At 63.7% G+C, this 55,992-nt stretch carries 52 protein-coding genes and 3 pseudogenes (2 of these 55 running past the window's edge); 32 read left to right on the forward strand and 23 right to left on the reverse strand.

Translation table 11 applies throughout. The features are described from left to right. Positions 1 to 100, reverse strand: partial view of a hypothetical protein gene (locus HX881_RS12285; protein WP_177084703.1) — the 5' portion only. Its footprint begins 86 nt before the window's first position; 100 of the gene's 186 nt are visible here — the first part of the coding sequence; the start codon lies at positions 98 to 100; its stop codon lies off the left edge, out of view. 369 nt (positions 101 to 469) lie between these two features. On the opposite strand from HX881_RS12285, the gene HX881_RS12290 reads away from it, so the two are divergent. The 3 genes from HX881_RS12290 (at position 470) to HX881_RS12300 (ending at position 2,132) form a co-directional block, all read left to right on the forward strand. After that, complete coding sequence (locus HX881_RS12290; RefSeq protein ID WP_017128765.1) at positions 470 to 730, forward strand: hypothetical protein; 261 nt, start codon at positions 470 to 472, stop codon at positions 728 to 730. Positions 731 to 949: 219 nt separating this feature from the next. After that, positions 950 to 1,534 carry a hypothetical protein gene (locus HX881_RS12295; RefSeq protein WP_177084705.1) on the forward strand — a complete coding sequence of 195 codons (585 nt, stop codon included), beginning with the start codon at positions 950 to 952 and terminating at the stop codon, positions 1,532 to 1,534. Positions 1,535 to 1,643: 109 nt separating this feature from the next. Next, positions 1,644 to 2,132, forward strand: a complete 489-nt coding sequence (locus tag HX881_RS12300) for an ecotin family protein (protein WP_177084707.1) — start codon at positions 1,644 to 1,646, stop codon at positions 2,130 to 2,132. A 99-nt stretch (positions 2,133 to 2,231) separates the two neighbouring features. Here the strand turns inward: HX881_RS12300 and fdhA are convergent, their stop codons facing one another. From fdhA to glyA, 7 genes are all read right to left on the reverse strand, one after another. Then, positions 2,232 to 3,431, reverse strand: coding sequence for a formaldehyde dehydrogenase, glutathione-independent (gene fdhA / locus HX881_RS12305; protein ID WP_017128768.1), 1,200 nt, complete (start codon positions 3,429 to 3,431; stop codon positions 2,232 to 2,234). 439 nt (positions 3,432 to 3,870) lie between these two features. Beyond that, entirely contained in the window at positions 3,871 to 4,728 is an 858-nt protein-coding gene (gene purU / locus HX881_RS12310) for a formyltetrahydrofolate deformylase (RefSeq protein WP_017128769.1), read from the reverse strand. A 276-nt stretch (positions 4,729 to 5,004) separates the two neighbouring features. Further along, entirely contained in the window at positions 5,005 to 5,637 is a 633-nt protein-coding gene (locus HX881_RS12315) for a sarcosine oxidase subunit gamma (RefSeq protein WP_017128770.1), read from the reverse strand. Between the two features lie 131 nt (positions 5,638 to 5,768). Beyond that, entirely contained in the window at positions 5,769 to 8,786 is a 3,018-nt protein-coding gene (locus tag HX881_RS12320) for a sarcosine oxidase subunit alpha (protein ID WP_177084709.1), read from the reverse strand. Then, positions 8,783 to 9,112 (reverse strand): sarcosine oxidase subunit delta, encoded by a 330-nt coding sequence (locus HX881_RS12325; RefSeq protein ID WP_017128772.1) that lies wholly within the window; start codon positions 9,110 to 9,112, stop codon positions 8,783 to 8,785. Before HX881_RS12325 ends, HX881_RS12320 begins: the two co-directional genes overlap by 4 nt. 14 nt (positions 9,113 to 9,126) lie before the next feature. Then, positions 9,127 to 10,377 (reverse strand): sarcosine oxidase subunit beta, encoded by a 1,251-nt coding sequence (locus HX881_RS12330; protein ID WP_017128773.1) that lies wholly within the window; start codon positions 10,375 to 10,377, stop codon positions 9,127 to 9,129. Positions 10,378 to 10,400: 23 nt separating this feature from the next. Next, positions 10,401 to 11,654, reverse strand: coding sequence for a serine hydroxymethyltransferase (gene glyA / locus HX881_RS12335; protein ID WP_017128774.1), 1,254 nt, complete (start codon positions 11,652 to 11,654; stop codon positions 10,401 to 10,403). A gap of 411 nt (positions 11,655 to 12,065) precedes the next feature. Between glyA and HX881_RS12340 the strand changes: the two genes are divergently transcribed. Further along, a complete protein-coding gene (locus tag HX881_RS12340; RefSeq protein ID WP_017128775.1) occupies positions 12,066 to 13,112 on the forward strand; it encodes a threonine aldolase family protein in 1,047 nt (348 codons plus the stop codon). A 174-nt stretch (positions 13,113 to 13,286) separates the two neighbouring features. Continuing rightward, positions 13,287 to 13,493, forward strand: coding sequence for a hypothetical protein (locus HX881_RS12345; protein ID WP_017128776.1), 207 nt, complete (start codon positions 13,287 to 13,289; stop codon positions 13,491 to 13,493). A gap of 132 nt (positions 13,494 to 13,625) precedes the next feature. On the opposite strand, the gene HX881_RS12350 is transcribed toward HX881_RS12345, so the two are convergent. Further along, a complete protein-coding gene (locus HX881_RS12350; RefSeq protein WP_017128777.1) occupies positions 13,626 to 13,928 on the reverse strand; it encodes a cell division protein ZapA in 303 nt (100 codons plus the stop codon). Continuing rightward, the gene (locus HX881_RS12355) at positions 13,925 to 14,155 is read right to left on the reverse strand and encodes a hypothetical protein (RefSeq protein WP_017128778.1); all 231 of its coding nucleotides are present in this window, start codon (positions 14,153 to 14,155) and stop codon (positions 13,925 to 13,927) included. The genes HX881_RS12350 and HX881_RS12355 overlap by 4 nt, the downstream gene beginning before the upstream one ends. A 347-nt stretch (positions 14,156 to 14,502) precedes the next feature. On the opposite strand from HX881_RS12355, the pseudogene HX881_RS33205 reads away from it, so the two are divergent. Both HX881_RS33205 and HX881_RS33210 read left to right on the forward strand, forming a co-directional pair. After that, positions 14,503 to 15,159: pseudogene (locus HX881_RS33205) on the forward strand (MCP four helix bundle domain-containing protein); the annotation flags it as partial. 303 nt (positions 15,160 to 15,462) lie between these two features. Beyond that, positions 15,463 to 16,062: pseudogene (locus tag HX881_RS33210) on the forward strand (methyl-accepting chemotaxis protein); the annotation flags it as partial. A gap of 117 nt (positions 16,063 to 16,179) precedes the next feature. On the opposite strand, the gene gbcB reads toward HX881_RS33210, so the two are convergent. Then, the gene (gbcB, locus tag HX881_RS12365; protein ID WP_177084711.1) at positions 16,180 to 17,280 is read right to left on the reverse strand and encodes a glycine-betaine demethylase subunit GbcB; all 1,101 of its coding nucleotides are present in this window, start codon (positions 17,278 to 17,280) and stop codon (positions 16,180 to 16,182) included. Positions 17,281 to 17,564: 284 nt separating this feature from the next. On the opposite strand from gbcB, the gene gbcA reads away from it, so the two are divergent. Beyond that, the gene (gene gbcA / locus HX881_RS12370; RefSeq protein WP_017128781.1) at positions 17,565 to 18,860 is read left to right on the forward strand and encodes a glycine-betaine demethylase subunit GbcA; all 1,296 of its coding nucleotides are present in this window, start codon (positions 17,565 to 17,567) and stop codon (positions 18,858 to 18,860) included. Between the two features lie 192 nt (positions 18,861 to 19,052). On the opposite strand, the gene HX881_RS12375 is transcribed toward gbcA, so the two are convergent. The 4 genes from HX881_RS12375 to HX881_RS32980 form a co-directional block, all read right to left on the reverse strand. After that, the gene (locus HX881_RS12375; RefSeq protein WP_017123226.1) at positions 19,053 to 20,297 is read right to left on the reverse strand and encodes a metallophosphoesterase family protein; all 1,245 of its coding nucleotides are present in this window, start codon (positions 20,295 to 20,297) and stop codon (positions 19,053 to 19,055) included. A gap of 10 nt (positions 20,298 to 20,307) precedes the next feature. Then, positions 20,308 to 22,179: a c-type cytochrome gene (locus HX881_RS12380; RefSeq protein ID WP_177084713.1), complete on the reverse strand. Its 1,872-nt coding sequence runs from the start codon at positions 22,177 to 22,179 to the stop codon at positions 20,308 to 20,310. Between the two features lie 162 nt (positions 22,180 to 22,341). Further along, positions 22,342 to 25,794 (reverse strand): GMC family oxidoreductase N-terminal domain-containing protein, encoded by a 3,453-nt coding sequence (locus tag HX881_RS12385; protein ID WP_177084715.1) that lies wholly within the window; start codon positions 25,792 to 25,794, stop codon positions 22,342 to 22,344. Between the two features lie 164 nt (positions 25,795 to 25,958). Further along, entirely contained in the window at positions 25,959 to 26,081 is a 123-nt protein-coding gene (locus HX881_RS32980) for a hypothetical protein (RefSeq protein ID WP_256261915.1), read from the reverse strand. An 892-nt stretch (positions 26,082 to 26,973) separates the two neighbouring features. On the opposite strand from HX881_RS32980, the gene HX881_RS12390 reads away from it, so the two are divergent. From HX881_RS12390 to HX881_RS12450, 13 genes are all read left to right on the forward strand, one after another. Then, a complete protein-coding gene (locus HX881_RS12390) occupies positions 26,974 to 27,480 on the forward strand; it encodes a prepilin-type N-terminal cleavage/methylation domain-containing protein (protein WP_177084716.1) in 507 nt (168 codons plus the stop codon). After that, a complete protein-coding gene (locus tag HX881_RS12395; RefSeq protein WP_177084718.1) occupies positions 27,455 to 27,838 on the forward strand; it encodes a type II secretion system protein in 384 nt (127 codons plus the stop codon). Before HX881_RS12390 ends, HX881_RS12395 begins: the two co-directional genes overlap by 26 nt. Next, positions 27,825 to 28,322 (forward strand): type II secretion system protein, encoded by a 498-nt coding sequence (locus HX881_RS12400; RefSeq protein ID WP_246356496.1) that lies wholly within the window; start codon positions 27,825 to 27,827, stop codon positions 28,320 to 28,322. The genes HX881_RS12395 and HX881_RS12400 overlap by 14 nt, the downstream gene beginning before the upstream one ends. Positions 28,323 to 28,432: 110 nt before the next feature. Then, entirely contained in the window at positions 28,433 to 29,998 is a 1,566-nt protein-coding gene (locus tag HX881_RS12405; protein WP_177084720.1) for a lytic polysaccharide monooxygenase, read from the forward strand. Positions 29,999 to 30,274: 276 nt separating this feature from the next. Then, on the forward strand, positions 30,275 to 30,715 hold the full coding sequence (gene gspG / locus HX881_RS12410; RefSeq protein WP_177084722.1) for a type II secretion system major pseudopilin GspG: 441 nt from the start codon (positions 30,275 to 30,277) through the stop codon (positions 30,713 to 30,715). A gap of 18 nt (positions 30,716 to 30,733) precedes the next feature. Further along, a complete protein-coding gene (locus tag HX881_RS12415) occupies positions 30,734 to 31,228 on the forward strand; it encodes a lytic transglycosylase domain-containing protein (RefSeq protein ID WP_177084723.1) in 495 nt (164 codons plus the stop codon). Next, the gene (locus HX881_RS12420; RefSeq protein WP_177084725.1) at positions 31,225 to 32,403 is read left to right on the forward strand and encodes a type II secretion system F family protein; all 1,179 of its coding nucleotides are present in this window, start codon (positions 31,225 to 31,227) and stop codon (positions 32,401 to 32,403) included. Before HX881_RS12415 ends, HX881_RS12420 begins: the two co-directional genes overlap by 4 nt. A 4-nt stretch (positions 32,404 to 32,407) precedes the next feature. Continuing rightward, positions 32,408 to 34,042, forward strand: a complete 1,635-nt coding sequence (locus HX881_RS12425) for a GspE/PulE family protein (RefSeq protein ID WP_177084727.1) — start codon at positions 32,408 to 32,410, stop codon at positions 34,040 to 34,042. Continuing rightward, positions 34,023 to 34,769, forward strand: coding sequence for a hypothetical protein (locus HX881_RS12430; protein WP_343054750.1), 747 nt, complete (start codon positions 34,023 to 34,025; stop codon positions 34,767 to 34,769). Before HX881_RS12425 ends, HX881_RS12430 begins: the two co-directional genes overlap by 20 nt. Beyond that, positions 34,769 to 35,311 carry a hypothetical protein gene (locus HX881_RS12435; protein ID WP_177084730.1) on the forward strand — a complete coding sequence of 181 codons (543 nt, stop codon included), beginning with the start codon at positions 34,769 to 34,771 and terminating at the stop codon, positions 35,309 to 35,311. The genes HX881_RS12430 and HX881_RS12435 overlap by 1 nt, the downstream gene beginning before the upstream one ends. 14 nt (positions 35,312 to 35,325) lie before the next feature. After that, entirely contained in the window at positions 35,326 to 35,883 is a 558-nt protein-coding gene (locus HX881_RS12440) for a GspMb/PilO family protein (protein ID WP_177084732.1), read from the forward strand. Next, complete coding sequence (locus tag HX881_RS12445) at positions 35,880 to 36,398, forward strand: hypothetical protein (protein WP_177084734.1); 519 nt, start codon at positions 35,880 to 35,882, stop codon at positions 36,396 to 36,398. The genes HX881_RS12440 and HX881_RS12445 overlap by 4 nt, the downstream gene beginning before the upstream one ends. Before the next feature lie 30 nt (positions 36,399 to 36,428). Continuing rightward, positions 36,429 to 38,354 (forward strand): secretin and TonB N-terminal domain-containing protein, encoded by a 1,926-nt coding sequence (locus HX881_RS12450; RefSeq protein ID WP_177084736.1) that lies wholly within the window; start codon positions 36,429 to 36,431, stop codon positions 38,352 to 38,354. 489 nt (positions 38,355 to 38,843) lie between these two features. Here the strand turns inward: HX881_RS12450 and etfB are convergent, their stop codons facing one another. From etfB to HX881_RS12480, 6 genes are all read right to left on the reverse strand, one after another. Beyond that, positions 38,844 to 39,614: an electron transfer flavoprotein subunit beta gene (gene etfB / locus HX881_RS12455; protein ID WP_017128352.1), complete on the reverse strand. Its 771-nt coding sequence runs from the start codon at positions 39,612 to 39,614 to the stop codon at positions 38,844 to 38,846. A gap of 15 nt (positions 39,615 to 39,629) precedes the next feature. Continuing rightward, a complete protein-coding gene (gene etfA, locus HX881_RS12460) occupies positions 39,630 to 40,850 on the reverse strand; it encodes an electron transfer flavoprotein subunit alpha (RefSeq protein ID WP_177084738.1) in 1,221 nt (406 codons plus the stop codon). Next, the gene (gene dgcB / locus HX881_RS12465; protein ID WP_177084740.1) at positions 40,850 to 42,793 is read right to left on the reverse strand and encodes a dimethylglycine demethylation protein DgcB; all 1,944 of its coding nucleotides are present in this window, start codon (positions 42,791 to 42,793) and stop codon (positions 40,850 to 40,852) included. Before dgcB ends, etfA begins: the two co-directional genes overlap by 1 nt. A gap of 162 nt (positions 42,794 to 42,955) precedes the next feature. After that, positions 42,956 to 45,016, reverse strand: coding sequence for a dimethylglycine demethylation protein DgcA (dgcA, locus tag HX881_RS12470; RefSeq protein WP_017128350.1), 2,061 nt, complete (start codon positions 45,014 to 45,016; stop codon positions 42,956 to 42,958). A gap of 15 nt (positions 45,017 to 45,031) precedes the next feature. Continuing rightward, positions 45,032 to 45,562: a DUF5943 domain-containing protein gene (locus HX881_RS12475; RefSeq protein ID WP_003228980.1), complete on the reverse strand. Its 531-nt coding sequence runs from the start codon at positions 45,560 to 45,562 to the stop codon at positions 45,032 to 45,034. A gap of 97 nt (positions 45,563 to 45,659) precedes the next feature. Next, positions 45,660 to 46,637, reverse strand: a complete 978-nt coding sequence (locus HX881_RS12480) for a dipeptidase (protein WP_017128348.1) — start codon at positions 46,635 to 46,637, stop codon at positions 45,660 to 45,662. A 244-nt stretch (positions 46,638 to 46,881) separates the two neighbouring features. On the opposite strand from HX881_RS12480, the gene HX881_RS12485 reads away from it, so the two are divergent. From HX881_RS12485 to HX881_RS12510, 6 genes and pseudogenes are all read left to right on the forward strand, one after another. Further along, a complete protein-coding gene (locus HX881_RS12485) occupies positions 46,882 to 47,283 on the forward strand; it encodes a lysozyme inhibitor LprI family protein (RefSeq protein WP_017128347.1) in 402 nt (133 codons plus the stop codon). A 42-nt stretch (positions 47,284 to 47,325) separates the two neighbouring features. Continuing rightward, positions 47,326 to 47,814, forward strand: a complete 489-nt coding sequence (locus HX881_RS12490) for a DUF3592 domain-containing protein (protein WP_017128346.1) — start codon at positions 47,326 to 47,328, stop codon at positions 47,812 to 47,814. Positions 47,815 to 47,937: 123 nt separating this feature from the next. Next, positions 47,938 to 48,714 carry a bestrophin-like domain gene (locus HX881_RS12495; protein WP_017128345.1) on the forward strand — a complete coding sequence of 259 codons (777 nt, stop codon included), beginning with the start codon at positions 47,938 to 47,940 and terminating at the stop codon, positions 48,712 to 48,714. A gap of 127 nt (positions 48,715 to 48,841) precedes the next feature. Then, positions 48,842 to 48,916: pseudogene (locus HX881_RS12500) on the forward strand (type II toxin-antitoxin system RelE/ParE family toxin); the annotation flags it as partial. Beyond that, a complete protein-coding gene (locus HX881_RS12505; protein WP_177084742.1) occupies positions 48,900 to 49,223 on the forward strand; it encodes a helix-turn-helix domain-containing protein in 324 nt (107 codons plus the stop codon). The pseudogene HX881_RS12500 and the gene HX881_RS12505, both read left to right, overlap by 17 nt. Before the next feature lie 32 nt (positions 49,224 to 49,255). Further along, positions 49,256 to 49,672 carry a DUF3010 family protein gene (locus HX881_RS12510; RefSeq protein WP_017128344.1) on the forward strand — a complete coding sequence of 139 codons (417 nt, stop codon included), beginning with the start codon at positions 49,256 to 49,258 and terminating at the stop codon, positions 49,670 to 49,672. Between the two features lie 120 nt (positions 49,673 to 49,792). Here the strand turns inward: HX881_RS12510 and HX881_RS12515 are convergent, their stop codons facing one another. Next, the gene (locus HX881_RS12515; RefSeq protein ID WP_017128343.1) at positions 49,793 to 50,737 is read right to left on the reverse strand and encodes a GlxA family transcriptional regulator; all 945 of its coding nucleotides are present in this window, start codon (positions 50,735 to 50,737) and stop codon (positions 49,793 to 49,795) included. 195 nt (positions 50,738 to 50,932) lie between these two features. Between HX881_RS12515 and choX the strand changes: the two genes are divergently transcribed. The 5 genes from choX to HX881_RS12540 all read left to right on the forward strand — a co-directional run bounded on the left by choX (position 50,933) and on the right by HX881_RS12540 (position 55,782). Then, positions 50,933 to 51,877, forward strand: a complete 945-nt coding sequence (choX, locus tag HX881_RS12520; protein WP_017128342.1) for a choline ABC transporter substrate-binding protein — start codon at positions 50,933 to 50,935, stop codon at positions 51,875 to 51,877. A gap of 72 nt (positions 51,878 to 51,949) precedes the next feature. Further along, a complete protein-coding gene (cdhC, locus tag HX881_RS12525) occupies positions 51,950 to 52,837 on the forward strand; it encodes a 3-dehydrocarnitine:acetyl-CoA trimethylamine transferase CdhC (protein ID WP_017128341.1) in 888 nt (295 codons plus the stop codon). Positions 52,838 to 52,978: 141 nt separating this feature from the next. Then, positions 52,979 to 53,944, forward strand: a complete 966-nt coding sequence (locus HX881_RS12530; RefSeq protein WP_121135222.1) for an L-carnitine dehydrogenase — start codon at positions 52,979 to 52,981, stop codon at positions 53,942 to 53,944. A 173-nt stretch (positions 53,945 to 54,117) separates the two neighbouring features. After that, positions 54,118 to 54,594 (forward strand): thioesterase family protein, encoded by a 477-nt coding sequence (locus HX881_RS12535; protein WP_017128339.1) that lies wholly within the window; start codon positions 54,118 to 54,120, stop codon positions 54,592 to 54,594. Between the two features lie 24 nt (positions 54,595 to 54,618). Next, entirely contained in the window at positions 54,619 to 55,782 is a 1,164-nt protein-coding gene (locus tag HX881_RS12540; RefSeq protein WP_017128338.1) for a gamma-butyrobetaine dioxygenase, read from the forward strand. 197 nt (positions 55,783 to 55,979) lie between these two features. Here HX881_RS12540 and HX881_RS12545 read toward each other — a convergent pair whose 3' ends face one another. Continuing rightward, positions 55,980 to 55,992, reverse strand: partial view of a hypothetical protein gene (locus tag HX881_RS12545; protein ID WP_017128337.1) — the 3' portion only. The gene runs 161 nt beyond the window's last position; 13 of the gene's 174 nt are visible here — the last part of the coding sequence; the start codon falls outside the window, past its right edge; it ends in the stop codon at positions 55,980 to 55,982.

Below are 55,992 nucleotides of genomic sequence, written 5' to 3' on the forward strand. Positions count from 1 at the left end.
CCTGCAAGGCCTCCAAGCGAGCATTCCAGCGCTGGACAGTGCTCAATCGATCATGGACGCGATAGATCTGTGCTTCGGTTTGCTGAGTCTTGACGCTCACCATTCCCCTCCTTCCCCGCCACGTTGGCGTATCCCACTCATTTTAGGTATGGGAAGCCACTCAAGCTACCCCGTATGAGAACGATCAAATCCCCCGCCTTGCTTCCGCGCAAGCCCGAGGCTTATAGTCCGCCGGTCGCCCTGATTGGCGATACGGGTTTGGCGACTCGTTTATAGACCATGCGAAAGCCCTGCGCTTGTTTGCAGGTGCCTTCGTACCCGCAAAGTCGCTCCATGGCGGCTGTGCGCGGGAGACCTTCGGGTCTGCCGGCTTGGTCTATTCCGGTTCGCCAACCTGCGTACAGCTGCCACCCGCTTCGTTTGGCGACGAATCGGGCGGTTTCAAACCCAATAGACTGAGACTTTGCCCATGAACAAGTACACCCCGCTCACCGCCATCGACTGCCTGATCCCCAGCCTGTTGATCGACGCCCAGAGTCCGACCGACGTCCTCCACGCCAACGCCACCGCGCGGATCCAGGCGGCCACCCGGATGCTCGAATCCCTGGCCCGCCTCGAACTGCATAACGCCAATGACATCGACTTGCAGCAGATCCTCCAGGCCCCCGCGATCCTGCTGCGCGACGGCTGCGACCTGATGGATGTACTGGGCTGGCGACTACGGGCCTGACCGCCCTGTGGGAGCCGGCTTGCTGGCGATGACAGCCGACCGAACACTGCAAGACCCAAGGGGCTTATCGCTGTCGGAGTAGCACGGCCCGTCCTCTTTGATCGTTCCCACGTCAAGGCGACGAATCGTCGGCACGGGAACGATCACGGCCCATCAAACACCCCTGCCCTTGCCCGCGCAGTTGCCGTAAAGTGCCAGTCCCTTCAGGAGAATGTACACATGGACGTAAAGATCGGCGCAGCAGCCCTGGTCACTATCCTGGCGGGCCTGGCCATCGCCTTCGGTGTGAGCGAATGCCAGCGCGGCCCGCTCAATCCGCCAGTGGCCGCCGACACCAGCGACGAGCAAAAAGCCTGGCTGACCCTCGAACACCGGATCAAACGTACCGACCCGGCCTTTACCGAGGTCACGCGCTACGGGGAAACGCTGAATATTGTCTACCAGCCGGCCAAGGCGGCCGAGGGTGACGAGGCATGGCCGCCGCGCCTGCTGCGTGTGGTTGGCCAGGCAATCGCGGCCGTGAATGGCGCACCGGGCGGCAAGCAGTACACGCAGGTGACGATCAATGCGCAGATCATCGCCCCCAATGACGTGGAACTGACCTACGCGATGGTCGATTTCGACGCCCTCAAGACCCAGCCAGGCGGCTACACCACCTTTGCCAGCAGCCCCCGCGTGCTCAGGTTCAGCAGCGCGAGCCTGGCCGAGGCACGCGACTATTGCCGTGGCCCGAGCGCCCAGGGCTTCTATCCCGAGTTCTGCCAGCGGGTCGACAGCGCCAAGGCCAGGCAGCTCTTGCAGTAGGCGTCGGCACGGGTTGATCGGATAACTATGTATTACCCGCCCCTGGTGCGTATCGATGAGGATGCCTGTGCAGGACAACATCACTCAATCAATACCCAGAGGCTTGCATATGGATATGTTAACAAGCGCAATCATCGAGGCCGGCATCGACACCTTGTCTGCCCTCACGGACGTCGACCCCACTGCCTGCATAGAGCACCAGCCCCTCGAAAACGGCTTCAGGAAATTTGTCTTCTTCCTGAAGAAACGCCCGGACGAAGACGACCTGGAAGTCAGGATCAACGCCCGGATCAGCCTGTTTCACGATTGCAACCAGCGCTCGATCGAAAAGACCGACCTTGAGAAAACCGCGGCCGGTTACTACCGGATCGACCAACCCGTGTACACAAAAACAAGGATGGGCTGCAAGCTGCGAACCTATACCGAGACCGATACCCTGTACGGCGACGGCTATACCCTGCCCTATGACAGCAGCACCCCCATCGTCATCCATGCCTTCGCCGGTTTCGACCCGAGGGAGGACGTGTATGTCGGGTACGACGTCATCCACAAGTCCATGCAACCGCGCGAATTGCACGTATCGGCTGCACGCTCGTGAACATGTGAGCACGCCGCCGGCCCCCGGAAACCGGATAACGACCGCGGCATAAAAAAGGGCGACCGAAGTCGCCCTTTTTTCCGTCTTGCCCTTTGCTGCTTACGCCGCACTGAACAGCTTGTGCGGATCGATCACGAATTTCTTCGGCACGCCGGCATCGAACTCGCCATAGCCCTTCGGTGCGTCATCCAGGCTGATGACCTGCACACCAACGATTTCGGCGATATTGATCCGATCCCACATGATCGCCTGCATCAGCTGGCGGTTGTACTTCATCACCGGGGTCTGGCCGGTGTGGAAGCTGTGGGACTTGGCCCAGCCGAGGCCGAAGCGGATGCTCAGGCTGCCGATTTTCGCGGCGGCGTCCACGGCACCCGGGTCTTCGGTCACGTACAGGCCCGGAATACCGATCTTGCCCGCCACCCGCACCACGCCCATCAGCGAGTTCAGCACGGTGGCCGGAGCCTCGTGCTTGACGCCTTCATGACCGTGACCACGGGCTTCGAAGCCCACGGCATCGACGGCGCAGTCCACTTCCGGCTCGCCCAGCAACGCAGCGATCTGTTCGTGCAGCGGGGTGTCCTTGGACAGGTCGGCGATTTCGAAACCCTGGGCCTTGGCGTGAGCCAGGCGGATCGGGTTGACGTCACCGACGATCACCACGGCGGCACCCAGCAGGCGCGCCGAGGCGGCGGCGGCCAGGCCGACCGGACCGGCACCGGCGATATACACGCTGCTACCCGGACCGACACCGGCGGTCACAGCACCGTGATAGCCGGTCGGCAGGATGTCGGAGAGGCAGGTCAGGTCGCGGATCTTCTCCATGGCCTTGTCGCGATCCGGCAGTTTCAGCAGGTTGAAGTCGGCGTACGGCACCAGCACGTACTCGGCCTGGCCACCGGTCCAGTCGCCCATGTCGACGTAGCCGTAGGCACCGCCGGCGCGGGCCGGGTTGACGGTCAGGCAGACGCCGGTGTGCTGTTCCTTGCAGGAGCGACAGCGTCCGCAGGCAACGTTGAACGGTACCGACACCAGGTCGCCGAGCTTCAGGTTCTCGACGTCGCTGCCCTTCTCGACCACTTCACCGGTGATCTCGTGACCCAGGACCAGACCGACCTGGGCGGTAGTGCGACCACGGACCATGTGCTGGTCGGAGCCGCAGATATTGGTGGAAACAACGCGCAGGATGACACCGTGCTCGATCTTCTTGCCGCGCGGGTCCTGCATTTTCGGATAGTCGATTTTCTGTACTTCGACCTTGCCATTGCCGAGATACACCACACCACGATTGCCAGACATGCTTTCACCTCGCTGTTGTTTTTATGTAGCGGCGCGCCGCCAGAGGGGCCGCGCGTTGATTGCTCGGGTTGTTGCCTGTGGTTGTTGCGTTGTTCCTGCCGGCCTCATCGCTGGCAAGCCAGCTCCCACAAGGGCACTGCATCGCGGCAGGCACCGCGCCCTTCCTGGACACCGGCTGCCGGCCATTGCCCGGGGTTGTTGCGTTGTTCCTGCCGGCCTCATCGCTGGCGAGCCAGCTCCCACAAGGGCATTGCATCGCGGCAGGCACCGCGCCCTTCCTGGACACCGGCTGCCGGCCATTGCCCGGGGTTGTTGCGTTGTTCCTGCCGGCCTCATCGCTGGCAAGCCAGCTCCTACAAGGGGACTGCATCGCGGCAGGCACCGCGCCCACTGTGGGAGCCGGCTTGCCGGCGATGAGGCCGGCACGGGCAGCCAAAAATCAGAGGACCACCGTCCTGTTGGCGTTCAGGAAGACCCGCCGTTCAATGTGATAACCCACCGCCCGGGCCAGCGTCAGCCCTTCGATGTCCCGGCCCTTGGCGATCAGGTCCTCGGGATAATGGCTGTGATCCACCACTTCCACGCCCTGGGCGATGATCGGGCCTTCGTCCAGGTCGTTGTTGATGTAGTGCGCGGTGGCCCCCACCAGTTTCACCCCCTTGTTGTAGGCCTGGTGATACGGCTTGGCGCCCTTGAAGCCGGGCAGCAACGAGTGGTGGATATTGATGGCCTTGCCGTCGAGTTTGCGACACAGCTCCGGCGACAACACCTGCATGTAGCGGGCGAGGATCACCAGTTCGGCGCCGGACTCCTCGATCACCTGCCAGACCTGGCGTTCCTGGCCCGGCTTGTCGTTGGGATCGAGGGGGAAATGGTAGTACGGAATCTGGTGCCAGTCGGCCAGGGGCTTGAGGTCCGGATGGTTGGACACAACCGCGGCGACGTCCATGGACAATTGACCGATGCGCTGACGGTAGAGCAGGTCGTTGAGGCAGTGATCGGCCTTGGAGACCATGATCACCACTTTCGGCCGGTAGTTCGGCGCGGTCAGTTCGAACACCATGCCGAAGGACTCGCCGCGCTCGGCCAGGCCGGCGCGGAAGGCCAGTTCGTCGAAACCCTCGGGCTGGCGGAACTCCACGCGAATGAAGAACCGACCGGAGAGACGGTCATCGAACGAGTGGTGTTCGGTGACATAGCAGCCCTGCTCGAACAGATAGCGGGTCACCGCATCCACCGTGCCGAGCACGCTGGGGCAATCGGCGGTCAAAATCCATGTATCGGGTGCGCGGCTCATTGCTTGACTCCTGTTCGTGAATAACAGAGCGATGCAAAACCTGTGGCGAGGAGCCCTGGTCCTGATCGTTCCCACGCTCTGCGTGGGAACGCCGCCATGGACGCTCCGCGTCCGCTCCTGGGACGCAGAGCGTCCCGGGATGCATGCCCACGCAGAGCGTGGGAACGATCAATCCTTACCCTGTGGGAGCCGGGCTCGCCCGCGAAGCTTTCAGCGATCTCGCCAGCCCCTTCGCGGCGATCCGACAAGCCCGGCGCCTACAGTTCTGTTCAGATCTCAGGCCTGGACGCTGAGACCGTACTCGGCCGCCGCATCCTGCAACCACAGCCACCAGTAATCCGAGAAGCTGCGGCGAATCACCAGCTCCCAGGTGTCTTCGGCGGTGTGGCGGATCATCAGTTGCGACTTGGCGAACACCGTGCCGACCGCCTTGCCCACCGGGAAGTTGTTCGGGTGCACGTCGTAGCTGGTGGACTTCATCAATACCTGGCGCACGTTCGGGCCGCTCAGCTCCAGCAGTTGCTGGCCGCCGCTGACATTGACGATGGCCACATGCAGGTCGCCCAGGGCTTCGCGCAGCGCCTTCTCGGCGGCGAACTCTTCGCCGCTCGGGACGATCAGCAGCCACTCGTCGGGGCCGAGCCATTGCAGGCTGGTCTCGCCCTTGGCAACCACGGTCAGGGCCACGGGCAGCTCCAGGCCCAGGGCCTTGTGCACGCCGGCGGCGAATGCCGGGTCATGGCCGTCGCCACGAATGGTCAGGTGACCGAGCAGTTTCTTTTCCCGCACGGTCACGCCGGCATTCTTGCGGCCCTTGCCCACCAGGCTGGCGAGGTCGGCATGGTGCAACGACGACTCGGCCTTGGCCCCGGAAGTCGGGCGTTGTTGGTAAACGTTGGCTGTGGTCATAAAACACCTTTAACTCAGGTTGATCGTTCCCACGCTCTGCGTGGGAATGCCGCCATGGACGCTCTGCGTCCGCTCTTGGGACGCAGAGCGTCCCGGGATGCATTCCCACGCCAGGCGTGGGAACGATCGACTTAAATGTTCTGGCGATCGCCCTTCGGATCGAAGAACACCGAAGAAACGATTTCCGCCTCGATCACGCTGCCGTCGGCCAGTGGTGCGAACACCCGCTCGCCGATGCGCTTGAGACCACCCTTGACCACGCCCATGGCAAACGAATAGCCGAGGGAGTTGTGGGCATAGCTGGAGGTCACGTGACCGACCATCTTCATCGGGATCGCCTGCTTGGTGTCGAACACCAGCTGCGCGCCTTCCGGCAGCCACTTGGTCGGATCGATCGGCTTGAGCCCGACCAGTTGCTTGCGCTCTTCGCGCACGCAGTCCTCGCGATTCATCCCACGCCAGCCGATCCAGGAGAACGGTTTGGTGCGACCGACACACCAGCCCATGTTCAGGTCGTCGGGGGTCATCGAGCCGTCAGTGTCCTGGCCGACGATGATGAAGCCCTTCTCGGCCCGCAGCACGTGCATGGTCTCGGTGCCGTACGGGGTCAGGTTGTACTGCTTGCCCGCCTCGGCGATCTTTTCCAGGACGCCCATGGCGTAGTCGGCCTGGATGTTGACCTCGTAGGACAGCTCGCCGGTAAAGGAAATCCGGAACACCCGCGCCGGCACGCCACCGACCAGGCCTTCTTTCCAGGTCATGAACGGGAACGCGTCCTTGTCCAGGTCGATGTCGGTGACTTCGCTGAGCAGCTTGCGGCTGTTCGGGCCGGACAGGGTCAGGGTCGCCCAGTGGTCGGTCACGGAAGTGAAGTACACCTTCATGTCCGGCCATTCGGTCTGGTGGTACAGCTCCAGCCATTGCAGGACGCGCGCGGCACCGCCGGTGGTGGTGGTCATCAGGAAATGGTTGTCGGCCAGACAGGCGGTGACGCCATCGTCGAAGACCATGCCGTCTTCCTTGCACATCAGGCCGTAGCGGGCCTTGCCCACATCGAGCTTGGTCCAGGCGTTGGTGTACACGCGGTTGAGGAACTCGCGGGCATCCGGGCCCTGGATATCGATCTTGCCCAGGGTCGAGGCGTCGAGCAGGCCGACGCTGTCGCGCACGGCCTTGCACTCGCGCTTGACCGCGGCATGCAGGTCCTCGCCGTTGCGCGGGAAGTACCACGGCCGTTTCCACTGGCCGACGTCCTCGAACTCGGCGCCCTGTTTCACGTGCCAGGCCTGCAAGGCGGTGTAGCGCACCGGCTCGAAGATATGCCCGCAGTGACGACCGGCGACCGCGCCGAAGGTGACCGGCGTGTAGTTCGGACGGAACATGGTGGTGCCCATCTGCGGGATGGTCACGTTCAGCGAACGGGCGGCAATGGCCAGGCCGTTGACGTTGCCCAGCTTGCCCTGGTCGGTACCGAAGCCCAGCGCGGTGTAGCGCTTGACGTGCTCGACCGATTCGAAGCCTTCGCGGGTCGCCAGTTCGATGGCGGCAGCGGTGACGTCGTTCTGCAGGTCGACGAATTGCTTCGGCGCCCGTGCGGTGGCTTTTTCATGGGGCACCTGGAACAGGGCCAGGGTTGGCTCTTCCAGACGCGCCAGGGCCTTGGGCAGGACACCTTCGACCGCCTTGAAACCGGCCTCGCTGGCCGCGCGCACGCCGCCCTCGAAACCGTCGGCCAGGGCATCGGCAAGGCCGTAGACGCCGTTGATGCCACCCACGCAGACGCGTTTCTGCGGGGCTTCGCCAGGGACGAAACCGAGGATGTCTTCACGCCAGATCGGCTTGCCGCCCAGGTGCGAGGCCAGGTGGACCACCGGGCTGTAGCCGCCGGAGCTGGCCACCAGGTCGCAGTCCAGCCATTCGCCGGGACTGGTGACTTTATGGGCCTTGACGTCGATGGCGGCGATCCGCGCACCGGTCACGTGCTTGCTGCCACGGGCCTCGATCACGGCACTGCCGGTGAGAATGCGAATGCCCTTGGCCCGCGCTTCTTCCACCAGCGCACCGCGAGGATTGCTGCGGGCGTCGGCGATGGCGACCACTTGCAGGCTGGCATCGAGCCAGTCCAGGGCCACGCGGTAGGCGTGGTCGTTGTTGGTCGACAGCACCAGCTTCTTGCCCGGCGCCACGCCGTAACGGCGCACGTAGGTCGAAACGGCACCGGCGAGCATGTTGCCCGGCACGTCGTTGTTGCCATAGACCAGCGGACGCTCGTGGGTGCCGGTGGCGAGGACCACGCGCTTGGCACGCACGCGGTGAATACGCTGGCGAACCTGGCCGATCGGCGCGCGGTCGCCGAGGTGATCGGTGAGACGCTCGTGGATGGTCAGGAAGTTGTGGTCGTGGTAGCCGTTGACGGTGGCCCGAGGCAGCAGCAGGACATCCGGCAGGGCCTTCAATTCGGCGATCACGCTGGCGACCCACTCGGCCGCCGGCTTGCCATCGAGGCTTTCGCGGGAATCGAGCAGGCTGCCGCCGAACTCTTCCTGTTCATCGGCGAGGATCACCCGCGCACCGCTGCGGGCAGCGGCCAGGGCGGCAGCCAGACCGGCAGGACCGGCGCCGACGATCAGCACGTCGCAGTGCTGGTTCATGTAGTCGTAGGTATCCGGATCGTTCTCGGTCGGCGAGCGACCCAGGCCCGCGGCCTTGCGGATGTACTTCTCGTAGGTCATCCAGAACGACTGTGGATACATGAAGGTCTTGTAGTAGAAGCCCGGCGGCATCAGCTTGCCGCCGACCTTGCCGAGAATCCCCATCATGTCGTTGTTGACGCTCGGCCAGCCGTTGGTGCTGGTGGCGACCAGGCCCTGATACAGCGCTTGCTGGGTAGCCCGCACGTTGGGGATCTGGGTGGCCTCGGTGGCGCCGATCTGCAGCACCGCGTTCGGCTCTTCGGCACCGGCGGCGAAAATGCCCCGTGGCCGCGAATACTTGAAGCTGCGCCCGACGATATCCACGCCGTTGGCCAGCAGCGCGGCGGCCAGGGTGTCACCTTCGAAGCCCTTGTAGGTCTCGCCGTTGAAGGTGAAGCTCAAGACTTTGTTGCGGTCGATGCGACCACCGTTGGACAGGCGATTGACCTGGCTCATACCTTTTCTCCCACAGCCGCGCCGGGCACTTTCGAACTGTCTGCTTTGGCGGTGAATTGCGGTTTCTCGCCGATCTTGTAGGTTTCCAGGATTTCGTAGGTCACGGTGTCACGGGTCACGTTGAAATACTGGCGGCAGCCGGCGACGTGGTCCCAGAGCTCGTGGTGCAGCCCGCGCGGGTTGTCGCGGAAGAACATGTAGTCGCCCCACTGCTCGTCGGTGCAGGTGTTCGGGTCCAGGGGACGCGGGATATGCGCCTGGCCGGAAGCGTGGAATTCCTCTTCGGAGCGCAGTTCGCCGCAATGAGGACAGAAGATATGCAACATAGGGATTTCTCCTGTTAGTGGGCGACCGCTGCAGCGCCGTGTTCGTCGATCAACGCACCGTTGTGGAAACGGTCGATGGAGAAAGGTGCGGCCAACGGGTGCATTTCACCCTTGGCCAGGCTCGCGGCAAACACGTTGCCCGAGCCCGGGGTGGCCTTGAAGCCGCCGGTGCCCCAACCGCAGTTGAAGAACATGTTCGGTACCGGCGTCTTGGAAATGATCGGGCAGGCGTCCGGCGTGGTGTCGACGATGCCGCCCCACTGGCGGTTCATGCGCACGCGGGACAGCACCGGGAACATCTCGACGATGGCCTGGATGGTGTGCTCGATCACCGGGTACGAACCGCGCTGGCCGTAGCCGTTGTAGCCGTCGATACCGGCACCGATCACCAGGTCGCCCTTGTCGGACTGGCTGATGTAGCCGTGCACGGCGTTGGACATGATCACGCTGTCGATGATCGGCTTGATCGGCTCGGACACCAGGGCCTGCAACGGGTGCGATTCGACCGGCAGGCGGAAGCCCGCCAGCCGGGCCATATGTCCGGAGTTACCGGCGGTGACCACACCGACGCGCTTGGCGCCGATAAAGCCCTTGTTGGTTTCCACACCGATGCACACGCCGTTTTCCTTGCGGAAACCGATCACTTCGGTCTGCTGGATCAGGTCCACGCCCAGGGCGTCGGCCGCACGGGCGAAGCCCCAGGCCACGGCATCGTGACGGGCCACGCCGCCGCGACGCTGGACGGTGGCGCCCATCACCGGGTAGCGGGTGTTCTTCGAGCAGTCCAGGTACGGAATCTCGTCCGCCACCTGTTTGGCGTTGAGCAGTTCGCCGTCGACGCCATTGAGGCGGTTGGCGCTGACCCGACGCTCGGAATCACGGATGTCCTGCAAGGTGTGGCAGAGGTTGTAGACGCCACGCTGGGAGAACATCACGTTGTAGTTGAGGTCCTGGGACAGGCCTTCCCACAGTTTCATCGCGTGTTCGTACAGGTGCGCCGACTCGTCCCACAGGTAGTTGGAACGCACGATGGTGGTGTTGCGGGCGGTGTTGCCGCCGCCCAGCCAGCCCTTCTCGACCACGGCGACGTTGGTGATGCCGTGCTCCTTGGCCAGGTAGTAGGCGGTCGCCAGGCCATGCCCGCCACCGCCGACGATGACCACGTCATAGACCTTTTTCGGGGTCGGCGTGCGCCACATTTTCTGCCAGTTTTCGTGATGGCTGAGAGAGTGCTTGAAGAGGCCGAAGCCCGAATAGCGTTGCATAGTCATTTACTCCAAAACCGCTCTCAGCGATAAACCGGGAAGTCCGCGCACAGGGCTGTCACATGCTTGGCGACGTTGGCCTCGACATCGGCATCGCCGAGGTTGTCGAGGATGTCGCAGATCCAGCCGGCCAGTTCCACGCACTGGGTCACCTTGAAACCGCGGGTGGTGACGGCCGGGGTGCCGATACGCAGGCCGGACGTGACGAACGGCGACTGCGGGTCGTTCGGCACCGCGTTCTTGTTCACGGTGATGTGGGCACGGCCGAGGGCGGCATCGGCCTCCTTGCCGGTCAGGCCCTGGCGAATCAGGCTGACCAGGAACAGGTGGTTGTCGGTGCCGCCGGACACTACATCGTAGCCGCGTTTGATAAACACGCCCGCCATCGCCTGGGCATTGTCGATCACTTGCTGCTGATAGGCCTTGAAGCCCGGCTCCAGCGCTTCCTTGAAGCTCACGGCCTTGGCGGCGATCACGTGCATCAGCGGGCCGCCCTGGGCACCGGGGAACACCGCGGCGTTGAGTTTCTTCTCGATCTCTTCGTTGGCCTTGGCCAGGATCAGGCCGCCACGGGGACCGCGCAGGGTCTTGTGGGTGGTGGTGGTGACCACGTCGGCGTAGGGCAGCGGGTTGGGATACAGGCCGGCGGCGACCAGGCCGGCGACGTGGGCCATGTCGACGAACAGCAGCGCACCGACTTTATCGGCGATCTGGCGGAAGCGAGGGAAATCGAGGGTTTTCGAGTAGGCAGAGAAACCGGCGACGATCATCTTCGGCTTGTGCTCGACGGCCAGGCGCTCGACCTCATCGTAGTCGATCAGGCCGGTATTGGTGTCGATTCCGTACTGAACGGCGTTGTACAGCTTGCCCGAGGACGACACCTTGGCGCCGTGGGTCAGGTGCCCGCCGTGGGCCAGGCTCATGCCCAGGATGGTGTCGCCGGCCTGCAACAGGGCCAGGTACACGGCGCTGTTGGCCGAGGAACCGGAGTGCGGCTGGACGTTGACGTAGTCGGCACCGAACAGCTGCTTGGCGCGTTCGATGGCCAGGGCCTCGACCTTGTCCACGTGCTCGCAGCCACCGTAGTAGCGCTTGCCCGGATAACCTTCGGCGTACTTGTTGGTCAGGCCGCTGCCCTGGGCCTGCATGACCCGCTTGCTGGTGTAGTTCTCCGACGCGATCAGCTCGATGTGATCTTCCTGACGCTGCTCCTCGGCATTCATGGCCGCCATCAGTGCATCGTCATAACCCTGGATCTGGTCTTGCTTGCTGAACATCGCGTCTCTCCCAGCGGCGGTGGTACGCCATTCGTCTCGGTGAGGCCTTTGCCGTGCGGCAGTGCCCTTTGGAGGTGATGGTATGGCCGTCGCAGACAGGTCAAATGCCTACGCACGCCTTGCAAAGGTGCGTTTACGACATGGCCTGGCGCGCCGGGATAATCGATGCCCGAACGATCTGGCACGACGCGCTTTCGACGACACAGCAATCCCCTGTAGGAGCCGGCTTGCTGGCGATAGCGGCCAATCGGACGATGCAAGGCTCACTGACCCCATCGCCAGCAAGCCGGCTCCTACAAGGACAACGCCAGCCTTCCGATAACTGGAGGGTTTTCCTACGGAAACTGTGCCTGTGCGACACCGCCAATTCTGGTTACAGTGCGCACCATAAACGATCACAAGGACCGGGCCATGACCGACAAGAGCCAACAATTCGCCAGTGACAACTATTCCGGTATCTGCCCCGAAGCCTGGGCCGCCATGGAACAGGCCAACCACGGCCACCAGCGCGCCTACGGCGACGACGAGTGGACCCAACGCGCCGCCGATGGCTTCCGCAAACTCTTCGAAACCGACAGCGAAGTGTTCTTCGCCTTCAACGGCACCGCGGCCAACTCCCTGGCCCTGTCCTCCTTGTGCCAGAGCTACCACAGCGTGATCTGCTCGGAGACCGCCCACGTCGAGACCGACGAATGCGGCGCGCCGGAGTTCTTCTCCAACGGCTCCAAACTGCTGACCGCCCGCACCGAAAACGGCAAGCTGACCCCGGACTCGATCCGCGAGATCGCCCTCAAGCGCCAGGACATCCACTACCCCAAGCCGCGGGTCGTGACCCTGACCCAGGCCACGGAAGTCGGCAGCGTCTACACCCCGGATGAAATCCGCGCCATCAGCGCCACCTGCAAGGAACTGGGCCTGAACCTGCACATGGACGGCGCGCGCTTCTCCAACGCCTGCGCCTTCCTCGGCTGCTCGCCGGCCGACCTGACCTGGAAAGCCGGGGTCGACGTGCTGTGCTTCGGCGGGACGAAAAACGGCATGGCGGTGGGCGAAGCGATCCTGTTCTTCAACCACGACCTGGCGGTGGACTTCGACTACCGCTGCAAGCAGGCCGGGCAACTGGCCTCGAAAATGCGCTTTCTCTCCGCGCCCTGGGTCGGCCTGCTGGAAAACGACGCCTGGCTCAAGCACGCCCGGCACGCCAACCACTGCGCGCAGTTGCTCAGCAGCCTGGTCAGGGATATTCCCGGCGTGGAACTGATGTTCCCGGTGGAAGCCAACGGTGTGTTCCTGCAACTGTCGGAACCGGCCATTGCCGCGCTGACCGCACGGGGCTGGCGCTTCTACACCTTCATCGGCAAGGGCGGTGCGCGCTTCATGTGCTCGTGGGACACCGAAGAGGCGCGGGTGCGGGAGCTGGCGGCGGATATCCGCGCGGTCATGACCGGCGCCCTGTAGGAACCGGTTTTTTCAGGCGGCTACCGCCGGTCGCGACTGTCATTTCTGACAGTATTGAGCGCCCTCCCGAGCGTGGGAAAATGCGGTCAGCCTGAAAAGGAGTGTGTGCAGTCTTTCAGGATATGGGCACGTCATTCAAGAAATGACCGCCGCCATACCTATGGAGAGATCGACATGACAAAGCAGACCGAATACGTTCTCAAAGCAGACGGCAAGGCCAAAACCTACCCCGTGATCACCTTCGAAGAACTGTTGAAGCTGGCCCATATCGGCGAGCGCATCGAGAACAACGCCGGAACCAAGCTGGTCGTCAAGAGCAAGACCTACAGGCTAACGGAGAACGGCTTTTACGAAATCAGTCTCACGGTTAACGAGGAATAATCCTGCGCTGCCTGAACCACGCCGTTCAGGCAGGCGTCGACTTGCCAACGATAGCGTCCGAGCCCAAGGGCCTTATCGTCGACAAGCCGACGCCGACCAGGGTTCGATCCATCCCGTGAATGGGATATCACCTCAGTTCTGCCCGATCGTCTTGGAAATCACTTCGACCGTGGCGCTGACTTGCTCTTGATAACGGTCGAGTTCCTCGCGGTGCTGGCGTTGCGCCTCGATCTGCCGGGAACACAGGTTCAGGGCGGCCAGGACCAGCAACTGCTCGCCGATCAGCGTGGGAAACTTCTTCTTGGTATCGACCAGGGCCGTCTTTAGCATCAGGGTTGCGTCCTGCAACGTCTGCTCCTGGCCGGCAGGTGCCTTGATCGAATATTCCTCACCGAGGATCGAGATGACGGTCACCCCGTCGGTGCTGGTTCTCATGCGCCGACAGGACCTGCGCTGACGCGCTCCACCAGCGCCTGGATACGGGCGGCGGTGGCGCCGTGCTTTTCTTCCTGTTCCATCAGGCTCAGTTGCAGGCTTTCGTTTTCATCCCGGGCCTGGGCCAGTTCGCTGCTCAGCGCCGTGTTGGCAGCCAACAGCTCCTGCTTCTGCTGAACCAGCTCGCTGACCAGTTGTTCCAGTTGATTGAGGGAAGTCTCCAACATTTTCTTGATCTCTCGGGCAGTTTCAAAGGGCGCGTACGATAAAGAAAAGCCCCTGGGTTTGCCAGGGAAAAACGCTCTCAAAGCCTTGATTTTCCTGGCGGGATGCTTTTCTTCGCCCCCTAGGGACTGCGATTGGCGGAACATGTTCCCGGTCCCCTGTCGGAAAGCCGTCCCTGCGACAAAAGCGCGCAGGGGGCTTTAGACTTTAGTCGTATGACCGATAGGTCAGACAGACCTCGTCTCCAAAGCCGCACGGAACGCGCTTTCTCTCAGGAAAAACCATGTCCCTACGCACTATGAACATCGCCCCGCGGGCGTTCCTCGGCTTTGCCATGATCGGCGCTTTGATGCTGATCCTGGGTGTGTTCTCGCTGAACCAGATGAGCAAGATTCGTGCGGCGGCCCAGGAGATCACTGCCAACAGCGTGCCCAGCATCAAGGCCCTGGACGAATTCACCCAGCTGACCCTGCGCCTGCGCGTCCTGTCCTACCGGCTGCTGACCAATCGCGAGCCGGACACCCAGGCCAAGACCCTGGATCTGCTCGTCCAGCGCAACCAGCAGATCGACAAGGCCCGGGTGGTCTACGAAAAGCTGATCGCCGCCCCTGAGGAACGCTCGATCTATGAGCAATACGTGCAGTTGCTCGGCCAGTACCGGCAGATCGAAGACCGCATGAAAACCCTGTCGCGCAACAATCAGGTGACCGAGCTGGCAAACCTGCTCAACAGCGAGCTGCTGGCCAACTCCGAGCAGGTCAACACCGTGCTCAACCGCCTGCTGGACATCAACACGCAGCAGACCAACGCCACCAACCAGCAAGCCAGCGACCAGTACGACTCGGCCTTCAACCTGGTGGTGGCCCTGCTGGTGCTCGCCACCGGCCTGACGCTGCTGTTCGCCTGGCTGCTGACCCGCAGCATCACCCAGCCGATCGCCCAGGCCCTGAGCGCCGCCGAACAGATCGCCGAAGGCGACCTGACCCGCCCGATCCAGGTCGATGGCACCGACGAAGCCGGTCGCCTGTTGCAGGCCATGGTCAAGATGCAGCAGAAGCTGCGCGATACCCTGCAGCGCATTTCCGGTTCCGCCACCCAGCTGGCCTCGGCCGCCGAAGAACTGAACAGCGTCACCGACGAAAGCGCCCGTGGCCTGCTGCAGCAGAACAATGAGATCGAACAGGCCGCCACCGCGGTCAATGAAATGACCAGCGCCGTGGAAGAAGTCGCGCGCAATGCGGTGAGCACCTCCGAAGCCTCGAAGAGCGCCACCACCTCGGCCGGCGACGGACGCGACCTGGTGCAGGAAACCGTCAGCGCCATCGAACGCATGAGCGGCGATGTACAGAGCACCGCGACGCTGATCGGCAACCTGGCGGAAGAATCCCGCGATATCGGCAAGGTCCTGGACGTGATCCGCGGCCTGGCCGACCAGACCAACCTGCTGGCGCTGAACGCGGCGATCGAAGCGGCACGGGCCGGGGAAGCCGGTCGCGGCTTCGCGGTGGTGGCCGATGAAGTGCGGGCACTGGCGCACCGCACCCAGCAGTCCACCAGCGAAATCGAACGGATGATCGGCAGTATCCAGGGCGGCACCGAGCAAGCGGTGGACTCGATGCGCAACAGCACCGAGCGGGCCGAATCGACCCTGAGCATCGCCAAGGGTGCCGGCCTGGCACTGGACACCATCAACACGGCGATCGTCGAGATCAACGAACGCAACCTGGTGATCGCCAGCGCGGCGGAAGAACAGGCTCAAGTGGCCCGTGAAGTGGATCGCAACCTGGTGAACATCCGCGACTTGTCGGTGCAGTCGGCGACCGGCGCCAACCAGACCAGCGCCGCGAGCAACGAACTGGCCCGCCTGGCGGTGGACCTCAACAGCATGGTGGCGCGCTTCAGCCTGTAGAAACCCCCGAGAGAGCGGCGCTGCCTTCGCGGGCAAGCCCGCTCCCACAAGACCTGCGTCAAGCCCGGAGCCCTGTGGGAGCGGGCTTGCCCGCGAAAGAAGCGCCGCGGTGTGCGATCAGTACTCGATCCGCACATCACCCTTCGGCACGCTGCAGCACGACAGGATATAACCCTCGGCCACATCGTCGTCGGTGATCCCGCCGTTGTGGTCCATCTCCACTTCCCCGCCCAGCTTGAGCACCTTGCAGGTCCCGCAGATACCCATGCCGCAGGCCTTGGGGATCATCAGGCCAAGCTTGGCCGCCGCCGCGTGCACGGTTTCGCCCGGTGCCACGCGAATGCTCTTGCCGGTGGCGGTGAACTCCACCTGGTGCAGGTCCGCGGCATCCACTTCCGGCGCCTCGGCGGCCTGTTCGGCCTGCTCCACCGCATCGGCACGGGCTTCCGGCGGCGTCGCGCCGAAGGACTCCTCGTGGTAGCGGCTCATGTCGAACCCGGCCGCTTCCAGCAGGCGCTTGACCGCGTTCATGTACGGCGTCGGGCCGCAACAGAACACTTCGCGCTCGAGGAAGTCCGGGGCCATCAACTCCAGCATCTTGTGGTTCAGGTAGCCACGATAACCGGCCCAGGGCTCGCCCAGGCCGTGTTTTTCGCAGATCAGGTGCAGGCTGAAGTTGTCGATCCGCGACGCCATGTGCTCCAGCTCGCGGTGATAGATGATGTCCTTGGGCGAACGGGCGCTGTGGATAAACACCATGTCGACATTGCCGTTGGTGTCGTAGAACCAGCGGGCCATGGACATCACCGGGGTGATGCCGACGCCGCCGCTCAGGTACAGCACCTTGGGGCTGGGGAAATCGATGGCGTTGAACAGCCCGACCGGCCCGTGCACCGCCAGCTCCTGGCCTTCGTGCAGGGTGTCGTGCAACCAGTTGGAAACCTTGCCGCCCGGCACGCGCTTGATGGTCACGGAAAAGCTGTAGGGCACCGATGGCGAGCTGGAAATGGTGTAGGAGCGCATGATCGGCTGCCCTTCGATTTCCAGCTCCAGGGTGACGAACTGCCCCGGCTTGAAGAAGAACATGATCGGCTGGTCGGCCATGAAGCAGAAGGTACGCACATCCCAGGTTTCCTGGATGACCTTCACGCAGCGCACGATATGCCGACCATTGGCCCAGGTCTGGGTGGTTACCGGATTGAGGAAGCTGTTCGACATATTGTTCTCCACCGCCGACTGTCGGCTCTATGTTGGCGATTCTGCGCAAGCGCCGGGGCGACCATTTACCTATCCGCGACATTGGCATGCTTATCGCGACCAGCCCCCAACGACCGGGGGTTGGGCGTCGGGAACGGATTCGGCCATGTCGCCCATGGATAAGGTTCGTGTCGCTGCCGCCCCCACACTCGCTCCATACCAAGACACCTGACGTACACCTTGCGTAGCACCCCTGATCAGCCACTATTCGCCGGCCACACCGCATGGCCATGAGGACTAAATCGATGGACGTCACCGCAACCCTGAGCCTGGGCGATCCGCTGGAACCCGCACGCAAGGCCACCGCGAAAATGCTGCAAGAGCGCGAGCGGACCTTTTCCCTGCCACAACCGTTCTACTCCGATGAGCGGCTGTTCGAAATCGATATGCAGGAAATCTTCCAGAAGGAATGGTTGATCGCCGGCATGACCTGCGAGATCCCGGCCAAGGGCAACTACATGACCCTGCAGATCGGCAAGAACCCGATCATCGTGATCCGCGGTGCCGACGGTGTGGTCCACGCCTTCCACAACGTCTGCCGCCACCGTGGTTCGCGCCTGTGCACCAGCGACAAGGGCAAGGTCGCCAAGCTGGTCTGCCACTACCACCAGTGGACCTACGAACTGGACGGTCGCCTGCTGTTCGCCGGCACCGAGATGGGCGCCGACTTCGACATGAAGCAATACGGCCTCAAGCCGGTGCATGTGAAGACCTCGGGCGGCTACGTCTTTATCAGCCTGGCGGAAAACCCGCCGCCGATCGATGAGTTCCTGGCGACCCTGAACCACTACATGGAACCCTACGACATGGAGAACACCAAGGTGGCGGTGCAAACCACCTTGATGGAGAAGGCCAACTGGAAGCTGGTGCTGGAGAACAACCGCGAGTGCTACCACTGCGGCGGCTCCCACCCGGAACTGCTCAAGACCCTGCTGGAGTGGGACGACGTCACCGACCCGCGCGCCGACCAGGCATTCAAGGACCATGTGGCCGCCTCCGCCGCCGCCTGGGAAGCCGAGAAGATCCCTTACGCCCACGCCAGCTTCGGCCTGCGTAACCGTATCGTGCGCATGCCGCTGCTCAAGGGCACCGTGTCGATGACCATGGACGGCAAGCAGGGCTGCAAGAAACTGATGGGCCGGATCAAGAACCCGGATCTGGGTTCGATGCGCATCCTGCACCTGCCGCACTCGTGGAACCACTGCATGGGCGACCACATCATCGTGTTCACCGTGTGGCCGATCAGCGCCCAGGAAACCATGGTCACTACCAAGTGGCTGGTGCACAAGGACGCGGTCGAAGGCGTCGACTATGACGTGGCGCGCATGCGTGAAGTCTGGGATGCGACCAACGACCAGGACCGTCGCCTGGCCGAGGAAAACCAGCGCGGCATCAACTCCACGGCCTATCAGCCGGGCCCGTACTCGAAGACCTACGAGTTTGGCGTGGTCAACTTCGTCGACTGGTACAGCGAGCGCCTGCTGAGCAACCTCGGGGCCGAGCCTGCACCGTACCTCAAGGGCGTACCCGTTCACGGCTAAAAGCTTCGCGGGCAAGCCCGCTCCCACACGGCCCCGGGCTAGACGACAGTCCGTGGTGCGCCACCCTCCTGTGGGAGCGGGCTTGCCCGCGAAAGCGGCGGTGCGGCTGGCATCGCCATCGCTGGCAAGCCAGCTCCTACAAGGTCCCAGGACAAGGTCGCGCTTCACGCCCACAGCGCGGTCAACAGCGAACTACCCGTGTGACGCCCACCGCACCGACCCATCCTCGCCGACAAACTCCTCGATGATGTTCTCCCCGCTCAAGCGCACCCGCGCGTAGCCGTTGAGCACCCGTTCAGGGTATTCATCGTCCCCGGCATTCTGCGTCTCGGAAAACAGCACCCGCTCATTGCCGTCCAGTTCGCTGGTCACGCCATAGGGAATCGCCCCGTGCCCGGCGCAGCGCGCCCGCAGCCCGTTCAGCTCGGCATAGACGATGCCGTTGTGCAGGTGCCCCCAGTACCAGTAGTCCGGCACCCGGCCCAGGGCCGCGCACACCTGCTTGTACAGGTCGTTCGGGTTATGCCCGCTGATATCGAAGCCCTGGTGATGACTGAGCACCATCAGCTTGCCGCGCTTGGGCAGCGTCTTCATCCAGTCGATCTGCTGCGGGTTCAGGGTGCCGTCCATGTAGAGATTGAGCGGCTTGGAGGCATAGGCCGAATCCAGCCCGACGATCAGCCAGTCATCGTTGTACAGGGCGAAGTAACTGGTGCCCTGCTGCATCGGGAAACGGGACTTGAGCTCGGCGAAGTAACCGTGGGCACCGCTGTACATCTCATGGTTGGAGTTGAGGGTGAACGCGCCGTGCTTGCCCATCGGCCAGCCGGCCATGTCGACGTCCTCCTGGGAGCCGGTGCCGGCGTAGTAGACGTCGCCCAGGTGAATGGTGAAATCGGCCTGGGCCAGTTGCATCTGGTTGGCGACGGCGACCGCCGGCGCATGGCTGTCGAACGGCCCGGTGCCCCAGTCGCCGGCAATCGCCAGGACCACGTCGCGATCCATCATCATCACCATCGGCGTGGTAGCGAAGGTAGCATGACGCCGCAGATTCTCGATCCACTTGATCAGCGCCTCGCTCCACAGCAGGTCCAGCAGTTCCCACTTGCGACAGCCCAGCAGCGTACCGTCCTTGAGCACCCGCGTCTGCAACTGCGCCTCCGAGGTCGGCAGGGCCTTGGCATCGCCCAGGTGCAGGATCGACAGGCCATGGGACAGCTCCCACGGCACCGACGGCTCGTCGGTCGGCAGGTCGCCGTGTTCCAGCACGTACTGGGCCTGGTCATGGCCGCGCTGCAGGAGCATCTGGATGGCCTGGAACTCTTCGGGCTCGATCTCGCTGATGAGTTTTTTCCAGGACAGCTCCAGCCGTGCCTTCAAGCCGCTGAGGCGGACGCGGATCTTCGCCAGCTCGTGTTCAAAATGATGCATGGTCATGGCGGTCTCCCTACAACGTCTTCATGAATTCGATCAGCGCCCATTTCTCGGCGTCGGTCAGTTGGGTGCCGTACAGGTGACCACTGTTGTGGTTGCCTTCCAGGCGCGTGTCGTACTTGAAGTAGCCCGGTGCCTCGACCTGCTGGCCGCTGGTGACGAAGCCGACCTTGACCGGGTCGTAGACATCCGAGCCGGTGCTGAACGCCACCGGGCGTTTGTCCGGGGTCTGCAGCAGATCCCACAGGCTCGGCACCGAACCGTTGTGCAGGTACGGCGCGCGCATCCACACGCCATCGGTGGGGGTGTTGCTGTAGCTCTGGGTCTTGCGGTAGGCGTTGAAGTCGAACGGCGGTTTCTTGAAGCCATGGAACGCCTGCACCAGGCCCACGGTGAAGGAATCCAGGCGATGCGGGTCGGTGCCCAGTTGATCGATGCGGGTGGTGACCTGGCCGGTATCGGCCTTGCCGAACTCATGGCAGCCCGCGCAGTTGTTGTCCCAGATCGGCTTGCCCTGGGCGACCCGCGCCTGATCCAGGGCGAACGGCCAGGCCGGCGGCTTGGTGCCGAGCAGCCAGTTGGTAACCCGGTTGAAACTGGCCGGCAACACCGACTGCGGTGTCGCGCCCACGGCCATGGCGGCGGCGTAGTTGCGCTCGTGGATATCGTTGTTGTTGCCGTCCCAGTGCAGGTACAGCGATTCGCGCGGTTTCTGGTTCCAGATCTGCGGCAGGTCGACGGTGCCGATGGTCGAGTCATCCGGGAAACCGAAGACCACCATCTTGGTCGGGTTGAAGGTGTCGGTGCGCCCCGGCCCCTGGGCCGGCCGCAGTTTCTGCCAGGCGTAGGCCTGCTTCTGCTTGAGCAGCGCGGTCTTGGCCATGGGGATGATCAGGTAGCGGTTGTACAGGCGTTCGAAGAAGCCCAGCTGGAACTTGCCGTTGATCGCGGTCATCACCGCGTCGGTGGTGAATTTCGGATCGCTGGCACAGTCGTAGGCGAACCACTGGAAGGCCTGCAATTGCAGGGTATTGGCCGGCGCCGTGGCGATCGGCCTGGCGACATCGCTCGCCGAAGCACGGTACGAGCCGGTATGGCACAGGGCGCAGTTGGGCTCGACCGTCGGGTAGCCGATCTGCCGCTTGGCCATGCCGATGGGCAGGTCGCGACCATTTTCGTAGAGGAAGCCGAACGACTCCCAGCCAGCGCCGGCCCTGGGCATCTTTTCCGGGCACATCTGCGGCAGCACGGCAAACAGGTAGTAGGGAATCCGCGCCTCGATCCCCAGGCCGATGGCGGCGTACTTGAAGTGGTCCTCGTCGGAGGCGAACTTCTCCTCGGGCACCACCCGCAGCATGTTGTACCAGGTCTGGTAGCCGATAAAACCGAGCACCAGCACGGTGACCAGCAGGCCCACGCGGAAGCCGTGGCGCTGCCAGCGCACGGCCCAGCCATGGCACCAGCTGTGCCAGCCACTGGCGAGCAGCGCCCAGGGCCGCTCGGCCGGCGGGCTGCCGAGGTAGAGCAGGATCCCCAGGATGAGGAACATGCTCAGGTCACCCATCAGCATCGGGAAAAACACCGAGGCCTGGTTGCTGGTATCGATCAGGTAGATCCAGAACGCCACGGCAATCAACCGGGTCAGCACGCACAGCCAGGAGTGGATGGGAAAACGCCGGGCGTTGAAGCCCGACGGCATGTAGAACACGCTGATGCCCACCAGCAGCATGCCGGCGTTTTCCAGCCAGGGGTCCGACAGCACCGGCGGCAGGCCGACCACCGAGGTCAGCAGTGCCGGAGCGAACAGGGCAGGCAGTGCGAACACCATGTTCATCACGATGCCTATCCAGATAAAGCGTTGAAACCAGCGGATGTAACTGTCCATATCATCCTTCCCTGCCAATCCGTTTTTTCCGGCCGAGCACGATCCTTGTAGGAGCCGGCTTGCCGGCGATGGCGGTTGCGAGGTCGATGCAAGGCTTGCGGGCCTCATCGCCGGCAAGCCGGCTCCTACAAGGTTTCGCGGTGTTTTCCAGACTGATGCGCATCAGCCCAGCGCGGTCTTCTCCAGGTGCTCGAGGATCAGCGGGTACACATCGACCACCGCGTTCTTGCCGAACATGCAGTCGATATGGCCGTAGCCCGGCACCACATGGCGGCTGAACAGCTCGGGGCCGTGCAGACTGACCAGGCGCTCGTAGGTCTTCTCTGTGCTTTCCGGCAGGTAGCACTGGTTGTCGGCGCCGCTGATGAAGCAGATCGGCATCTGCAACCGCTCGAAGTGCGGCATGTAGACGTCATTGCCCTTGAAGTCCACCAGATGCCCCTTGCGGCAGATCAGCGCCAGGTGCTCGAAGGTCTGGATATTCGACTCGCCGAACAGTTCGTGCAGGTTGTCGTGCAGGGTTTCGTTGAGGGTGTCGTGACGGTACAGCGAGGCATACATGAAGGTGATCCGGTGACAGACCGGGTTGGTGCAGTAGCCCTGGGCCTCGATCCGCGCATAGACGTTGAGGGCCTTGTCATACAGTTTGTTGAACCAGCTCTCCTTGCTGTCGGCATAGGCGGTCAGTGACTTGATGCCCACCGCATCGAGCATCCCCGGCAAGTGCAGGCCGGCCTTGATCCCGGTCGCCGTGGCCACCACGGTATCGGCGGCGATCTGCGAGCAGACCACCGAGCGCACGTCCTGCAACCCCGCCAGCAGCGACATGAAGAAGGTCGTGGCACCGTAGCAATGCACCACGCACTGCACGTCCAGGGCCCCGGTGGCCTGGCGGATCTGCGCGATGGCGGCCTTGTAGTCGTACTGGGCGATCTGGTCGCCGTTCCACTCGTGCTTGCTCGCCGGCAACAGGATGCTGACACGGAAATCCAGGAGCCAGACGTCGTACTCATGCTTGCACAGGTACTCCAGCAGGTTGGTCTGGATGGTGTCGGTGGAGAAGATATTCGAGCCCACGCCCAGCCCGTGCACCAGCATCACCGGGCCCTTGCTGCCGGCCTGGTAACGGGTCAGGCGCAGCTGGACCTTGTCCTCGGTCTCGAAGAAATGCACGGTCGGCACCGGCGCATCCAGCGGCCGCTTGTGCCGGGGCGGCGCATCCGGGTTGAAGTAGATATCGCCGGCAAACACCCCGCCGTAGCTTTCCCAGAGAATCCCGGCGAAGAACTTGCCGAAGCGCGCCAGGGCTTCGATACGCTCGCGTTCGTTGCGGGCATTGAGCACCTTCATGGTAGTCATCTGCCTGGCGAAGTCGGCGGGCAGGATATGCATGACCCCGGAGCCGAGCACCGCGCCGCTCTTGTCCGGCCCCTGGTAGAGCGTGACATAGAGGGTGCTGGTGTCCGGCCAGATATTCAGCACGCCGTTATCCTCGGGCACGGTCTTGAAGGCGCTGAAGTAATAGTCACGACCGTCCTCGGCGGTCAGCTTCATGTCGTAGTTCATATGGCGTACGCCGACCTGCTCTTGGTACTGTTCGAACAGGTTGAACACGCCGTTGCTGGCCGTCAGTGGATACGGCGACAGCGCCGGGGCATTGAGGGTACCGACCAGGGTGGCGGCGTGCTCCGGCTCCTTGATCATCCGGTTGAGGTCATTGGCGGTGATGGTCAGGGTGAACTCGATGGGCGAGTTCTGTGCCTCGCCGCTCTTGGCCGCCGCTTCGTACAGCTTGAGGTCGGTGCCCTGGGGCTGGGTGAAATCCCTGGAGAAATAGCCCTTCATGGTTTCGGTGAACTGCACGCCGAGGGTCGGCGGCGCCACCGGTTTGCGCGGTGCCGACGGCAGGCGGTAGTCGATGACCCAGCCACGATCGGCGGCCAGCAGGCCCATGTTGCGCTCGCTGACCGCGGAGATGGTCAGCAGCGGATTGACCGCCAGCGACGTCGGGATCACCGCGCCATCGGTCACGTACAGCCCCGGATGGACATCGGTGCCGCTGGTGCCGCTGAACACCTGGCCCTTGTGGTTGACCACGCCCTGGGTGGCGTCCTCGCCCATCACGCAACCGCCCAGCGGGTGCACCGAGACGATGCTGTGCTTGAGCAGTTTGGTCCAGATCGGATTCGGCACCCAGACCCCGCCCAGGGCCTGGGTCGAGCGGTGCAGCCGGTCATTGCCGAGCTTGAAGTTTTCCTGCTCGCCCACGCCCGGCCAGTCGATGCGCAGTTGGTCCTGGGCGTCCAGCACCATGCGTCCCTTGCCGTCGTCATGGCTCATGATCAGGTAGGTCTGCATATTGTGCAGCGCACCGTAGTAGGGGCCGCGCAGAAAGCTCTCGGCCTCGCGGGCCTTGTAGTGCAGTTCGGCGCTGACCCCCTTGTCGGTGGCCTCGCCGATCATCTCGGCGAAACCGGCCATGGCCGGCACCATGGGACGCCCGAGGGCGCCGGGGATCGAGCCCTCCTCGATGACCATGCGACTGCGCCAGTCGCCTTCGGTGCGCATGTCGATGATCGAGGTGATGCACGGGCCCACCGGTTGCAGTTCCTTGGCCGAATGAGCGCCGAAACCGATGCCGTTGATGGTCTGTTCGCAGTTGTGGCCGAAGCCGAGGATATCGCCGTTGCCACTCATGTTTTCGCCCAGTTGCCCGGACATCGGCACGCCCTTGCTACGTGAACGCAGGAGGATTTCGGTGGAGCCCAGGGTGCCGGCGGACACCACCACGATGTCGGCCTTGACGAACAGGGTCGGCGCGGAGAATTTCTCCCGGCCGCTGTCCAGGTACTGGAAGTGCACGATCCAGCCATCGCCGTCGCGCTCCAGGTGCCGCACCTCGGCCTGGCAGAAAATCTCCGCGCCATGGTTCCAGGCATCCGGCAGGTAGTTCATCAGCGTGGTGTTCTTGGCCTTGTTGTTACAGCCCGAGACGCAGTCGCCGCACTGATTGCACGGCAGTTGCTCGACGCCGACGTGGTTGAGGTTGTTTGGCAGCTTGTCGAAGGTCACATTGATCGGCGGGGTATAGAAATGCGCCTTTTCCTGCAGGTAGTCCGCCGACTTGCGATTGGCGTCCAGCTTCGCCAACTTGGGCGCGGACGCCGGATAGGGATTGGGCTTGAGCATTTCCCGGGCCCGCGCATAACCCTCGGCGAGCAGGGTGTCGCGGTGCTCGCGCACCGCCCGGGGCCAGCGCGGATCATCGAAGACGCCCGGCTCCGGCTCCAGGGACACGTTGGCGTTGATCAGCGAAGTGCCACCCAGGCCACAGCCGACCACCACGTTCTGCTGGGCATTGACGTGCAGGTCGAACAGGCCGGTGCGCGAACCGATATGGCCATCCGGATCATGCACCTGCAACTCCTCCGTCGCCGCGACCATGGTGTTGGGGTATTCCCCCGGCTGGATCTCGCGCCCGCGCTCCAGCAGACAGACGCTTTTCCCGGCACGCGACAGCCGTGAGGCGGCGATGCCGCCGCCATAGCCGGAACCGATCACGATAACGTCGTAGCGTTCCTTGATCTCACTGATGGATGTCGAAATCCGTGTCATGGTTGTTTCCTCTATCGGGCCCTCTATCGGGCTAAGACGGGCAACTCTGCGGTTGCCACCACGGGGGCAGACGGTGGAGCAACAGGCGAGCGCGCACGCGGGTTCTCCAGACAAGCCGGGCATACGCAAAAGATCGGGATGGCGCGCAAGCGCCGGGTCAGGCGCTACAGGCGCGCACGCTGGTTGGTGGCATGGCGATGAATGCGCCTGGGCACCAGGGCACTGGCTCGAGCCACGGCATTGAAGGTGGAGGGGGACGGCGGGTGGTGGTACGGCTGGCGACCCATCAAGCGTTCTCCCTGAACCTGATATGGATGCGAATAACGTTGTGTCCTTGTGCCATGAGTGAAGACTTTGACCGCAGGGGTGTCAATAAACACCCTTAGAACTGTATGAAATTTGATCTATAGCACTCTGCGCTATAAGAACCGGGGCCTGGCGGGCTTGGCGAACAACTTATCCACAGAACCACCCACAGCAAATGTGGGCAAGTACCGGTTCATGCCCTCTCGATGACGAGAGAATCTGAATAAAATCCGTGACTTATTCAGAAAGACCGGTTCAGGCCACCTTTGATCATTTATTGATCAATAGCATACAAGCCGCGATTTAAAAGGCTCGTAGAGGACCGCGAACACCTTATCCACAGAAAGGCCAACAGACTTTGTGTGCAAGTCGGCGATTTCCCCGAGCCTCTGTGGAAAACCTCTGAAAACCGCGAGATATGAAGGTTTCAGGCTAATCATGTGAAGAAAGTACTGCAATTGGATGTTTTTTGACCAACACCTTGCAGACCTTGTAAAACAAGGCCTGCAAGGGACAGCGAACAACTTATCCACAAAAGCGCCAACAGACTTTGTTAACAAGTCGCCCGCGAAGCAGCATCCGGCACTCCTCTTATCCACACAAAAACCTGAACAAAAACCGTCAGTTAGGCTGATCATTTTTCGTACGAAGGGCTACGCCCCTTGATCTGCGCGGGATACAGCGATGCACGAACATCTTATCCACAGACCCGCCAACAGCCTCTGTGGACATTTGTCGGCGCGCCCCACCGAAGGGCTCGCCTGGCATCCTTGAACTATCGACTACACTTCTCGCACAGCGCGCCATGTTCTTGCAGTAAAGGTGTCTTGGCCTGACGCATTTACCCGAGGATGTCCAGATGGTGCGATCTCCATGCGGCCGCTTGCGCTATTTCCCCTAGCGTCTCGCCGCCCATCCGCAGCCGGCTTCACCCTGATCGAGTTGCTGCTTGCCCTGGCATTGCTGGCAACCCTGGCCACGGTGGCCTATCCGCTGACCGCCCTGATGGGCAAACGCGAACGTGAACTCGACCTGCAACGCTCGTTGCGGGAGATCCGCCGTGCCATCGACGCCTACAAGGAGGCGGTGGATGACGGACGGATCGACAAGGGCACGGGCAACGGTTATCCACCGTCCCTCGAAACCCTGATCGAAGGCATCGTCGACAAGAGCGACCCGAGCGGCGGCAAGATCTTTTTCCTGCGCCGTATTCCCCGCGACCCGGTCTGCGAATGCCCGGACCTGCCCGCCGAGAAAACCTGGCGCCTGCGCAGCTACAAGAGCACCGCCGAGAGTCCGGCCGAAGGCGAAGACGTCTTCGATATCAGCTCCACCAGCCAGCGGGAGGGCCTCAATGGGACTCCGTACAATCAATGGTAAGGCCAGGGGCTTCACCCTGATCGAGCTGCTGGTGGTGATGGCGATCATCGCCACGCTGATGACCCTGGTCATGCCGCAGTATTTTCGCCAGCACACCAAGGCCCAGGAAACCGTGTTGCGCCACAACCTGGTGTCGATCCGCCAGGCGCTCGATCACTACCGCGAAGACAAGGGCAGCAACCCCGAATCCCTGGAAGACCTGGTCAACGACCGCTACCTGCGCGAGATCCCCCGCGACCCGATCACCGGGCGGCGCGATACCTGGCGCTTGCAGAGCGGCGAGGACAGCGGTTTCGGCGATGTGCACAGCGGCGCACCCGGGCAAGCAGTGGATGGAACGGACTATGGCTCCTGGTAATGGTCGGCATGTACGCGCACCGCAGCGCGGCTCGGTGTTCATGGGCCTACTGGTCTCGGTGGCCATCGTCGCCGTGCTGCTGATGGAAGTCGGCGTGCTCTGGTCGACCCAACTGCGCCGCGAACGCGAGGCGCAGCTGCTCGCCCAGGGCGAGGAAATCCGCCGGGCCATCGGCCTGTATTACGAACAGAAGAACAGGCTGTACCCGAAGACCCTCGAGGACCTGCTGCTGGACCGCCGCGAACCGACGATCAAGCGCTACCTGCGCCGGGTCTACCCCGATCCCATGAGCGGCAAGGCCGACTGGGGCATCATCGCCGGTCCCGGGCAAACCATCATGGGCGTGTTCAGCCAGGCGCCGGGACAACCCCTCAAGCAGGGCAACTTTCGCCGCTACCAGGAGAGTTTCACAGGGCAAGGCAGTTATCAGGGGTGGCAGTTTCTGTACCGGCCTGGACAGAGTAGCTCCTCCAAAAGAACGTAGAACCTACGTTGGAGGTGAGCATGTGGGGTGATCAAGCCAGTCGTTGAGTGAAATACCGAAAGCCCGAAACGCTTCGGGTGGTTTTTTCCAACTTGAACGTGGACTGAACTATGAACAGCTTACATTTCTACGCACGATCCATTATCCGCTGCGCCCTGGCGGCGTTGTTGGCGATGCCGGCGCTGGGCTGGAGCCATGGGGCGATCGAATCGCCTGCGACACGCCAGGTACTGTGCCGCAGCTTCCAGGACTTCAACGGGTCTCCCGAGCAGATGAAGGACGAGGGCTGCCGCAGGGCCAAGACCGAATACCCGGCACAACTGGTCCACGGGATCACTCAATGGCATGAGGTCAGCGCGAACATCAAAGGCAGCTACGCGGATCCGGACGGCGGCGATGCCGCCGCCAGGAGAATCGTACCCGACGGCAAGCTCTGCTCGGCAAACCGCTCGGGGATGGATGTGCTGAACATGGCCATGCCGCAGTGGACCAAGACCAAGGTGACACCCGATGACTCGGGCAAGATCACGGTGCGCCTGGCCACCACCCAGCCCCATATGCCCAGCTTCATCAGGGTCTACCTCAGCAAGCCCGGCTACGACAGCGCGACCCGTAAACTGGGGTGGGACGACCTGGAACTGATTCACGCCCAGGAACTGACCGATGTCCGCAAGGATTGGTCCCCCGCGCCCATCATCTCGGACCCCAACACGTTCTTTCTGCTCAAGGTGCAGATTCCTCCGGGTCGCACGGGCAATGCCGTGCTCTTCACCCGCTGGCAGCGCCGGGATCCGGAGGGTGAAGGTTTCTACGGCTGCAGCGATATCGCTTTCGACGACAAGACCCAACCCTCCCCCTGGATCAAGGAGAAGGTGTTTATCGACGGCAACGGGATCGATCCAAAGGCCGGTGATACCGTGCACTTTCGCGTATTCGGACATGACCGGGCGGTCAGCGAACTGGTCGACCTGAAACTGCCCATCGACGCCAGCAACCAGAATCCCGCGGTGTGGGGCGCGCAACTGGCGAACCAGTTGAGCAGCAGCCAGCACCTCATTCGTGTCGGGGTCAAAAAAGATGAAACCATCACCTTCAATCCCACTGACGTCTACGCCAACTACAACTACCTGAGCGATGCCAGAAACTCCACGCAGATGTCCATCGACGCCGAAGGCGATGGCGAGAACCCCGGTCCGGTGGATGAACGCCCCCCCGTGGCGGTGATCGAGGGGGCGACCCAGATCAAGGCCGGTGAACGGTTCACCCTGGACGGCCGCAAATCCATTTCCTACAACAGCACGCCACTGCGCTATGTCTGGGCATTCGTGGGTGGGCCGGGCTGGACCTATGGCTCCAACACCGAACCCACTTTCACCATTACCACGCCGGCCAGTGACAAGGTCTCGAGCGCGAAGCTGTTGCTCAACGTCTACGATGAAGCCAACAAGAAACGCCATGAAGCCGAAGTGACCCTGACCGCGACCCCGGCATCGGGCGGCGGCGATGCACCACCCTACGTGGAGGGTACGGACTACAAGGCAGGCGATGTCGTGAGCAACGCCGGCAGTACGTACAAGTGCAAACCCTGGCCCTATACCGCCTGGTGCAAGGGCGCGGCCTGGGCCTATGCCCCCGGCACCGGCGTCCATTGGCAGGAAGCCTGGGAAAAGCTCTAGCAATGGGTGAGGCCCCGTGACGCCGTACTTCATGTACGGCGTCATCCCTGCGCTGTATTCATTTTTATATTTCCCGACAACAAGGGCTCTCTTTTTAATAATAAAGAGATATAACCCCCAGTCCCTTGCCGCCGGGGGTATTGAACTAGAGTTACAGTCAGTCATTCACCCATGAGACATGTTCAACGTGTACCTGCCGGTGGTGCCCACCTGATGTAGGGCCGGAATAGGTTATGAAGTAACCGCGTTCCCTGCCTCATCAGCCGAGCGGCCCCCATGAACGGTCCATCGTCACGCCCGCGCCTCGCACAGCCCTCATTCGGCTTCACCCTGCTCGAACTGCTGGTGGTCCTGCTGATCATCGCCCTGCTCGCCGGCTATGTCGGGCCGAAGATGTTCGACCGCCTGGAGCTGGCAAAAGTCCAGACCGCCAAGGGCCAGATGAAATCCCTGGCCGATGCCCTGCAGCAGTACCGCCTGGACAACGGCCATTACCCCAGCGAGGCCCAGGGCCTCAACGTGCTGGTCGAACGGCCGGCCAGCGAACCCGGCTGGCACGGGCCGTACCTGTCCAAGGGCGTGCCGCCCGATCCCTGGAACAATCCCTACCTCTTCAAGAACCCCGGCACCGGCCATGAAGTCGAGATCATCTCCCTGGGCCGCGATGGCAAGGCCGCGGGCGACGGGACCAACGCCGACATCGTGTTTGGCTTCTGAGCCAGGAGTCCCCCGCCCATGCGCCACTCATTCGAACTGCTGATCGCCCTGGGCGCGCTGCTGATGGCCGGGACCGGCGCGGCCAACTGTTTCCAGGACGCCGGCGAGCGCTATCACATCGATCCGCTGCTGCTCTACGCCATTGCCCAGGTCGAGTCCGGGCTCGATCCGCGGGCACGCAACACCAACCGCGACGGCAGCCGTGATATCGGCCTGATGCAGATCAACAGCCGCCACCTGGAGCGCCTCGCCGCCTTCGGGATCGCCGAGCAGAACCTGCTCGACGAGCCCTGCACCAGTGTCATGGCCGGCGCCTGGATTCTCGCCCAGTTCGTCCAGCAACTGGGCTACGGCTGGCAGGCCGTGGGCGCCTACAACGCCGGTGCCCGCGTCGAGCGCGACGCCAACCGCAGCCGCTACGCCCGCCGGGTGTGGGGCTACTACGCCAGCCTGCTGGAGTTGCGCCAACGCAGCGCGGGCACGCTCGCCGCGCGCAACGGTGGGCGACCATGAGGGAGTTCGATGCCCGCGTCATCCGCCAGGGCCAGCTACGCAACCTGCGCCTGCAGGCCGCCGACCTCGACGATGCCCGCCGCCAGTTGCAGGACGCCCAGGTGGTCTCGCTGCGCCAGCGTGCCTCGTTCAAATGGCCGGGACGCGGTGCGCGTTTCGCCCTGGGCCTGTTTATCCAGGAACTGGTGGTGCTGCTCGATGCCGGGCTGGTGCTGGTGGAGTCGGTGGAAACCCTGCGCGACAAGGCCGCGCCGGGGATCAACCGGCAAGTGCTGAGCGAATTGCTGGAGTCGATGTACCAGGGCAACGCCTTTTCCCGGGCCATGCAGGCCAAGCCGGCGATCTTTCCCAACCTGCTGGTGGCCACCGCCGCTTCTTCCGAACACAGCGGCCAGTTGTCGGTGGCGCTGCGTCGCTACCATCACTTCGAAGCCCATCTGGAAACCGTGAAGAAGCGCGTCAGCAGCGCGCTGATGTATCCCCTGGTGGTGCTCGGCGTGGGCGCGGTGATCCTGCTGTTCCTGTTGTTCTTCGTGATCCCGCGCTTCGCCTCGGTGTTCGACGCGATGAGCGACCTGCCGGCGACCGCGCGGTTCATGGTCTGGTGGGGCGAACTGGTGGAGCAACAGGGCGGCCTGCTGATGGGCGGCCTGGCGGCGGTGATCGCCGCCCTGGTGCTGCTGGCGCGAACCGCGACGGTCAAGCGTCACCTGGCCGCCCTGCTGTGGAAAATCCCCAGCCTCGGTGCCCAGCGCACGCTGTTTATCCTCGCGCGCTTCTACCGCACCGCCGGCATGCTGCTGATGGGCGGGATGCCAGCGGTGTCGGCCCTGGAAATGGCCGGGGCGCTGCTGCCGGCCGAGCGCCAGGGCGACCTGCACCGCAGCCTGGGCGATATCCGCGCCGGCCAGCCGCTGTCCACCACCCTCGCCCGCCACCGGCTCACCACCCCGGTCGCCGAGCGCCTGTTGCGCGTCGGCGAGCAGAGCGGCGAACTGGCGTCCATGTGCGAGCGTATCGCGCAGTTCCACGACGAAGCGCTGGAGCGCGCCATCGAGCTGTTCAGCAAGGTCTTCGAGCCGCTGCTGATGCTGGTGGTCGGCGGGCTGATCGGGCTGATCGTGTTCCTGCTGTACATGCCGATCTTCGAACTGGCCGGTTCCATCCAGGGGTAGCACGATGGACACACTCAGGCAGCAATGGCAGCAGCAGGCACGACAGGACAACATCCCGTTGGCGGAGTACCTGCAACAGGTGCTGGAGGACACGCCGGAACACCTCGCCGACGTCGCCGCGCTCCTGGGCCTGACGCCACTCACCGAGGCCCAGGTCGAGGGTCACGAGCGCTTCGACACCCTGACCCTGCCCCAGGCGCTGAACCGCCGGACCCTGCCGGTGGAGATCGCCGGCCAGGCCTACCTGGTGCTCGGCGCGCCCTTCTCCCTGAGCGGTCGCCAGTGGCTGCAGGCCCATGCCGAACTGGCGCCGATGGCCCTGGCGATGAGTCTGCCGGGGGTCGTCGAGGCGCAACTGAAAAAGGCCGAGGCCAGCCAGCGAGTGATGGACCCGTTCGCCCGTGACGACGAAGACGCGCGGGTGGCCGAGGCGGTCCAGGAAATATCCCTGAGCAGCATCGCCCGCGACGACAATCCGGTGGTGCGACTGGTCAACTCGATGCTCTTCGATGCCCTGCAGAGCCGGGCCAGCGATATCCACGTCGAGAGCACCCCCGAAGGCCTGGTGATCAAGTACCGGATCGACGGCGTGCTGCAACAGATCGGCCAGAGCGCCGGGCTCGACACCGCCGAGCAGGCGCTGTCACGGCTCAAGGTGCTTTCGGGCCTGGATATCGGCGAGCGCCGGGTGCCCCAGGACGGTCGCTTCAAGGCGCGCATCCAGCAGCGCGACGTCGACTTCCGGGTCTCGATCATGCCCAGCATCCACGGCGAGGATGCGGTGCTGCGGGTGCTGGACAAATCCCAGCGCGGCGAGTCCCTGAGCCTCGACAGCCTGGGCCTGGACGCGGACGCGATCGGCCTCATCCGCCTGCTGGCCAGCGAGCCCTACGGCATGCTGCTGGTCACCGGTCCCACCGGCAGCGGCAAGTCGACGACGCTGTATGCCGCCCTGTCGGAGACCAATACCGGCGAGAAGAAAATCATCACCATCGAAGACCCGGTGGAGTACGAGTTGCCCGGCGTGTTGCAGATCCCGGTGAACGACAAGAAGGGCCTGACCTTCGCCCGCGGCCTGCGCTCGATCCTGCGGCACGACCCGGACACCATCCTGGTGGGCGAGATCCGCGACGGCGAAACCGCCGGGATCGCCGTGCAGGCCGCCCTGACCGGCCACCTGGTGCTGTCCTCGGTGCACGCCAACAGCGCGTTCAGCGTGCTGGAACGCTTCAACTACCTGAAGGTGGAGCCGGCCAGCTTTGTCGAGGCGCTCAACGGCGTGGTCGCGCAGCGGCTATTGCGACGGGTTTGCAGCGAATGCGCCGAGGCCACCGAGCCCGACGCGCAACTGCTGCAACTGGCGCACCTGCCGGCCGATGCGCCCGGCAGCCACTACCGGCTCGGCCGGGGTTGCGAGGCCTGCCGCCATACCGGCTATCGCGGCCGGCTGGCGCTGGCGGAGGTGCTGACCGTCACCGACGCGCTCAAGGAAGGCCTGCTGCAACGCCGCTCGGCCGCCGCCCTGCGGGAACTGGCACGGGAGTCGGGCCACCGCTTCATGCGCGATATCGCGCTGGCGAGCGCCGCCGCCGGACACACCACCTTGCAGGAGGTGCACCGTGTCCTCTCCCTTTATTGATCACGTGGTGCTGCTGGCCCAGGACGAAGTCCGCTGGGCCGCACGGCCGCGCTGGCCCGCCGGCCCTCCCTGGCAGGACCACGAACGGGGGGATCCGCTGGCGGCCTGTGCCGCGCTGCTGGAGCGGGCACCTCATGGTCGCGTGAGCTACCTGGAGCGGGCCACCCTGCTGCTGGGCTTTCCCCATGTGCATTACCGGGTCCTGCCCTGGCAGGAAGGCCTCTACAGCCCGCTCGACTGGCAAGGCTTCGCCATGGCGCTGTTCAGCCAGCACAACGATCTCGACCCCGCCCAATGGCAGGTTTCGATCGATCCCGCGCCGTTCGGCCGCGTGCGCCTGGCGGCGGCGGTCAACACGGAACTGATGGAATCCCTCAAGGCCCTGTTCCAGGCCCGCCACCTGCCCATCAGGCGTTGCGCGCCGCTGCTGATCGATGCCCTGCAACGCCATTGGCCCGGGTTGCCCGAGGACTACCGCTTCGCCGTTCGCGAACCCGGCGCCCTCAGTTGCGTATTCGCCCACCAGGGTTGGCCGGCGCAGGTCTGCGTCCTGCCGCTGAACCCGCAAACGCCCTTGTCCGATGCCTTGCTGATGGCCGATGTGCTGTGCGACGAACAGGAACAGCAGACCCTGGTGGTGGCCGTCGAGTCGGCCTTCGAACCGTCGACGACAATGCCCTGGCGCTGGCTGGGACCGCTGCATCCCTGGCTGGCGGAGCAGGCCTGATGAACTCGAACCTGATTCGGCGCTGGCGGCGCCCGCGGGCGCCGCTGATCGACCTGCGCGGAGAACGCGCCAATCTCTGGCTGGTGCTCCTGCTGGGCGCGGTCGCCCTCGCCCTGTGGCTGCTGCTGTGGTCGGACTGGCAGGCCCTGCAGGTCCGCGAAGCCGAGGCGGAGCAGGTTGAACGGCAATTCACCGCCCTGGCGATCCAGCAGGAACAGTTGATGCAGGCCTCCCTGCGCACCTCGCCCCTGCAGAAAAAACAGCTGGAAACCTTCGCCCGCCAGAACGCCACGCCCTTCGCCCTGCTCGATGCCCTCGGCCAGGCCTGGTCACCGGACGTCGCGCTGTTGCGCCTGGAGGTCAACACCGCGGCCCGGGAGCTCAGCCTGGACCTGGAGAGTCAGCGCCTGGAAGGCAGCCTGCGCTTTATCGAGAAACTCAAGACCGACACCGGCCTCACCGTCAGCCTGCAACAGAGCGCGCGTAATACCCGCGATCCGATGCTGCCGATGAGCGTCAAATTCAAACTCAGTGCCCCATAGGGAGCGGACAGGCCATGAAGCCGATGATCCGCCAATGGCCCGACGCCGCCCAACTCCAGGCGCGGCTGCGCTGGTCCCTGGCCCAGGTGCAACGCCTCCTCGGCTTCTGGGGCGGCTTGGCGCTGCTGCTGATCGTTGCCGCCCTGGTGATTCGCCAGGGCCTGGTCGTCCCCGGCCTGGAAGACAGCGCCCTGCGTCTGCGCGAGGCCCGGGCGGGTATCGCCGAAGGCCCGCTGGACCTGCATGCCGCCGAGCCGCAGGCGGTCCGCCGCCTGCCCGACACCGACAGCTTCGAGGCACGCCTGGAAAGCCTGTTGACGGTCTTGCAACAAAACGGTTTCGCGGTCCTGCAAACCGACTTCCAGTACTCGTCCCCGGGGGACGACCAGACCCGGCGCCTGGAGCTGGATATTCCGCTGAGCGGCGCCTATCCGGCCTTGCGCAAGGCGCTCGATGAAGTGGCGCGACAACCGGCCGTGCGCATAGAAAGCCTGAGCCTGCAACGCAAGGACATCACCACCGCGCAACTGGATATCCGCCTGCGCGTCAGCCTGCTGGCGGTGCTCAAGTGAAGCTGCCGCTGTATCTGCGCGTGCTGCTCGGTGTGGTGCTGCTCGGTTGTGGCTGGCTGTTCTGGCAGGACCTGGACACGCCTGCGCCACCAGTCAACCCGGGGCCCATCCCGGCCCCCGGCCCGCCGACGCGCGTGCCGCTCGCCACGCCACCAGCGGTGCCCGACGACAGCGCGCCGCCCCAAGCCACGGCGCTGGTGGATCTGTTTCCCAGCCAGAGCTGGCTGCCACCAGCGCCACCCGCCGCGCCGGCGAAACCCGTCGCCCCGCAGGCACCGCCGATGCCCTTCACGGTGAGCGCGCAATGGCGCTACCAGGGCCAGTCGAAGATCGTCGTGCTGCAAGGCCAGGGCGTGCGCTACACCCTGTGCAAGAGCTGCTCGGTGGAAGGACATATCCGCCCGGGAGCGAACCTGGGCAAGGACTATCGACTGGACAAACTGACCGACACCAGCGTGGTGCTGACGTACTTGCCCCTGCGCCAGGTGACCACGTTGCGCCTGGATACTCCCTGAGCACGGACGGCTCTAGCGAAGAGAACGATCATGTCAAAATCTATCCGGCCATGGCTGGCCCTGCTGGTGATCGGGATGACGGCCTGCCAGTCCCAAGGCCCGCTCAACGAGAGTGAGCTGCTGCGCCAGGACGGTGATATCACCCGCTCGGTGGATGTGCTGCGCGCCGCCGTGAAAGAACATCCTGACGACATCCAGTTGCGCGCCGCGCTGTTCAGCCGGACCGAACAACTGGTCGACCAGTACAGCCGCCAGTCCAGCGACGCGCTGGCGCGCAACGACGATGCCGGGGCCATCGCGGCCATGCAGCAGATCCTCAAGTACGACCCCGGCAACCTCGGCGCCAGCCAGGCCATCCGTACGATCCAGAACCTTGCCCGCCTGCGTCCCGAACTGGCGCGAGCCAATGCCCTGCGCGAGAGCAACCCGCGGGAGGCCCTGGCCCTGGTGCGCCAGATCATCGCGCAACAACCCAACTACCGTGACGCGCTGGACCTGCGCGACAGCCTGACGCGCACCCTGGTCAGCGTCGAGAGCCTCAAGCCGAAGCTGAGCGAGGCGATGAAAAAGCCGGTCAGCCTGCACTTCAGTTCCCAGAGCCTGACCACCATTTTCGAGACCATCGCCAGGCTGTCGGGGATCAACTTCGTGATCGACAAGGACGTCAACCCGAACGCGGCCGCCAGCATCTCCGCATCCCGCACCACCGCCGAGGATGCGCTGAACCTGCTGTTGTCGACCCATCAGTTGCAGATGAAGGTGCTCAATGCCGACACCGTGCTGATCTACCCTTCGCGCCCGGACAAGGAGCGCGAGTACCGCGAGCTGGCCGTGCGGACCTTCTACCTCAGCCACGCCGATCCGAAACTGGCGGCGGCCGAGATCAAGCAGTTGCTCAAGCCCAAGGAAGTGCTGGTGGACGAACGGCTCAGCGCGGTGATCGTGCGCGACGGCCTGGAAACCCTGAGCGCCGTGGAGAAGCTGGTACAGGCCATCGACCTGGCCGACTCGGAAGTGACCATCGATATCCAGGTAATGGAAGTCAGTCTGGTGGACGAACTCAACCTGGGGATCAACTACCCCGGCTCCATCGGCCTCTCGTTGCCCGGCACCATCCCGGCCACCACAGGTCTCGGTGGGCGCCAGCTCGAAGTCGGCAGCCTGGAAGCCAAGATCAACCTGCTGCAACGCAGCGGCAACACGGTGACGCTGGCCAATCCGCGGATCCGCGTGAAGAACCGGGAAAAGGCCGAGATCAAGATCGGCGACAAGATTCCGGTGATCACCTCGACCACCGCCAACCTCATGACCACCGCCTCGGTCTCCTACCAGGATGTCGGGCTGAGCATCGAGGTCCAGCCCAATATCAGCCTCAACGACGAAATCAATTTGCAGATGGTGATCGACATGACCCACATCACCAAGCGCAACGAAGGCACCGACAACATCCCGCCGACCTTCGAACTGGGCTCGCGCTCGACCCGCACGACGCTGACCGCGCGCAACAATGAAACCCAGGTGGTCGCCGGCCTGATCCGCACCGCCGATATCGACGAGGGCAGCGGCCTGCCGGGTCTCAGTCGTCTTCCAGGGTTGGGTCAGGCGATTTTCGGCACGAACAAGAGCGAGCAGGGCAAGAGCGAGATCATCCTGCTGATCACCCCGCGGATCGAGCGCAACCTCGACCTGCCGGCGTCCCAGGTCAGCACCTTCAGCAGCGGCACCGAGGCGCGCAGTTCGACCGAGGGCATGGTCCTGCACAACAGCCAGAACCTGAACATGCAGACCAGCGGTGGTGCCGGCGGCAACGCTATTCCACCACCCCTGGCGGTACCGCGGGCGAATGAGAACTGGCAGCCGCTGCCGGCCCCCATGGAACAACCGGTGATGGAGTCGCCGCTGCCCAAACCGGCGGAGCAACCGCCGGCGGCCGCACCGACCGCTCCGCAGCCCTAGGCTGTCTCATGCCAAAGGACAAGGGCCCGCCACGGACTATGGTCCAGCCTGGAACCCTGTAGGAGCTGGCTTGCCAGCGATGACGATGCCAGCCGCGCCGCCGCTTTCGCGGGCAAGCCCGCTCCCACAGGGCGATGTTTCACCATGGACTATCGCCCAGCCTGGAACCCTGTAGGAGCTGGCTTGCCAGCGATGACGATGCCAGCCGCGCCGCCGCTTTCGCGGGCAAGCCCGCTCCCACAGGAGGGGGGGCTCACCACGGACTAGCGTCCAGCCTGGAACCTTGTAGGAGCTGGCTTGCCAGCGATGACGATGCCAGCCGCACCGCCGCTTTCGCGGGCAAGCCCGCTCCCACAGGATGGGGGCGCACTGCGGACTGTCGTCTAACCTGGGACCTTGTAGGAGCTGGCTTGCCAGCGATGACGATGCCAGCCACACCGCCGCTTTCGCGGGCAAGCCCGCTCCCACAGGAATCAACGACCGCAGTTGTCAGCGCACGACACCTTCCTCGATCAGCAACTTGAGGATCGCCTCGGCACCCGCTTCGGCGCTGACGCCCTTGAGCACCTGGCCACCGCCGCCGCTGGCCTTGGCCGTGGCGGCTTTCATGCGGTCGGCGCCACTCTTCGCCTTGATTACCTTCAGACGCTTGGGCCGTGGCTTGGCCGGCTGCAGCAACGCACCGGCGAACAACTCATCCTCCAGCACTTCGACTTCCTCGGCGTGCAACACCCCGCGCTGGGCCGGGCCATAGGCACTCTGGCGCGGCTTGGGCGCGGCGTTATCCACCGTGGCGAGGAACGGCAGGCGGACTTTCAACCGGCGCCGCTGGCCCCGTGGCAAGGCCTGCAGCACATGGGCCACGCCGCCTTCGATCGACTCGACTTCAGCCAGCCCCACCACCAGCGGCCAGCCGAGGTTTTCCGCCAGCAGGAACGGCAGCATGCCCGAACCCTCGCCGGTTTCCGCCTGGCTGCCGGTCAGCACCAACTGGGCCCCGGCATCGCGCAGGTAATCGGTCAGCGCCGGCAGCGCATCGGCGCCGGCCGGTTGCTCCAGCACCCGCAATTCGTCCAGGCCCATGCCCAGGTAGGCCCGCAGCGCCGGTTCGGTGACATCGCCGGCATGCACTACCTGCAAGTCATCCCCGGCCAGTTGCAGGCCCAGTTCCACCGCGCGGGCATCCTGCTCGGCGCGCCGGGCGCGGCCGGAGGTGGGGTGGGCGCCGATGGACACCAGGCTGATTACATTCGTACTCATGACGTCATCCCTACCTTAAGCCGCATCGCGCTTGGCGCCGTTGCGATATGCCGTCACCGCCGCGATCAGGGCGCGGAAGATCTCGCTGCTCTCGCCGATCACCGACAGGTCGGCACGCTTGATCATGTCGCAGCCCGGATCAAGGTTGATCGCCACCACCTTGTCGCAGGCACCGATGCCTTGCAGGTGCTGGATCGCCCCGGAAATCCCCACGGCCACATAGACCCGCGCCGTGACCCAGGTACCGCTGGCGCCGACCTGGCGGTCGCGGGCCATGAAACCGTCGTCCACCGCCACCCGCGAAGCCCCTTCGGTGGCCCCGAGCGCCGCCGCCGTCTCGTGGAACAGCGCCCAGTCCTTGACCCCGTTGCCGCCGGAGAAAATGAACTCGGCCTCGGCCATGGGAATCGCCGCCGGGTCCACCGCCACCGCGCCCAAATCCTCGATACGGGGCAGGCTGCGGGCGATGCTTGTGGATAACTCCACCGGCAAGGCCTCGTGACGGGTTTCGCTGACCGGTTCGGCACATTCGGCGGCCGCCAGGATCAGGCGCGCCAATGGCCGCGCCAGGTCCTGCAGGCCGGCACCGGCACGGCCGATGCACTCGTCGCCCTTGACCTGCCAGACCCGCGTCGCCGGGCGTTCGCCCAGGCTGGCGGCAAACCGGCGGCCCAGTTCGCCACCGCCGCTGCGGCTATCCGGCAGCAACCAGTGGCGGGGGTTGAACTGGTTATCCACAGCCCGCAGGCCCTGGACCCGTTGTTCCGGTGAATAACCGCTGAACTCGTTGCCTTCAAGCACCAGCAGGCGGTCGACACCCGCCGCGGCAAAGGCGCTTTCCTTGTGCTCGCCGAAGACCACGGCCAATACCGCGCCGTCCTTGCCGGCGAGTTGATGGGCCAGGCCAAGCAGGTCGCGGTCGTGGCTGCTCAGGCGACCACCGACCATGTCCGGCACTACGCTGATGTAGAACGCCGGTTGCGGCACCTGATGCAGCGGCAACTGCACTTCGACACTGGCCGAGCGCTTGCTCGCGCCGCCCTGCTGGGCGCCGCTGCGGTCGATGCGCTTGATACCGTTGGGGCCGATAAAACCGATGCCGTGGACATTCTTGCGAACGATCCCGTTAGGCCCCATCCAGCTGTGTTGCACCGGCTGCATGGCCGCATGCAGCGGATGCAGACGGTTGCGGGCAATCCATTCGGCGCGGGGATCGCGGCGGATAATGTCGCTCATCAATGCACCTCCGCGGGTTCACGCTTGGGCGCCGGTTTGCTCGGCGCCGTCTCTTCGAGCAGGGCGTCGGCCACCAGTTCGGCCAGGTCCTTGATCAGGGGGCGCGGTTCGACCACGCCTTCGAGCATCGCCGTGCATTGCGGGCAACCGACCGCCACCAGTTCGGCGCCGGTTTCGCGGATATCTTCCATGCGCATATCGGGAATCCGCTGCTTGCCGGGAATGTCGGTGATCGGCGCGCCGCCACCGCCGCCGCAGCAACGGGAACGGAAACCGGAACGCTGCATTTCCCTGACCTCGATCCCCAATGCCCGCAGCACGTCACGCGGCGCTTCATACTCGCCGTTGTAGCGGCCCAGGTAGCACGGGTCGTGATAGGTCACGCTGTTGCCCTTGTGCTGCCCGAGGTTGAGGGCACCGGCAGCGATCAGTTCGGCCATGTAGGTGCTGTGGTGCTGCACCAGGTAATCGCCGCCAAAGGCACCGTATTCGTTTTTCAGCACATGGAAACTGTGGGGATCGCAGGTGACGATGCGCTTGAAGCCGTACTTGGCCAGGGTCTGGATATTGCGCCTGGCCAGCAGCTGGAAGGTGGCCTCGTCGCCCAGGCGTCGCGCCACGTCACCACTGTCGCGCTCTTCCAGGCCGAGTACCGCGAAGTCGACCCTGGCCGCCTTCAGCACTTTGACGAAGGCGCGCAAGGTGCGCTGGTTGCGCATGTCGAAGGCGCCGTCGCCGACCCAGAACAGCACATCGGTGGTTTTCTTGTCACTGAGCAGGTTGAGGTTCAGGTCCGCCGCCCAGTTCATCCGCCCGCCGGGGGCGAAACCGCCTGGGTTGTCGGTGGCGATCAGGTTTTCCAGGACTTCGGCGCCCTTGTTCGGGGTCGCGCCTTTTTCCAGGGTCAGGTGCCGGCGCATGTCGACGATGGCATCGACGTGCTCGATCATCATCGGGCATTCCTCGACGCAGGCGCGACAGGTGGTGCAGGACCACAGGGTCTCGGCGTCCACCAGGCCGTTGACGATCGGCTGGTGCGGGTTGCCGGAATGTTCGCCGACCGCCTTGCCGGGATACGGACTGCCGGCGAAGTTCGCGTCAGTGCCGCCCGCCAGGCCGACCACCATGTCCTGGATGAGTTTTTTCGGGTTCAGCGGCTGGCCGGCGGCGAACGCCGGGCAGGCGGCTTCACATTTACCGCACTGCACGCAGGCATCGAAGCCCAGCAGTTGGTTCCAGGTGAAGTCCTTGGGTTTCTCGACCCCCAGCGGCGCCTGCGGATCAGTCAGGTCCAGCGGCTTGAGGCCGGTGGAGCGGCCGCCGCCGAAGCGTTCGGCGCGACGGTGCCAGGCCAGGTGCAGGGCACCGGCGAAGGCGTGCTTCATCGGTCCGCCCCAGGTCATGCCGAAGAACAGTTCCGACACGCCCCACAGCACGCCGAGGCCGAGGATCACGGCCAGGACCCAACCGCCGAAGTCTTGCGGAAGAATGCCGGCCACCGGCAGGGTGACCAGGAAGAACGACGCCGAGAAGGCCAGCAGGCTTTTCGGCAGGCGCATCCACGGGCCTTTCGACAGGCGGCTCGGCGGATTGCGGCGCCGCAGATAGACAAAGATCGCGCCGACGAACATCACCGCCGACATCACCAGCAAGGCATAGCCGAGGATGCGGTCATGCAGGCCGAAGCCGTGTACCAGGATCGCCAGGACAATCGAAGCCACCGCGCCACCGGCCGTGGCGACGTGGGTATTGGCGATGTATTTGTCCCGCGCCACCACATGGTGCAAATCGACCATGTAGCGCTTGGGCATGGCGAACAGGCCACCGAGCAGATCGACTTTCGACGGTCGGCCGCGGCGCCACATGGCGACCCGCCGCAGCGCGCCGAGGACAGCCAGGCCCAGGGCGGCGAACAGCAGGATGGGAAGAAGGGTGTTCAACATGGTGCAGCTCCCAAAGACCTCGGGTCTTGCAGGTCGAGATGCCTTACTCGGTTCCTGTGGGAGCGGGCTTGCCCGCGAAAGCGGTGGGTCAGTCGACATCGATGCCGACGGACAGGTTGCATTCGCGGGCAAGCCCGCTCCCACAGGGTTATGTGCAAGCCGTTAGAAATCCTTGCACAGACGCAACGCGTCATAGATCGCCGCGTGCGTGTTGCGCTGGGCCACACAGTCGCCGATGCGGAACAGCAGGTAACCGTCACCCGGCTGGCTCAGCGAAGGCTGCGGCTTGATCGCGAACAGGGCGTCGATATCGATCTGGCCCTTGTTGCGCGAACCGTCCTTGAGCCCGTAGTAGATCTCTTCGTCCGGACGCACGCCGTTCTCCACTACCACCTGGTCCACCACCCGCTCTTCCTTGGCGCCGGTGTATTCGTTCTCCAGCACCGCCACCAGCTTGTCGCCCTCGCGATAGACCTTTTCCAGCATCATGTCGCCGGTCATGATCACTTCCTTCGGGTACATGCTGCGGTAGTAGGTCGGGAACGACGTACCGCCGATGGCCACGCCCGGCTTGATATCGTCGGTGACGATCTCGACCTGGCTGCCCTTGTCGGCGAGGAAGTCGGCCACCGACATGCCGGTGAACTCGCAGATGGTGTCGTAGACCAGCACGTTCTTGCCTGGCGCGACCTTGCCATCGAGCACATCCCAGCTGCTGACCACCAGCCCTTCGGCGGCGCCCCAGTGTTCGTTCTGTTCGAGGAACGGATGACCGCCCACCGCCAGCACGACCACATCCGGACGCAGGTCGAGGATGGTCGCCGCATCGGCGGCGGTGCCCAGCCGCACATCGACTTTCAGGCGTGCCAGTTCCAGCTGGAACCAGCGGGTGATACCGGCGATCTGGTCCCGTTGCGGCGCTTTCGAGGCCGTGGTGATCTGCCCGCCGATGGCGTCCTTCTTCTCGAACAGGGTCACGTCGTGACCGCGTTCGGCGCTGACCCGCGCCGCTTCCATGCCGGCGGGGCCGGCACCGACGATCACCACCTTGCGCCGGGGCCCGGTGGACTTCTCGATGATATGCGGCACGCCCATGTATTCACGGGAAGTCGCGGCGTTCTGGATGCACAGGACATCGAGCCCCTGGTACTGGCGGTCGATGCAATAGTTGGCGCCGACGCACTGCTTGATCTGGTCGACCTGGCCCATCTTGATCTTGGCGATCAGGTGCGGGTCGGCGATGTGCGCACGGGTCATGCCGACCATGTCGACATAGCCGCCTTCGAGAATGCGCGTCGCCTGGTTCGGGTCCTTGATGTTCTGTGCGTGCAGGACCGGCGCCTTGACCACTTCCTTGATCCCGGCGGCCAGGTGCAGGAACGGCTCCGGCGGGTAGCTCATGTTCGGAATCACGTTGGCCAGGGTGTTGTGGGTGTCGCAACCTGAGCCGACCACACCGATGAAGTCGAGCATACCGGTGTCGTCGTAATACTTGGCGATCTGCTTCATGTCCTCGTGGGACAGGCCGTCCGGGTGGAATTCGTCACCACAGATGCGCATGCCGACGCAGAAATCGTCACCGACTTCCTTGCGCACGGCCTTGAGCACTTCCAGGCCGAAACGCATGCGATTCTCGAAGCTGCCGCCCCATTCGTCGGTGCGTTTGTTGACCCGCGGGCTCCAGAACTGGTCGATCATGTGCTGGTGCACCGCCGACAGTTCGACGCCGTCCAGGCCGCCGGCCTTGGCCCGGGCCGCCGCGGTGGCGTAGTTGCCGATCACCCGCCAGATTTCTTCCGGCTCGATGGTCTTGCAGGTGGCGCGGTGCACCGGTTCACGAATACCCGACGGCGACAGCAGGGTCGGCCAGTGTTCGCCGTCCCAGCGCGAACGCCGGCCCATGTGGGTAATCTGGATCATGATCTTGGCGCCATGCTTGTGCATGGCATCGGCCAGGTTCTGGAAGTGCGGAATGATCCGGTCGTCGGCCAGGTTCACCGATTTCCACCAGCCTTGCGGACTGTCGATGGCGACGCTGGAAGAACCGCCGCAGATCGCCAGGCCGATCCCGCCCTTGGCTTTCTCTTCGTAGTACTTCACATAGCGGTCGGTGGTCATCCCGCCGTCGGTGGCATACACCTCGGCGTGGGCGGTACTGAGCACGCGGTTGCGGATGGTCAGTTTGCCGATCTGGATCGGCTGGAACATTGCTTCGAAAGCCATGACGGGTTCCTCGACTTACAACGGCTTGACGGTGAACAGGCCATCGTCGTGGCCTTCTTCAGAGCCGCCGTAGACTTGTTCGGCCACGGTGCGGATCTTGCTGCCGCGAGCGGCGAGGATCTGGTCCATGGCCCCGGCGAACCAGCCCGTGAACATGTAGTCGACCTTGCGCCCGACCTTGCCGTAGACGTAGACGAACGCCGAGTGTTCGAGCTTGACGCTGGCGGTGCCCTTGTCGAGGTCGATGTCCTGGATCTTGAACAGGCCCCAGCCACGTTGCGACAGGCGCTTCATGTAGTGTTCGAACACCGCGACGCCTTCCAGGCCATGGCATTCGGCTTCTTTTTCACACCAGTGCCAGGCGGACTTGTAGCCGGCCTTGTAGAGGATTTCGGCATAGGCTTCGGCGCCCAGCACTTCCTCGATACCCATGTGGTTGTTGACGAAGAAATGCCGTGGGACATAGAGCATCGGCAATGCGTCGGAAGTCCAGACACCGGTTTCGCTGTCGACTTCGATAGGCAGTTGCGGGGCGATTTTAGCCATGGGAAACACTCCAGAATTCATTGATTGCGGCTGGCCGCTTACGCCCTGCGCGACGGGCGCGCAGGGTGAGGTGTCGGAAAGAGAAAGCGGGCGGGACTTATTCGCCCCAGACGTCCTTGAGGACGTTGACCCAGTTTTCGCCCATGATCTTGCGCACCACGCGCTCAGAGTGACCGCGCTTGAGCAGGGTCTCGGTGAGGTTCGGGAACTCGCCCACGGTGCGGATGCCCAGCGGGTTGATGATCTTGCCGAAGCTGGTCAGGCGGCGGGCGTAGCCCTTGTCGTGGGTCAGGTATTCGAAGAAGTCCTGGCCATGGCCCTGGGTGAAGTCGGTGCCGATGCCGATGGCGTCTTCACCGACGATGTTCATCACGTACTCGATGGCCTCGGCGTAGTCGTCGATGGTCGAGTCGATGCCCTTGGCGAGGAACGGCGCGAACATGGTCACGCCGACAAAGCCGCCGTGGTCGGCGATGAACTTCAGCTCGGCATCGGACTTGTTGCGCGGATGCTCTTTCAGACCCGAAGGCAGGCAATGGGAGTAGGTCACCGGCTTCTTCGATTCGAGGATCACTTCCTCGCTGGTCTTGGAACCGACGTGGGACAGGTCGCACATGATGCCGACCCGGTTCATCTCGGCGACGATCTCGCGACCGAAGCCCGACAGGCCGCCGTCACGCTCGTAGCAACCGGTGCCCACCAGGTTCTGGGTGTTGTAGCACATCTGCACGATACCGACGCCGAGCTGCTTGAAGATCTCGACGTAGCCGATCTGGTCTTCGAAGGCGTGGGCGTTCTGGAAACCGAACAGGATGCCGGTCTTGCCCAGCTCCTTGGCCTTGCGGATGTCGGCGGTGGTGCGTACGGGCATGACCAGGTCGCTGTTCTCGCGGATCAGCTTCTGGCTCGAGGCGATGCTGTTGACGGTGGCCTGGAAACCTTCCCAGACCGACACGGTGCAGTTGGCGGCGGTCAGCCCGCCCTTGCGCATGTCTTCGAACAGTTCACGGTTCCACTTGGCAATGATCAGCCCGTCGATAACGATGCTGTCGGCGTGCAATTCGGCTGGGCTCATCAGGCTGTCCCCTATTGGCGATTCACGCGCCGAATCGTCTGCCGGCGCTTTGGGGCCAGCATATGCCCAGGGGGCGGCGGAGCCGGGTGCAAAAACGACAGGGGAATTGCCGAAAGCGTCAATCCGCGACAAAGGGCGTCAAGACGGTAGGCTCAAGGACTTGTCGCTGTACGACTATTCTTTGCATTCTGCTTGAGACAGAATTGCCCCACATCGCTCTCCTATCCCGTATCAGGACGCCGTAATGAAATCGATTTTCCTGGCCTTGGCCCTTGTCAGCATGGGCGTTCACGCGGCCGAAGAGTCCGACAACTCGCCTTGCGACGCGGTGCCGGACGACCAGCAGACCCTGGAATGCGCCACCTACAACAAAAACACCGCCGAGCAGTTGCTCAAGGAGAACTTCCAGGCGCTGCTGGATCGGGTCGCGTCGCAATATGCGAACAAAAAGGCCGATCTGGCGGACATCACCGGCAAACTGCAGACTGCCGAGCAGTTGTGGATAAAATCCCGGGATGCCGATTGCGCCATCGCCCCGTTCCCGGCGAAGGTCGGCAGCAAGCAATACAACATCGACCTGAACGACTGCCTGGCCAGCAAGAGCGACGAACGGTCGGAGTTCCTCGAGTCGCTGTTGCAGGAATGAACCGCGGGGCACCCGGACCGCTGTCCGTGACAAAGGATCTGTATGTACTACCCACGTGAAGCCGCGCGCGATCATCTGTTCAATCGCGCCGCCCTGCTGTTTTTCCTGATCCTGCTGGCCTGCGTCTTCGCGATGATGTCGCGCGAGGATGGCCTGCGCTACGCCGCCCTGCAGACATCGGCCAAGGAAGTCACGGGCACCGTCACCCAGGTCGAAGAACTCTGGAGGGGCCCGGTGTTCCTCGGCCAGTACGTGCACTACCGCTTCGATGACCGCAACACCCGCGGCGATGGCGTGCTGTATCAGGACACCTTCACACCCAGCGGCAGCTACCATGAAGGAGAGCCGGTGCAGGTGGTCTATTCCGAGTGGTTCCCCAGCTATCACAACCTGGCCACGCAGCGGCGCTTCGGCCGACCCGGTTTCTATATCTTCAGCGCCAGTGTCGCCACGGTGGTGCTGGGCTTCGGCCTGCTGTTCTGGACTACCCACCTGATCTTCCGGCATCGGCGGGAAGACCGTTATTACTGAGTCGAACCTCCTGACACCAGAAGCTTGACAAGGCCCAGGGGGAAACTTAACTAAGCAACAAACCGCCCCCGTCCTGAACCGGCTGTACAGACGAGTCCCCCACGATAATCAGGAGATTTTCGTATGCACTCACTTGCAGCCATTCCGTTCTATGCCTTCGCCATCTTTGTCGCCATCGTGCTGTTCATCGACATTGGCCGGCGCATCGGTGCCCGCCATCTGGCCGCCGACCCCGAGGGTGCGCGGATCGGGATTGGCGCCATCGAAGGCGCGGTGTTCGGCCTGCTGGCGCTGTTGATTGCCTTCACCTTCTCTGGCGCAGCCACCCGCATGGATGCCCGGCGCACCCTGATCGTCGCGGAAACCAACGCCATGGGCACCGCCTGGCTGCGCCTGGACCTGCTGCCGGCTGCGCACCAGCCGGCATTGCGCCAGGACTTTCGCGATTATGTGGATGCCCGCATCGCCTATTATCGCGACCTGACCGACGTCGACCTCGCGACCCGGGAAAACGCCCGGGCCAGTGCCTTGCAACTGGCTATCTGGAAAAAGGCCGTGGCCTCGTTGCAGGACATGCCGACCCCCACCCTGGGCGTCAGCGCGCTGCAGGCGCTCAACGAGATGATCGACATCACCACCACCCGCAGCGTGGCCCTGGAAACCCACCCGCCGCTGATCATCTACCTGATGCTGATCACCCTGACCCAGATCAGCGCCCTGCTGATCGGCTACGGCATGGCCGGCACCGTCACCCGCCACTGGCTGCACAGCCTCGGCTACGCCCTGGTGATGGTCTGCGTGCTCTACGTGATCCTCGACTTCGAGTTCCCACGACTGGGCATCATCCGCGTCGACTACTTCGACAAGATCATGCTGGACTTGCGCAAAACGATGGATTAGGGACCTCGCCAGTCCGGCAACATCAGGCAAACCTTGCCGCATTGTCGACACGGAGAATATAAGCAAATATTAGAAATTCTTATAAAAGACTTATATCATCCCATGAACACAATTTTCTGGACCCCACCTGTTCGACTGGGAAGGCATCCTTAAAGTGGTCAGTATCCAAGAGGTAAAAAAGCGCGATGAACGCACCTACTGACATCCAGATCATCAATGACGCCAACGGGCAGCCGGCTTTCGTCGTGATCCCCTACGCGCAATATGTCGCCCAACAAAGGGAGCCCGACCTGATCCCCCATGAGGTTGTCAGTCGCATGGTCGACGGGGCAACCCCCATTCGCGCCTGGCGCGAGTATCTGGATCTGACGCAAGATGAAGTAGCCAGGCGCCTGGGCATCTCGCAACCGGCCTATGCCCAGCAGGAATCCGTAGCCAGGCCGCGCAAGGCGACCCGCGAAAAAATCGCGGCGGCATTCGGCATCAAGGCAGACCAACTGGAGCTCTGATCTCCATTCCCAGCGACTCCCAAAGGACTCAAATGACTATCTGCGGCATCGAAATAAAAGGCAGCGAAGCCATCTTCGCCCTCGCCACCCTGCAGGACGGCAGCCCTGAACATGTGGCCGTCGCCACCAGGAAGATCGCCCTGGACGACGATGACGAAGCCGCCAACGTGAAAGCCTTCGCCGGCCAGATCAAGGCCTTTGTCCAGGCCCATGGCATCCAGCGCATCGCCATCAAGAAACGCGGCAAGAAGGGCGAGTTCGCCGGCGGGCCGACCACCTTCAAGATCGAGGGCATCCTGCAGTTGCTGGACAACTGCGAGGTGACGCTGCTGTCACCCCAGACCCTCAACGCGCAGCACAAGAAGTTCGCCTTCGCCCTGCCCGCGACGCTGAACAAATATCAGCATGAAGCCTACAAGGCAGCCTGTGCCGCGCTGCTGAAAAAGTAACCCTTTTCCAGAACATCACAAACCTTGCAGGAGCTGGCTTGCCAGCGATGGCGTCCGAAAGGTTGATGTACGACTTTACGGCCCCATCGCCGGCAAGCCGGCTCCTACAGGGAGCCCCCCCTACACCTTGATCCCGCGCCGGTCCTCCCGTGGACACTGGGCGAACCGGGCCCGGTAGCTGCGGGTGAAGTACGACGGCGACTCGAAGCCGCTGGCGATACTCACTTCCAGTACGCTCATGTCGGTCTGGCGCAGCAACTGGCGGGCCTTCTCCAGGCGCAGGCCCAGATAGAAGTTGCTCGGGGTGTCCTTGAGATAGAGGCGGAACAGGCGCTCCAGCTGACGCCGCGTGACTTTGATCGATTCCGCCAGCTCCAGCGTGCTCAGCGGCGGCTCCATGTGCTGCTCCATCTCGCCGACCACCTGCACCAGCTTCTTGTTGCTGATGCCGTAGCGCGTGGCGATCTGCATGCGCTGGTGGTCCTTGCGCGGGCGGATCCGCCCGAGCACGAACTGTTCCGACACCTGGATCGCCAGCTCCGGCCCGTGGGCCTGGCCGATCAGGTCGAGCATCATGTCGATGGATGCCGTGCCGCCCGCGCAGGTGATGCGTCGGCGGTCGATCTCGAACAGTTCCTGGGTCACCTCCAGTTGCGGATAGGATTCCTTGAAGGCCTCCAGCGCTTCCCAGTGCAGGGTCACGCGATGGCCTTCGAGCAGGCCGGCCTCGGCCAGCACCACGCTGCCGGTGTCGATCCCACCGAGGGTGACGCCATCGTGATCGAGACGACGCAACCAGTGCTCCAGGGCCGGGGTCACGAACTTCAGCGGCTCGAAGCCGGCCACCACCAGCAAGGTCGCGCCCTTCTTCAGCGGCTCCAGCGCCGCATCGGCGTTGACCGACATGCCGTTGCTAGCCAGCACCGCGCCGCCGTCGGCACTGAGCACATGCCAGCGGTACAGCTCGCCACGAAAGCGATTGGCCACGCGCAGCGGCTCGATCGCCGAGATAAAGCCCATCGCCGAAAAACCCGGCATCAGCAAGAAGTAGAAATCCTGGGACATGGAGCGCACTCGCAAGACGGGTAGCGTTGCCGATGTGATACGCCAGTTCGACGACGACGACAAGAGCACAGGTCGCTGCTGTGCAAGAGTCAGTCGCCGCTGTGCGTTTTCAGTGGGCCAGAGCTGCGTAACTTGAGCATCACCGGTGCATCAGACACCGGAACCGACAATAAACGACCTGCCGAGGAAACCATCATGAAACGACTGATCAGCCGCTGTGCAATCGCACTCACCGGTACCGCGCTCTTGAGCACTGGCGTCATGGCCGCGGACCAGGCGTCCTGTCAGAACGTCCGCCTCGGTGTAGTCAACTGGACCGACGTGATCGCCACCAGCGCCATGACCCAGGTGCTGCTCGACGGCCTGGGCTACCAGGTCAAGCAGACCAGCGCGTCCCAGCAGATCATCTTCGCCGGTATCCGCGACCAGCGCCTGGACATGTTCCTGGGCTACTGGAACCCGCTGATGACCCAGACCATCACACCGTTCGTCGACGCCAAGCAGGTCAAGGTCCTCGCCGAGCCGAGCCTCAAGGACGCCCGCGCGACCCTGGCCGTACCGACCTACCTGGCCGACAAGGGCCTGAAGACCTTCGCCGATATCGCCAAGTTCGAGAAGGAACTGGGCGGCAAGATCTACGGCATCGAGCCCGGCTCCGGCGCCAACACCCAGATCAAGGAAATGATTGCCAAGAACCAGTTCGGCCTGGGCAAGTTCCAGCTGGTGGAGTCCAGTGAAGCGGCCATGCTCTCGGCGGTGGATCGCGCCGTGCGTCGCAAGGAAGCCGTGGTGTTCTTCGGCTGGGCGCCGCACCCGATGAACGTCAACGTGCAGATGACCTATCTCACCGGCAGCGAAAACGCCCTGGGCCCGAACGAAGGCATGGCCACCGTCTGGACCGTCACCGCACCGACCTACGCCGCGCAATGCCCGAACGTGAACAAGCTGTTGACCAACCTGACGTTCACCGCCGAAGACGAGAGCCGGATGATGCAACCGCTGCTCGATCACAAGGACGCGCTGGAGTCGGCCAGGCAGTGGCTCAAGGATCACCCGCAAGACAAGGCCCGCTGGCTGGAAGGGGTGACCACCTTCGACGGCAAGCCGGCCGCCGACAACCTGCAACTGACCAGCAAGTAAACCACCGAAAATCGCACCCGCAGCCCACGACGGCTGCGGTGTGAACCACCACGCCTGTAAGGAACCCGCACCATGAACCACGACGTCATCATCACCTGCGCACTCACCGGTGCTGGCGACACGACCGGCAGAAGCCCTCACGTTCCGGTCACGCCCAAACAGATCGCCGCGGCTGCCGTTGAGGCGGCCAAGGCCGGTGCCACCGTGGTGCATTGCCATGTGCGCAATCCCGAAACCGGCAAGTTCAGCCGCGACGTGGCGCTCTACCGCGAAGTGATGGAGCGCATCCGCGAGGCGGACGTCGACATCATCGTCAACCTCACCGCCGGCATGGGCGGCGACCTGGAAATCGGCGCCGGCGAAAACCCGATGGAGTTCGGTCCGAACACCGACCTGGTCGGCCCGCTGACCCGCCTGGCCCACGTCGAGGCGCTGCTGCCGGAAATCTGCACCCTGGACTGCGGCACCCTGAATTTCGGCGACGGCGACACCATCTACGTCTCCACTCCGGCGCAGTTGCGTGCCGGCGCCAAACGCATTCAAGAGCTGGGCGTGAAGGCCGAGCTGGAAATCTTCGACACCGGTCACCTGTGGTTCGCCAAGCAGATGATGAAGGAAGGCCTGCTGGACGACCCGTTGTTCCAACTGTGCCTGGGCATCCCCTGGGGCGCACCGGCCGACACCACCACCATGAAGGCCATGGTCGACAACCTGCCGGCAGGCGCGGTATGGGCCGGTTTCGGTATCGGTCGCATGCAGATGCCGATGGCCGCGCAAGCGGTGCTGCTGGGCGGCAACGTGCGGGTCGGACTGGAAGACAACCTGTGGCTGGACAAGGGCGTCCTGGCGACCAACGGCCAACTGGTCGAGCGCGCCACGGAGATCCTCAGCCGCATGGGTAGCCGCGTCCTGACCCCGGCCGAAGGTCGGGCGAAGATGGGCCTGACCAAGCGCGGTTGATCCCCATACCTCCTCCCCCGCTGTGGGAGCCGGCTTGCCGGCGATGAACGATAACGCGGTCCGCCTGCTGGACCGTGGTGCCTGGATCGCCAGCAAGCCGGCTCCTACAAGGGAATCGAAAACTCTTTCAGGACCGCACTCATGAGCTTTATCACCGAAATCAAAACCTTCGCCGCCCTGGGCAGCGGTGTCATCGGCAGCGGCTGGGTCTCCCGCGCCCTCGCCCATGGCCTCGACGTGATCGCCTGGGACCCGGCGCCCGGCGCCGAGGCGGCCCTGCGCAAGCGCGTCGCCAACGCCTGGGGTGCCCTGGAGAAACAGGGCCTGGCCCCTGGCGCCTCGCAAGACCGCCTGCGCTTTGTCGCCACCATCGAAGAATGCGTGAAAGACGCCGACTTCATCCAGGAAAGCGCGCCGGAACGCCTTGAACTGAAACTCGAACTGCACGGCAAGATCAGTGCCGCAGCCAAGCCCAATGCCCTGATCGGCTCCAGCACCTCGGGCCTGTTGCCCAGCGAATTCTACGAAGGCGCCACCCACCCGGAGCGCTGCGTGGTCGGCCATCCGTTCAACCCGGTGTACCTGCTGCCGCTGGTGGAAGTGGTCGGCGGCAAGAACACCGCCCCTGAAGCCGTGCAGGCGGCGATGAAAGTCTATGAATCCCTCGGCATGCGCCCACTGCATGTGCGCAAGGAAGTCCCGGGCTTTATCGCCGACCGCCTGCTCGAAGCGCTGTGGCGCGAGGCGCTGCATCTGGTCAACGACGGCGTCGCCACCACCGGCGAAATCGACGATGCGATCCGCTTCGGCGCCGGCCTGCGCTGGTCGTTCATGGGCACCTTCCTGACCTACACCCTGGCCGGTGGCGATGCTGGCATGCGCCACTTCATGGCGCAGTTCGGCCCGGCGCTGCAACTGCCGTGGACCTACCTGCCGGCGCCGGAGCTGACCGACAAACTGATCGACGACGTGGTCGACGGCACCAGCGACCAGTTGGGCAAGCACAGCATTTCGGCCCTGGAACGCTATCGCGACGACTGCCTGCTGGCGGTGCTGGAAGCGGTGAAGACCACCAAGGCCAAGCATGGCATGAGTTTCAGCGAGTAAAGGGGCGGCCCTTTCAAGGGCAAGCCATGTCCATCAATCCGGCCTGAAGTACAAACCTTGTAGGAGCCGGCTTGCTGGCGATGGGGCCGGCGAGCCTTGCATCGCCAGATCGGCCGCTATCGCCAGCAAGCCGGCTCCTGCAGGAAACGCCCCATTGCCACTGGAACACCGCCATGCCCACCCTCACCACCTACACCACCGAAGTCATCCCCGACTGGGTCGACTACAACGGCCACCTGCGCGACGCCTTCTATCTGCTGATCTTCAGCTATGCCACCGACGCCCTGATGGAGCGCCTGGGCATGGACAGCAACAATCGCGAAGCCACCGGCAGCTCGCTGTTCACCCTCGAACTGCACCTCAACTACCTGCACGAAGTGAAGCTCGGCGCCCAGGTCGAAGTACACACCCGGATCATCGGCTACGACGCCAAGCGCCTGCACCTCTACCACAGCCTGCACCTGGTGGGCGGTGACAAGGAACTGGCCGGCAACGAACAGATGCTGCTGCACGTCGACCTCGCCGGCCCGCGTTCGGCCCCATTCAGCGCAGCCGTGCTGGAAAAGCTGCAAGCCATTGCCGAGGATCAGGCCGACCTGCCGGCCCCCGAGTACATCGGCCGCGTGATTGGACTGCCCGCGAAAAAATAACAATCCCTCGAAAAGGAGCTCACCGTGAACACCGCCGCCGCGTTTGCCGATTTCCGCAGTTATCCGCTGATCAGTGCCCTGACCGCCGTGCATCCGCTGGCGGATCGCCTCGAGGTGTATTGGGCGGACGGGCGCATCAGTCCGTACCACCACGTGTGGCTGCGGGACAACTGTCCGTGCCCGCAGTGCGTGTACACGGTGACCCGTGAACAGGTCCTGGAAATCGTCGATGTGCCCGAGGACCTGGCACCCGCCGCCATCCGCATCGACGACAGCGGCTGCCTGTGCATCGACTGGCAGGACGGCCACGCCAGCCGCTTCGACCCGGGCTGGCTGCGGGCCCATGCCTATGACGATGAGTCGCGCATCGAGCGCCAGGCCGGCAAACCGAAAAGCCGGCTGTGGGACAGCAGCCTGGCGTTGCCGGTGTTCGAGTTCGCCGCGCTGAAGGAAGATCCGCAGATTCTGCTGCAATGGCTGGTGGCATTGCGCGACACCGGCCTGACCCAGGTGCGTGGCGTGCCCACCGAGCCCGGCTCGTTGTCCGAGGTGGCGAAGCTGATCGCGTTTATCCGCCAGACCAACTTCGGCGTGCTGTTCAACGTGCAATCCAAGGCCGACGCCGACAGCAATGCCTACACCGCCTTCAACCTGCCGCTGCACAGCGACCTGCCGACCCGCGAGCTGCAACCGGGCCTGCAATTCCTGCATTGCCTGGTGAACGATGCCGAGGGCGGCGAGAGTATTTTCGTCGACGGATTTGCCATTGCCGACGCGTTGCGCCGGGAGGAGCCGGCGGCGTTTCGCGCGCTCTGCGAGATTCCCGTGGAGTTCCGCAACAAGGACCGTCACAGCGACTACCGCTGCCTGGCACCGATCATTGCCCTGGACAGTCTCGGCCAGGTCAGCGAGATCCGCATGGCCAACTTCCTGCGCGGGCCGTTCGATGCCTCCAAGCAACAGATGCCGGTGTTGTACGGTGCCTACCGGCGCTTTATCGCCATGACCCGCGAAGCACGCTTCCGCATCATGCAGCGACTCAACCCGGGCGAACTCTGGTGCTTCGACAACCGCCGCACCCTGCACGCGCGCAACGCCTTCGACCCGGCCACCGGCGCGCGACATTTCCAGGGCTGCTATATCGACCGGGATGAATTGCTGTCGCGGATCCTGGTGTTGCAGCGTTGAGTCCGCGATAGTCCGACACGGGGCCCATCTCGAGTTGGACTATTTTGTGGGGCGCAGGGTGTCAGTTACCCCGCGTTATCGTTAACGGCCATCGCGAGCAAGCTTGCTCCTACAGTTTCGCGGCGTGCGCGGTATTGGCCAACGACCGATATCCTGTAGGAGCAAGCTTGCTCGCGATGAACGATAACGCGGTCCGCCTATTGAACCCGA

Source organism: Pseudomonas gingeri, assembly GCF_013386115.1.
Lineage (GTDB): Bacteria > Pseudomonadota > Gammaproteobacteria > Pseudomonadales > Pseudomonadaceae > Aquipseudomonas > Aquipseudomonas gingeri.

What these genes read in the sequence shown, in the direction of transcription:
- HX881_RS12290 (WP_017128765.1), top strand. Translation starts at nt 470, where the DNA reads ATGAACAAGTACACCCCGCTCACCGCCATCGACTGCCTGATCCCCAGC.
- HX881_RS12295 (WP_177084705.1), top strand. Translation starts at nt 950, where the DNA reads ATGGACGTAAAGATCGGCGCAGCAGCCCTGGTCACTATCCTGGCGGGC.
- HX881_RS12300 (WP_177084707.1), top strand. Translation starts at nt 1,644, where the DNA reads ATGGATATGTTAACAAGCGCAATCATCGAGGCCGGCATCGACACCTTG.
- fdhA (WP_017128768.1), bottom strand. Translation starts at nt 3,431, where the DNA reads ATGTCTGGCAATCGTGGTGTGGTGTATCTCGGCAATGGCAAGGTCGAA.
- purU (WP_017128769.1), bottom strand. Translation starts at nt 4,728, where the DNA reads ATGAGCCGCGCACCCGATACATGGATTTTGACCGCCGATTGCCCCAGC.
- HX881_RS12315 (WP_017128770.1), bottom strand. Translation starts at nt 5,637, where the DNA reads ATGACCACAGCCAACGTTTACCAACAACGCCCGACTTCCGGGGCCAAG.
- HX881_RS12320 (WP_177084709.1), bottom strand. Translation starts at nt 8,786, where the DNA reads ATGAGCCAGGTCAATCGCCTGTCCAACGGTGGTCGCATCGACCGCAAC.
- HX881_RS12325 (WP_017128772.1), bottom strand. Translation starts at nt 9,112, where the DNA reads ATGTTGCATATCTTCTGTCCTCATTGCGGCGAACTGCGCTCCGAAGAG.
- HX881_RS12330 (WP_017128773.1), bottom strand. Translation starts at nt 10,377, where the DNA reads ATGCAACGCTATTCGGGCTTCGGCCTCTTCAAGCACTCTCTCAGCCAT.
- glyA (WP_017128774.1), bottom strand. Translation starts at nt 11,654, where the DNA reads ATGTTCAGCAAGCAAGACCAGATCCAGGGTTATGACGATGCACTGATG.
- HX881_RS12340 (WP_017128775.1), top strand. Translation starts at nt 12,066, where the DNA reads ATGACCGACAAGAGCCAACAATTCGCCAGTGACAACTATTCCGGTATC.
- HX881_RS12345 (WP_017128776.1), top strand. Translation starts at nt 13,287, where the DNA reads ATGACAAAGCAGACCGAATACGTTCTCAAAGCAGACGGCAAGGCCAAA.
- HX881_RS12350 (WP_017128777.1), bottom strand. Translation starts at nt 13,928, where the DNA reads ATGAGAACCAGCACCGACGGGGTGACCGTCATCTCGATCCTCGGTGAG.
- HX881_RS12355 (WP_017128778.1), bottom strand. Translation starts at nt 14,155, where the DNA reads ATGTTGGAGACTTCCCTCAATCAACTGGAACAACTGGTCAGCGAGCTG.
- gbcB (WP_177084711.1), bottom strand. Translation starts at nt 17,280, where the DNA reads ATGTCGAACAGCTTCCTCAATCCGGTAACCACCCAGACCTGGGCCAAT.
- gbcA (WP_017128781.1), top strand. Translation starts at nt 17,565, where the DNA reads ATGGACGTCACCGCAACCCTGAGCCTGGGCGATCCGCTGGAACCCGCA.
- HX881_RS12375 (WP_017123226.1), bottom strand. Translation starts at nt 20,297, where the DNA reads ATGACCATGCATCATTTTGAACACGAGCTGGCGAAGATCCGCGTCCGC.
- HX881_RS12380 (WP_177084713.1), bottom strand. Translation starts at nt 22,179, where the DNA reads ATGGACAGTTACATCCGCTGGTTTCAACGCTTTATCTGGATAGGCATC.
- HX881_RS12385 (WP_177084715.1), bottom strand. Translation starts at nt 25,794, where the DNA reads ATGACACGGATTTCGACATCCATCAGTGAGATCAAGGAACGCTACGAC.
- HX881_RS32980 (WP_256261915.1), bottom strand. Translation starts at nt 26,081, where the DNA reads ATGGGTCGCCAGCCGTACCACCACCCGCCGTCCCCCTCCACCTTCAAT.
- HX881_RS12390 (WP_177084716.1), top strand. Translation starts at nt 26,974, where the DNA reads ATGCGGCCGCTTGCGCTATTTCCCCTAGCGTCTCGCCGCCCATCCGCA.
- HX881_RS12395 (WP_177084718.1), top strand. Translation starts at nt 27,455, where the DNA reads ATGGGACTCCGTACAATCAATGGTAAGGCCAGGGGCTTCACCCTGATC.
- HX881_RS12400 (WP_246356496.1), top strand. Translation starts at nt 27,825, where the DNA reads ATGGCTCCTGGTAATGGTCGGCATGTACGCGCACCGCAGCGCGGCTCG.
- HX881_RS12405 (WP_177084720.1), top strand. Translation starts at nt 28,433, where the DNA reads ATGAACAGCTTACATTTCTACGCACGATCCATTATCCGCTGCGCCCTG.
- gspG (WP_177084722.1), top strand. Translation starts at nt 30,275, where the DNA reads ATGAACGGTCCATCGTCACGCCCGCGCCTCGCACAGCCCTCATTCGGC.
- HX881_RS12415 (WP_177084723.1), top strand. Translation starts at nt 30,734, where the DNA reads ATGCGCCACTCATTCGAACTGCTGATCGCCCTGGGCGCGCTGCTGATG.
- HX881_RS12420 (WP_177084725.1), top strand. Translation starts at nt 31,225, where the DNA reads ATGAGGGAGTTCGATGCCCGCGTCATCCGCCAGGGCCAGCTACGCAAC.
- HX881_RS12425 (WP_177084727.1), top strand. Translation starts at nt 32,408, where the DNA reads ATGGACACACTCAGGCAGCAATGGCAGCAGCAGGCACGACAGGACAAC.
- HX881_RS12435 (WP_177084730.1), top strand. Translation starts at nt 34,769, where the DNA reads ATGAACTCGAACCTGATTCGGCGCTGGCGGCGCCCGCGGGCGCCGCTG.
- HX881_RS12440 (WP_177084732.1), top strand. Translation starts at nt 35,326, where the DNA reads ATGAAGCCGATGATCCGCCAATGGCCCGACGCCGCCCAACTCCAGGCG.
- HX881_RS12450 (WP_177084736.1), top strand. Translation starts at nt 36,429, where the DNA reads ATGTCAAAATCTATCCGGCCATGGCTGGCCCTGCTGGTGATCGGGATG.
- etfB (WP_017128352.1), bottom strand. Translation starts at nt 39,614, where the DNA reads ATGAGTACGAATGTAATCAGCCTGGTGTCCATCGGCGCCCACCCCACC.
- etfA (WP_177084738.1), bottom strand. Translation starts at nt 40,850, where the DNA reads ATGAGCGACATTATCCGCCGCGATCCCCGCGCCGAATGGATTGCCCGC.
- dgcB (WP_177084740.1), bottom strand. Translation starts at nt 42,793, where the DNA reads ATGTTGAACACCCTTCTTCCCATCCTGCTGTTCGCCGCCCTGGGCCTG.
- dgcA (WP_017128350.1), bottom strand. Translation starts at nt 45,016, where the DNA reads ATGGCTTTCGAAGCAATGTTCCAGCCGATCCAGATCGGCAAACTGACC.
- HX881_RS12475 (WP_003228980.1), bottom strand. Translation starts at nt 45,562, where the DNA reads ATGGCTAAAATCGCCCCGCAACTGCCTATCGAAGTCGACAGCGAAACC.
- HX881_RS12480 (WP_017128348.1), bottom strand. Translation starts at nt 46,637, where the DNA reads ATGAGCCCAGCCGAATTGCACGCCGACAGCATCGTTATCGACGGGCTG.
- HX881_RS12485 (WP_017128347.1), top strand. Translation starts at nt 46,882, where the DNA reads ATGAAATCGATTTTCCTGGCCTTGGCCCTTGTCAGCATGGGCGTTCAC.
- HX881_RS12490 (WP_017128346.1), top strand. Translation starts at nt 47,326, where the DNA reads ATGTACTACCCACGTGAAGCCGCGCGCGATCATCTGTTCAATCGCGCC.
- HX881_RS12495 (WP_017128345.1), top strand. Translation starts at nt 47,938, where the DNA reads ATGCACTCACTTGCAGCCATTCCGTTCTATGCCTTCGCCATCTTTGTC.
- HX881_RS12505 (WP_177084742.1), top strand. Translation starts at nt 48,900, where the DNA reads ATGAACGCACCTACTGACATCCAGATCATCAATGACGCCAACGGGCAG.
- HX881_RS12510 (WP_017128344.1), top strand. Translation starts at nt 49,256, where the DNA reads ATGACTATCTGCGGCATCGAAATAAAAGGCAGCGAAGCCATCTTCGCC.
- HX881_RS12515 (WP_017128343.1), bottom strand. Translation starts at nt 50,737, where the DNA reads ATGTCCCAGGATTTCTACTTCTTGCTGATGCCGGGTTTTTCGGCGATG.
- choX (WP_017128342.1), top strand. Translation starts at nt 50,933, where the DNA reads ATGAAACGACTGATCAGCCGCTGTGCAATCGCACTCACCGGTACCGCG.
- cdhC (WP_017128341.1), top strand. Translation starts at nt 51,950, where the DNA reads ATGAACCACGACGTCATCATCACCTGCGCACTCACCGGTGCTGGCGAC.
- HX881_RS12530 (WP_121135222.1), top strand. Translation starts at nt 52,979, where the DNA reads ATGAGCTTTATCACCGAAATCAAAACCTTCGCCGCCCTGGGCAGCGGT.
- HX881_RS12535 (WP_017128339.1), top strand. Translation starts at nt 54,118, where the DNA reads ATGCCCACCCTCACCACCTACACCACCGAAGTCATCCCCGACTGGGTC.